Source organism: Streptomyces sp. RG80 (genome assembly GCF_040446465.1).
GTDB lineage: Bacteria > Actinomycetota > Actinomycetes > Streptomycetales > Streptomycetaceae > Streptomyces.
This window is the reverse complement of the sequence record NZ_JBEAAJ010000009.1, coordinates 227,978-284,395: the sequence shown is the minus strand read 5'-3', so window position 1 is coordinate 284,395 and position 56,418 is coordinate 227,978. Positions and strand designations below refer to the sequence as shown.

Annotated in this window: 52 protein-coding genes and 2 pseudogenes (2 of these 54 only partly in view); 39 read left to right on the top strand and 15 right to left on the bottom strand. The window is 71.4% G+C overall.

The annotated features are described in order from the left end of the window. From ABKA17_RS31055 to ABKA17_RS31045, 3 genes are all read left to right on the top strand, one after another. Window positions 1-442 carry the 3' portion of a PadR family transcriptional regulator gene (locus ABKA17_RS31055; RefSeq protein ID WP_353695607.1) on the top strand. The gene continues 149 nt to the left of window position 1, outside the view, so 442 of the gene's 591 nt are visible here — the last part of the coding sequence; its start codon lies beyond the left edge, outside the window; its stop codon occupies window positions 440-442. A gap of 174 nt (window positions 443-616) precedes the next feature. Then, on the top strand, window positions 617-1,651 hold the full coding sequence (locus ABKA17_RS31050; protein WP_353695606.1) for an ATP-binding cassette domain-containing protein: 1,035 nt from the start codon (window positions 617-619) through the stop codon (window positions 1,649-1,651). Further along, window positions 1,648-2,424, top strand: coding sequence for an ABC transporter permease (locus ABKA17_RS31045; RefSeq protein WP_353695605.1), 777 nt, complete (start codon window positions 1,648-1,650; stop codon window positions 2,422-2,424). Before ABKA17_RS31050 ends, ABKA17_RS31045 begins: the two co-directional genes overlap by 4 nt. A 94-nt stretch (window positions 2,425-2,518) precedes the next feature. Here the strand turns inward: ABKA17_RS31045 and ABKA17_RS31040 are convergent, their stop codons facing one another. Together ABKA17_RS31040 and ABKA17_RS31035 are read right to left on the bottom strand one after the other, a co-directional pair. Beyond that, window positions 2,519-3,361: a siderophore-interacting protein gene (locus ABKA17_RS31040; protein ID WP_353695604.1), complete on the bottom strand. Its 843-nt coding sequence runs from the start codon at window positions 3,359-3,361 to the stop codon at window positions 2,519-2,521. A gap of 148 nt (window positions 3,362-3,509) precedes the next feature. Continuing rightward, window positions 3,510-4,439 carry a 5'-3' exonuclease gene (locus ABKA17_RS31035; RefSeq protein WP_353695847.1) on the bottom strand — a complete coding sequence of 310 codons (930 nt, stop codon included), beginning with the start codon at window positions 4,437-4,439 and terminating at the stop codon, window positions 3,510-3,512. Between the two features lie 167 nt (window positions 4,440-4,606). Here ABKA17_RS31035 and ABKA17_RS31030 point away from each other — a divergent pair, with 167 nt between their 5' ends. The 4 genes from ABKA17_RS31030 to ABKA17_RS31015 all read left to right on the top strand — a co-directional run bounded on the left by ABKA17_RS31030 (window position 4,607) and on the right by ABKA17_RS31015 (window position 9,958). Next, window positions 4,607-5,695, top strand: a complete 1,089-nt coding sequence (locus ABKA17_RS31030; RefSeq protein ID WP_353695603.1) for a quaternary amine ABC transporter ATP-binding protein — start codon at window positions 4,607-4,609, stop codon at window positions 5,693-5,695. Beyond that, window positions 5,688-8,294: an ABC transporter permease/substrate binding protein gene (locus tag ABKA17_RS31025; protein WP_353695602.1), complete on the top strand. Its 2,607-nt coding sequence runs from the start codon at window positions 5,688-5,690 to the stop codon at window positions 8,292-8,294. The genes ABKA17_RS31030 and ABKA17_RS31025 overlap by 8 nt, the downstream gene beginning before the upstream one ends. A gap of 378 nt (window positions 8,295-8,672) precedes the next feature. Continuing rightward, window positions 8,673-9,242, top strand: a complete 570-nt coding sequence (locus ABKA17_RS31020; RefSeq protein WP_353695601.1) for a helix-turn-helix domain-containing protein — start codon at window positions 8,673-8,675, stop codon at window positions 9,240-9,242. Further along, a complete protein-coding gene (locus tag ABKA17_RS31015; RefSeq protein ID WP_353695600.1) occupies window positions 9,239-9,958 on the top strand; it encodes a helical backbone metal receptor in 720 nt (239 codons plus the stop codon). Before ABKA17_RS31020 ends, ABKA17_RS31015 begins: the two co-directional genes overlap by 4 nt. 31 nt (window positions 9,959-9,989) lie before the next feature. On the opposite strand, the pseudogene ABKA17_RS31010 reads toward ABKA17_RS31015, so the two are convergent. Beyond that, a pseudogene (locus tag ABKA17_RS31010) lies at window positions 9,990-10,331 on the bottom strand (SLAC1 family transporter); the annotation flags it as partial. 70 nt (window positions 10,332-10,401) lie between these two features. Here ABKA17_RS31010 and ABKA17_RS31005 point away from each other — a divergent pair. Both ABKA17_RS31005 and ABKA17_RS31000 read left to right on the top strand, forming a co-directional pair. Beyond that, entirely contained in the window at window positions 10,402-11,331 is a 930-nt protein-coding gene (locus ABKA17_RS31005; RefSeq protein WP_353695599.1) for a LysR family transcriptional regulator, read from the top strand. A 197-nt stretch (window positions 11,332-11,528) separates the two neighbouring features. Continuing rightward, window positions 11,529-12,491, top strand: a complete 963-nt coding sequence (locus ABKA17_RS31000) for an aminoglycoside phosphotransferase family protein (protein WP_353695598.1) — start codon at window positions 11,529-11,531, stop codon at window positions 12,489-12,491. 15 nt (window positions 12,492-12,506) lie between these two features. Here ABKA17_RS31000 and ABKA17_RS30995 read toward each other — a convergent pair whose 3' ends face one another. Together ABKA17_RS30995 and ABKA17_RS30990 are read right to left on the bottom strand one after the other, a co-directional pair. Beyond that, window positions 12,507-13,193, bottom strand: a complete 687-nt coding sequence (locus ABKA17_RS30995; protein ID WP_353695597.1) for a gamma-glutamyl-gamma-aminobutyrate hydrolase family protein — start codon at window positions 13,191-13,193, stop codon at window positions 12,507-12,509. Window positions 13,194-13,284: 91 nt separating this feature from the next. Further along, window positions 13,285-14,019 (bottom strand): FadR/GntR family transcriptional regulator, encoded by a 735-nt coding sequence (locus ABKA17_RS30990; protein ID WP_353695596.1) that lies wholly within the window; start codon window positions 14,017-14,019, stop codon window positions 13,285-13,287. Between the two features lie 95 nt (window positions 14,020-14,114). Between ABKA17_RS30990 and ABKA17_RS30985 the strand changes: the two genes are divergently transcribed. The 4 genes from ABKA17_RS30985 to ABKA17_RS30970 are packed head-to-tail and all read left to right on the top strand — an operon-like array spanning window position 14,115 to window position 18,600. Then, complete coding sequence (locus ABKA17_RS30985; protein ID WP_353695595.1) at window positions 14,115-15,473, top strand: glutamine synthetase family protein; 1,359 nt, start codon at window positions 14,115-14,117, stop codon at window positions 15,471-15,473. A 17-nt stretch (window positions 15,474-15,490) separates the two neighbouring features. Then, window positions 15,491-16,855 carry an aldehyde dehydrogenase family protein gene (locus ABKA17_RS30980; protein ID WP_502994439.1) on the top strand — a complete coding sequence of 455 codons (1,365 nt, stop codon included), beginning with the start codon at window positions 15,491-15,493 and terminating at the stop codon, window positions 16,853-16,855. Continuing rightward, a complete protein-coding gene (locus tag ABKA17_RS30975; protein WP_353695593.1) occupies window positions 16,852-17,634 on the top strand; it encodes a 3-oxoacyl-ACP reductase in 783 nt (260 codons plus the stop codon). Before ABKA17_RS30980 ends, ABKA17_RS30975 begins: the two co-directional genes overlap by 4 nt. Window positions 17,635-17,676: 42 nt before the next feature. Next, window positions 17,677-18,600, top strand: coding sequence for a DUF2510 domain-containing protein (locus ABKA17_RS30970; protein ID WP_353695846.1), 924 nt, complete (start codon window positions 17,677-17,679; stop codon window positions 18,598-18,600). A 40-nt stretch (window positions 18,601-18,640) separates the two neighbouring features. Here ABKA17_RS30970 and ABKA17_RS30965 read toward each other — a convergent pair whose 3' ends face one another. Further along, on the bottom strand, window positions 18,641-19,843 hold the full coding sequence (locus tag ABKA17_RS30965) for an amino acid deaminase/aldolase (protein WP_353695592.1): 1,203 nt from the start codon (window positions 19,841-19,843) through the stop codon (window positions 18,641-18,643). A gap of 207 nt (window positions 19,844-20,050) precedes the next feature. On the opposite strand from ABKA17_RS30965, the gene ABKA17_RS30960 reads away from it, so the two are divergent. Beyond that, window positions 20,051-21,727: a hypothetical protein gene (locus tag ABKA17_RS30960; RefSeq protein ID WP_353695591.1), complete on the top strand. Its 1,677-nt coding sequence runs from the start codon at window positions 20,051-20,053 to the stop codon at window positions 21,725-21,727. Then, window positions 21,724-22,899, top strand: coding sequence for a type VII secretion-associated serine protease mycosin (mycP, locus tag ABKA17_RS30955; RefSeq protein WP_353695590.1), 1,176 nt, complete (start codon window positions 21,724-21,726; stop codon window positions 22,897-22,899). Before ABKA17_RS30960 ends, mycP begins: the two co-directional genes overlap by 4 nt. A gap of 4 nt (window positions 22,900-22,903) precedes the next feature. On the opposite strand, the gene ABKA17_RS30950 is transcribed toward mycP, so the two are convergent. Continuing rightward, window positions 22,904-23,890, bottom strand: a complete 987-nt coding sequence (locus tag ABKA17_RS30950) for a serine hydrolase (protein ID WP_353695589.1) — start codon at window positions 23,888-23,890, stop codon at window positions 22,904-22,906. 150 nt (window positions 23,891-24,040) lie between these two features. Between ABKA17_RS30950 and ABKA17_RS30945 the strand changes: the two genes are divergently transcribed. Beyond that, window positions 24,041-24,769 (top strand): SseB family protein, encoded by a 729-nt coding sequence (locus ABKA17_RS30945; RefSeq protein ID WP_353695588.1) that lies wholly within the window; start codon window positions 24,041-24,043, stop codon window positions 24,767-24,769. 4 nt (window positions 24,770-24,773) lie between these two features. Here ABKA17_RS30945 and ABKA17_RS30940 read toward each other — a convergent pair whose 3' ends face one another. Further along, window positions 24,774-25,133: a DUF1844 domain-containing protein gene (locus ABKA17_RS30940; protein WP_046261477.1), complete on the bottom strand. Its 360-nt coding sequence runs from the start codon at window positions 25,131-25,133 to the stop codon at window positions 24,774-24,776. Window positions 25,134-25,471: 338 nt separating this feature from the next. On the opposite strand from ABKA17_RS30940, the pseudogene infC reads away from it, so the two are divergent. The 10 genes and pseudogenes from infC to ABKA17_RS30890 all read left to right on the top strand — a co-directional run bounded on the left by infC (window position 25,472) and on the right by ABKA17_RS30890 (window position 36,340). Further along, window positions 25,472-26,171: pseudogene (gene infC, locus ABKA17_RS30935) on the top strand (translation initiation factor IF-3). A 112-nt stretch (window positions 26,172-26,283) separates the two neighbouring features. After that, window positions 26,284-26,478 (top strand): 50S ribosomal protein L35, encoded by a 195-nt coding sequence (rpmI, locus tag ABKA17_RS30930; RefSeq protein WP_003977225.1) that lies wholly within the window; start codon window positions 26,284-26,286, stop codon window positions 26,476-26,478. Window positions 26,479-26,578: 100 nt separating this feature from the next. Further along, the gene (gene rplT / locus ABKA17_RS30925; protein ID WP_353695587.1) at window positions 26,579-26,962 is read left to right on the top strand and encodes a 50S ribosomal protein L20; all 384 of its coding nucleotides are present in this window, start codon (window positions 26,579-26,581) and stop codon (window positions 26,960-26,962) included. A gap of 93 nt (window positions 26,963-27,055) precedes the next feature. After that, window positions 27,056-27,904: a TrmH family RNA methyltransferase gene (locus ABKA17_RS30920; protein ID WP_353695586.1), complete on the top strand. Its 849-nt coding sequence runs from the start codon at window positions 27,056-27,058 to the stop codon at window positions 27,902-27,904. Between the two features lie 53 nt (window positions 27,905-27,957). Next, window positions 27,958-29,094, top strand: coding sequence for a sensor histidine kinase (locus ABKA17_RS30915; RefSeq protein ID WP_353695585.1), 1,137 nt, complete (start codon window positions 27,958-27,960; stop codon window positions 29,092-29,094). A gap of 138 nt (window positions 29,095-29,232) precedes the next feature. Further along, the gene (pheS, locus tag ABKA17_RS30910; protein ID WP_353695584.1) at window positions 29,233-30,354 is read left to right on the top strand and encodes a phenylalanine--tRNA ligase subunit alpha; all 1,122 of its coding nucleotides are present in this window, start codon (window positions 29,233-29,235) and stop codon (window positions 30,352-30,354) included. Next, a complete protein-coding gene (gene pheT, locus ABKA17_RS30905; protein ID WP_353695583.1) occupies window positions 30,354-32,864 on the top strand; it encodes a phenylalanine--tRNA ligase subunit beta in 2,511 nt (836 codons plus the stop codon). Before pheS ends, pheT begins: the two co-directional genes overlap by 1 nt. Before the next feature lie 214 nt (window positions 32,865-33,078). Next, window positions 33,079-34,110, top strand: a complete 1,032-nt coding sequence (locus ABKA17_RS30900; protein WP_353695582.1) for a PP2C family protein-serine/threonine phosphatase — start codon at window positions 33,079-33,081, stop codon at window positions 34,108-34,110. A 267-nt stretch (window positions 34,111-34,377) separates the two neighbouring features. Next, on the top strand, window positions 34,378-35,718 hold the full coding sequence (locus ABKA17_RS30895; protein WP_353695581.1) for an NsdA family TPR-like regulatory protein: 1,341 nt from the start codon (window positions 34,378-34,380) through the stop codon (window positions 35,716-35,718). A 76-nt stretch (window positions 35,719-35,794) separates the two neighbouring features. After that, on the top strand, window positions 35,795-36,340 hold the full coding sequence (locus ABKA17_RS30890; protein ID WP_353695580.1) for an NUDIX hydrolase: 546 nt from the start codon (window positions 35,795-35,797) through the stop codon (window positions 36,338-36,340). 22 nt (window positions 36,341-36,362) lie between these two features. Here the strand turns inward: ABKA17_RS30890 and ABKA17_RS30885 are convergent, their stop codons facing one another. After that, entirely contained in the window at window positions 36,363-36,620 is a 258-nt protein-coding gene (locus ABKA17_RS30885) for a hypothetical protein (RefSeq protein ID WP_353695579.1), read from the bottom strand. Between the two features lie 223 nt (window positions 36,621-36,843). Next, a complete protein-coding gene (locus ABKA17_RS30880) occupies window positions 36,844-37,704 on the bottom strand; it encodes a 3-hydroxybutyryl-CoA dehydrogenase (RefSeq protein WP_353695578.1) in 861 nt (286 codons plus the stop codon). A gap of 286 nt (window positions 37,705-37,990) precedes the next feature. Between ABKA17_RS30880 and ABKA17_RS30875 the strand changes: the two genes are divergently transcribed. Further along, window positions 37,991-39,250 (top strand): glycoside hydrolase family 10-like protein, encoded by a 1,260-nt coding sequence (locus ABKA17_RS30875; RefSeq protein WP_353695844.1) that lies wholly within the window; start codon window positions 37,991-37,993, stop codon window positions 39,248-39,250. 1 nt (window position 39,251) lies between these two features. Here ABKA17_RS30875 and ABKA17_RS30870 read toward each other — a convergent pair whose 3' ends face one another. Then, the gene (locus ABKA17_RS30870; protein WP_353695577.1) at window positions 39,252-39,446 is read right to left on the bottom strand and encodes a DUF1918 domain-containing protein; all 195 of its coding nucleotides are present in this window, start codon (window positions 39,444-39,446) and stop codon (window positions 39,252-39,254) included. A gap of 90 nt (window positions 39,447-39,536) precedes the next feature. Then, complete coding sequence (locus ABKA17_RS30865) at window positions 39,537-40,469, bottom strand: DMT family transporter (RefSeq protein WP_353695576.1); 933 nt, start codon at window positions 40,467-40,469, stop codon at window positions 39,537-39,539. On the opposite strand from ABKA17_RS30865, the gene ABKA17_RS30860 reads away from it, so the two are divergent. From ABKA17_RS30860 to ABKA17_RS30850, 3 genes are all read left to right on the top strand, one after another. Beyond that, complete coding sequence (locus tag ABKA17_RS30860; protein WP_353695575.1) at window positions 40,468-41,901, top strand: aminotransferase-like domain-containing protein; 1,434 nt, start codon at window positions 40,468-40,470, stop codon at window positions 41,899-41,901. The genes ABKA17_RS30865 and ABKA17_RS30860 overlap by 2 nt on opposite strands. A 67-nt stretch (window positions 41,902-41,968) precedes the next feature. Further along, window positions 41,969-42,394, top strand: a complete 426-nt coding sequence (locus tag ABKA17_RS30855; RefSeq protein ID WP_353695574.1) for a GNAT family N-acetyltransferase — start codon at window positions 41,969-41,971, stop codon at window positions 42,392-42,394. Window positions 42,395-42,516: 122 nt separating this feature from the next. After that, window positions 42,517-43,110, top strand: coding sequence for a histidine phosphatase family protein (locus tag ABKA17_RS30850; RefSeq protein ID WP_353695573.1), 594 nt, complete (start codon window positions 42,517-42,519; stop codon window positions 43,108-43,110). 3 nt (window positions 43,111-43,113) lie between these two features. Here ABKA17_RS30850 and ABKA17_RS30845 read toward each other — a convergent pair whose 3' ends face one another. After that, window positions 43,114-43,557: a DUF6314 family protein gene (locus tag ABKA17_RS30845; protein WP_353695572.1), complete on the bottom strand. Its 444-nt coding sequence runs from the start codon at window positions 43,555-43,557 to the stop codon at window positions 43,114-43,116. Between the two features lie 138 nt (window positions 43,558-43,695). On the opposite strand from ABKA17_RS30845, the gene ABKA17_RS30840 reads away from it, so the two are divergent. The 4 genes from ABKA17_RS30840 (at window position 43,696) to ABKA17_RS30825 (ending at window position 50,395) form a co-directional block, all read left to right on the top strand. Beyond that, window positions 43,696-46,170, top strand: a complete 2,475-nt coding sequence (locus ABKA17_RS30840; RefSeq protein WP_353695571.1) for an alpha-L-arabinofuranosidase family protein — start codon at window positions 43,696-43,698, stop codon at window positions 46,168-46,170. A 231-nt stretch (window positions 46,171-46,401) separates the two neighbouring features. Next, window positions 46,402-49,005 (top strand): YfhO family protein, encoded by a 2,604-nt coding sequence (locus ABKA17_RS30835; RefSeq protein WP_502994426.1) that lies wholly within the window; start codon window positions 46,402-46,404, stop codon window positions 49,003-49,005. 20 nt (window positions 49,006-49,025) lie between these two features. Next, entirely contained in the window at window positions 49,026-49,976 is a 951-nt protein-coding gene (locus tag ABKA17_RS30830; RefSeq protein ID WP_353695570.1) for a glycosyltransferase family 2 protein, read from the top strand. Next, window positions 49,973-50,395, top strand: a complete 423-nt coding sequence (locus ABKA17_RS30825; protein ID WP_353695569.1) for a GtrA family protein — start codon at window positions 49,973-49,975, stop codon at window positions 50,393-50,395. The genes ABKA17_RS30830 and ABKA17_RS30825 overlap by 4 nt, the downstream gene beginning before the upstream one ends. Here ABKA17_RS30825 and ABKA17_RS30820 read toward each other — a convergent pair. Next, window positions 50,322-50,717 (bottom strand): hypothetical protein, encoded by a 396-nt coding sequence (locus ABKA17_RS30820; protein WP_353695568.1) that lies wholly within the window; start codon window positions 50,715-50,717, stop codon window positions 50,322-50,324. The genes ABKA17_RS30825 and ABKA17_RS30820 overlap by 74 nt on opposite strands. A gap of 111 nt (window positions 50,718-50,828) precedes the next feature. Between ABKA17_RS30820 and argC the strand changes: the two genes are divergently transcribed. Genes argC through ABKA17_RS30795 form a run of 5 tightly spaced genes read left to right on the top strand, consistent with a single transcriptional unit; the run spans window position 50,829 to window position 55,652 of the window. Further along, the gene (gene argC, locus ABKA17_RS30815) at window positions 50,829-51,857 is read left to right on the top strand and encodes an N-acetyl-gamma-glutamyl-phosphate reductase (protein ID WP_353695567.1); all 1,029 of its coding nucleotides are present in this window, start codon (window positions 50,829-50,831) and stop codon (window positions 51,855-51,857) included. Then, a complete protein-coding gene (gene argJ, locus ABKA17_RS30810; protein ID WP_353695566.1) occupies window positions 51,854-53,005 on the top strand; it encodes a bifunctional glutamate N-acetyltransferase/amino-acid acetyltransferase ArgJ in 1,152 nt (383 codons plus the stop codon). The genes argC and argJ overlap by 4 nt, the downstream gene beginning before the upstream one ends. Continuing rightward, on the top strand, window positions 53,002-53,910 hold the full coding sequence (gene argB, locus ABKA17_RS30805; protein ID WP_353695565.1) for an acetylglutamate kinase: 909 nt from the start codon (window positions 53,002-53,004) through the stop codon (window positions 53,908-53,910). The genes argJ and argB overlap by 4 nt, the downstream gene beginning before the upstream one ends. After that, window positions 53,907-55,094: an acetylornithine transaminase gene (locus ABKA17_RS30800; protein WP_353695564.1), complete on the top strand. Its 1,188-nt coding sequence runs from the start codon at window positions 53,907-53,909 to the stop codon at window positions 55,092-55,094. Before argB ends, ABKA17_RS30800 begins: the two co-directional genes overlap by 4 nt. Window positions 55,095-55,112: 18 nt before the next feature. Further along, on the top strand, window positions 55,113-55,652 hold the full coding sequence (locus ABKA17_RS30795; RefSeq protein ID WP_353695563.1) for an arginine repressor: 540 nt from the start codon (window positions 55,113-55,115) through the stop codon (window positions 55,650-55,652). An 82-nt stretch (window positions 55,653-55,734) separates the two neighbouring features. Here the strand turns inward: ABKA17_RS30795 and ABKA17_RS30790 are convergent, their stop codons facing one another. After that, window positions 55,735-56,418 carry the 3' portion of an FAD:protein FMN transferase gene (locus tag ABKA17_RS30790; RefSeq protein ID WP_353695842.1) on the bottom strand. Its footprint extends 105 nt past the window's final position, so the window shows 684 of its 789 coding nt (coding positions 106-789); its start codon lies off the right edge, out of view — the gene reads right to left on this strand; its stop codon occupies window positions 55,735-55,737.

Below are 56,418 nucleotides of genomic sequence, written 5' to 3'. Positions count from 1 at the left end.
GGTCGTGCAGAACCTGGAGAAACACGGCTTCGTCGAGGTCACCGACGTGGAGCGGCAGGGCAACCGGCCCGAGCGCACGGTCTACGGCATCACCGCGGCCGGCCGGCAGGAGACCACCGAGTGGATGTCGGACCTGGTCGCCACCCCGGCCAAGGAGTACCCGATCTTCGAGACCGCGCTCTCCCTGCTCGGCGCGCTGCACCCGGACGACGTGGTGCGGCTGCTGGAGGAACGGCTCAGTGCCCTGGAGGTCCAGGTGGCGAGCGGCCGAGGCGCCCTGGAGAAGCTGTCCGAGACGCTTCCCCGGCTCTTCCTGGTGGAGATGGAGTACCGGCTCCACATGGTCGAGGCGGAGGCGGACTGGGTCCGCGGCCTGCATGACGACATCAGGGAGGGCGCACTGCCCGGCATGGCCGAGTGGAAGGGGTTCCACGAACCCTGACCGAACGAAGAACAGGCCCCGGCACGGCTGTTGGAGCAGCCCGCCGGGGCCTCGAACCCCGAGCTGAATCCGCCGTGAGGCACATCCAGGCGATCGAGGTGCGGCACACCCAGGATAGCCCGGTGCTCCTCACGCGGATCAGCTGTCATCCGCTCACTCAGGAGAGCAGCTGTCATGAACACCCGTGCGCCCGCGGTCGAGGCGCGTCAACTGACCAAGACCTACCCGGGTGATGTCACCGCCCTCACCGGCATGGACGTCACCGTCGAACCCGGCACCGTCTTCGGGCTCCTCGGGCCCAACGGCGCCGGCAAGTCCACCACCGTCAAGATCCTCACCACCCTGGCCCGCCCCGACTCGGGCACGGCCACCGTCGCCGGCCACGACGTGCTGCGCCACCCGGACCGGGTGCGCCGGGCGATCGGCGTGGTCGCCCAGAACTCCGGCGCCGACCCCGGAGCCACCGGCCGCGAGAACCTCCGCCTCCAGGGCCGCCTCTACGGGGCGAGGGGCGCCGGCCTCGACGCGCGCGTCGCCGAGCTCCTGGACCGCTTCAGCCTCACCGAAGCCGCCGACCGGCCGGTCAAGGGCTACTCCGGCGGTATGCGGCGCCGCCTCGACGTCGCCCTCGGTCTGGTGCACCGCCCCGAGGTGCTCTTCCTCGACGAGCCCACCACCGGTCTGGACCCCCAGGCCCGCGGCGCGATGTGGGACGAGATCGCCCGGCTCGCCGGTGACGAGGGGCTGACCATCCTGCTCACCACGCACTACCTCGAAGAGGCCGACCGGCTCGCCGAACGCGTCGCCATCGTCGACCGCGGCCGGGTCGTCGTCGAGGGCACCCCGGACTCCCTCAAGGGCGAACTCCACGGCGACGCCGTCCACCTGCAGCTCCGCGCCACGGTCGGCGAAGCCGGTCGTACGCTGCTCAGGGGCGCCCTGGACGGTCTGCCGGGGGTGCACGAGGTGCTGGTCGACGGGCACCGCGTCAGCGTCCGAGCCGACGACGGAGCGGCCGCCGTCCCCGCCCTGCTCGGGGCCTTGGAGCGGGCCGGAGTAGGCGTCGCCGCCGCCACGGTCGCCCGCCCCTCGCTCGACGACGTGTATCTGCGCTACACCGGCCGCCGTTACTCGGAGGCGGAGTCGGCCGAGGCGACCGGGGGAGCCGGCCGGGCCACCGACCTCGCCGTCGCGGGAGGTGCGCGATGAGCACCGCCGTCACCCAGACCTGGTACATGACGCAGCGTCAACTCATGGTGTTCGTACGGCAGCCCGCGTACGCGATCATCACCCTGATCCAGCCGGTGATCTGGCTGTTCCTGTTCGGCAGCCTGTTCCGCGAGGTCGTCGAACTGGGCGGCTTCGGCACCACCTCGTACCTCGACTACCTGGTGCCCGGCGTGGTCGTGATGAGCGCGCTGAGCTCCAACATGTGGGCCGGGATGACCACGCTCGACGAGATCCAGCGCGGCACCCTGGACCGCTTCCTGACCACCCCGGTCAGCAGGGCCGCGCTGATGAACGGCAACGTCGTCAACAACGGCCTGGTCACCGCGGCCCAGTCGGTGATCATCGTGCTGCTCGGGCTGCTGGGCGGGGCGGACTACCCGGGCGGGATCGGCGGAATCGCCGTCCTGGTGCTCGCCTCGGTGCTGCTCGGCACGGTCTTCGGGGCGCTGTCCAACGCGCTGGGCATGCTGGTGCGGGAGCGGGAGTCGATCATCGGGATCAACACCTTCCTGCTGCTGCCACTGACGTTCCTGTCCTCCGCCTTCATGGCGCCCTCGCAGATGCCCGGGTGGATACGGCACGTCGCCGACTTCAACCCGCTCGACTGGGCGATGGTCGCGGGGCGTTCGGCGATGTCGGAGAACCCCGACTGGGACGCCGTGCTCGTCCGGGGCGGCGCGCTGCTGGCGCTGGCGGTCGGGGCGGTGTGGCTGTCGATCCGCACCTTCCGCTCGTATCAGCGATCGGTGTAGACGGCGGAGTCGGTACGGACAGGGGAGTCGGTACAGACAGCGAAGGAGGGCGGCGCGGTGCCGGCGCCCTCCTTGGCTGTACCCCTGGTCCGCGCTACACCGCGGGGGTGTTCTCCTGCTCGGCCTCGATACGGGCGTTCCACTCCCGCTTCGACTCCTGCCAGCCGTCCTCGTTGTGGCCCAGCCGCCAGTACCCGGAGATCGACAGGTCCTCGCGCGGGATCCCGCGCTCGACGCGCAGCAGATGCCGCAGCTGCTTCACGAAGTGCGCCTCGCCATGGACGAAGGCGTGCACCCGGCCCTCGGGGAACTCAAGTGCCCGCACGGCCTCGGTCAGCGCCGCGCCGAACGGCCGGTCCCCGCGGTGCAGCCAGACGACCTCCACATCGGAGTCGATCTTCTGCTCCTCCTCGGGCCCGGAGACCTCGATGAACGCGTACGCCCTGGCGCCGTCGGGCAGCACCTCCAGGGAGCGGGCGATCGCGGGCAGCGCGCTCTCGTCGCCGACCAGCAGATGCCAGTCGGCGGCCGGGTCGGGGGTGTAGGCGCCGCCCGGACCCATGAACCGGACGGTCTCGCCCGGCTGCACGCGCATCGCCCATGGGCCGGCGAGGCCCTCGTCGCCGTGGATCACGAAGTCCAGGGTCAGCTCGCGGTGTGCGGCGTCCCAGTGGCGGACCGTGTAGGTCCGGGTCACCGGCCACTGCTCCCGTGGGAACTCCTCGCGGATGCGCTCCATGTCGAAGGGTTCCGGGTAGGTCGCGCCCCCGGCCGGGAACAGCAGCTTCACATAGTGGTCTGAGCAGGTGTCCGCCGCGAAGTCGGCGAGCCCCTCTCCTCCGAGCACCACGCGCTGCATGTGCGGGGTCAGCCGCTCGGTGCGGACGACCTGAGCGGAATGCGGCTTCCGCGGCTTGCGTCCCGGTCGTTCTGCCATGGCGGCCTCCCTGCGTCTTCGCTTAGGCTTACCTAAGTTAGCATCTCCCCCCTGCTCAACACCCCTTGCCCCAGGTCAAGTTTAGGCCATTCTGAAGAACGGGACATTCCTCTGAAGAGAGTCTCGTTTTCTCACCCGAGAACCTGATTTACGCACCCAGGGTGGTCAGTAGCCGCTGGAGCGAGCCGCCCAGCCCCCAGCGCGCCGCCAGCTTCTCCACCGCCGCCGGATCGCGCGGCCCGCGCGGCAGCACCGTGTCGACCTCCGGCAGCGGCACGTCGTCCGCGACCTTCACGACCTTGGGCGCCACCGCGACATAGGGCCGGGACTCGTCCAGACGCTTGCGCTGCGAGGGCGTGAGCTTGGCCTTCGGGTCGTCGACCGCCGCCATGATCCCGGCCAGGTCGCCGAACTCGGCCAGCAGCTTGGCCGCCGTCTTCTCCCCGATGCCGGGCACCCCCGGCAGACCGTCGCTCGGGTCCCCGCGCAGCAGCGCCAGATCCGCGTACCCCGGCCCGTCGACCCCATACTTCTCGCGCAGCCACGCCTCGTCGGTGAGCTGGAGCGTGCCGACGCCCTTGAGGGGGTACAGCACCCGCACCCCGCGCCCGTCGTCCACCAGCTGGTACAGGTCGCGGTCGCCGGTGACGATGTCGACCGGCCCCTTCGCCCGCGCGGTGAACGTGCCGATCACGTCGTCCGCCTCGTACCCCGCGACTCCCACGCGCGCGATGCCCAGCGCGTCGAGGACCTCCTCGATGACCGGGACCTGCGGCGACAGGGTGTCCGGCACCTCCTCCTCGTCCGGCCCGGTCTCGCGCTCCTCGGCGACCCGGTGCGCCTTGTAGGAGGGGATGAGGTCGACCCGCCACTGGGGGCGCCAGTCGGCGTCCATGCAGGCCACCAGCTCGTCGGGGCGGTGGTCCTTCACCAGGCGGTCGATGAATTCCAGCAGCCCGCGCACGGCGTTCACCGGTGTGCCGTCCGGGGCCTTCACGGACTCCGGGACGCCGAAGTAGGCGCGGAAGTAGAGGGAGGCGGTGTCGAGGAGCATCAGTCGTCCGGTCACGCCTCGCATCATGCCGTACGGCGCCGACAGCCACCCGTCCTCACGGATGTGAAGCCTCCACGGCGATTCCACGGCGATCCCGCGGACTGGTTGTGAACTGAACCACTTCGGCGTTTGCCCTGGTCGGTCGAGGGCAGGCGCCGCCACTGACCCCGCCCCCGAGCCAAGAGGTACGCGTGTCAGCCAGCCTGGAAGCCGAACATCTCTACAAGGTGTTCGGCAGACGACCGAGAGAGGCAGTCGAGAGACTGCGCGATGGAGCCGACCGGGAGGAGCTGCGCGCCGACGGCACCACAGCCGCGGTCGTCGACGCATCCTTCACCGTGGAGGCGGGCCAGATCTTCGTCGTCATGGGCCTGTCCGGATCCGGCAAGTCCACCTTGCTGCGCATGCTCAACGGCCTTCTGGAGCCCACGGCCGGACACGTCCGCTTCGACGGCCAGGACCTGACCGCCCTCGGCGACCGCGCCCTGCGCGAGGTCCGGGCGAAGAAGATCAGCATGGTCTTCCAGCACTTCGCGCTCTTCCCGCACCGCAGCGTCCTGGAGAACGCCGCCTACGGCCTCGCCGTGCAGGGCGTCCCCAAGGCCGAGCGCCTCGCACGCGCCACCGAGGCCCTGGAGCTGTGCGGCCTCAAGGGCTGGGAGAAGTCCTGGCCCGACGAGCTGTCCGGCGGCATGCAGCAGCGTGTGGGCCTGGCCCGCGCCCTCGCCACCGACGCCGACCTGCTCCTGATGGACGAGTCCTTCAGCGCCCTGGACCCGCTGATCCGCCGCGACATGCAGGATCAGCTCCTGGAGCTCCAGAAGACCCTGAAGAAGACCATCGTCTTCATCACCCACGACCTCAACGAGGCCATGCGCCTGGGCGACCGCATCGCCGTCATGCGGGACGGCCGTATCGTCCAGATCGGCACCGCGGAGGACATCCTCGTCCGGCCCGCCGACGACTACGTGGCCTCCTTCACCCAGGACGTCGACCGCTCCCGTGTCCTGACCGCGGGCGCCGTCATGGACACCGACGTCCTCGGCGACGAGATCTCCTGCCGCTGCGAGACCGCGACACCGGACACCCCGTTCACCGAGCTGTGCGCGATCAGTGCCCGGCTGAGCCACCCCGTGGCCGTCGTCGACGGCGCGGGCGAGCTCGTCGGCCGCGTGCCCAGGCAGCGCCTGGTCGGCTTCCTCGGCGACGAACAGGGCGATCCGGAGCCCTGCGACTCCCCGCGGGACAAGGGCGGCGACAAGGTGGTGGCCCGTGCCTAGGATCCCGCTCGGCGACTGGGTCAACGACGCGGTCGATTGGCTGCTCGGCCACATGTCCTGGCTCTTCGACTTCCTGAAGACCGTCTTCACCGGCGCCTACGACGGCATCGACGCCGTCCTCCAGGCGCCCGAACCCCTGCTCCTCGCCGGCATCTTCGCCGTCGTCGCCTTCTGGCTGCGCGGCACCACCGCCGGACTCCTCACCTTCGTGGGCTTCGCCTTCATCGACTCCCTCGAACTGTGGGACGACGCGATGGTGACCCTCTCGCTGGTCCTCGTCGCCACGATCATCGCGCTGGTGATCGCCGTGCCCGTGGGCATCTGGGCGGCCCGCTCCGACCGGGTCAGCGGCCTGGTCCGGCCGGTCCTGGACTTCATGCAGACGCTGCCCGCGATGATCTACCTCATCCCGGCGATCCTCTTCTTCGGCACCGGCGCCTCCGCGGGCATGGTCGCCACCCTGATCTTCGCGCTCGCCCCCGGCGTACGCATGACCGAGCTCGGCATCCGCCAGGTCGACAAGGAACTGGTCGAGGCGGCCGAGGCGTTCGGCACGACTCCCAGGGACACCCTCCTGCGGGTCCAGCTGCCGCTCGCCCTGCCCACCGTGATGGCCGGCGTCAACCAGGTCATCATGCTCGGCCTGTCCATGGCCGCGATCGCCGGCATGGTCGGCACCGGTGGCCTCGGCGGCCGGGTCAACGAGGCCATCGGCCAGCTCGACGTCGGTCTCGGCTCCGAGGCGGGCGTCGCCATCGTGATCCTCGCGATCTACCTCGACCGGATGACGAGCGCCCTCGGCGCCCACGTCTCCCCGCTGGGCCGCCGCGCCGCCGCCAAGGCCCGTGCCGCGCAGGGCCTGAAGATCTGGTCCTACCGCCCCCGTCCCCAGGTCGCCGTCATCGGCGTGGTGATCCTCGCGCTCGTCGCGGGCGGCATGGGGATGTTCGGCGGCAAGGACGAGAGCGCCCCCGCGGCCGGCAAGGACGTCGGCCAGGGCAAGAAGGTCAGCATCGGCTACATCCCCTGGGACGAGGGCGTCGCCTCCACCTTCCTCTGGAAGGAGATCCTGGAGGAGCGCGGTTACGAGGTCGAGGCCAAGCAGCTCGACGCCGGCCCCCTCTACACCTCCCTCGCCTCCGGCAACGTCGACTTCCAGACCGACGCCTGGCTGCCGACCACGCACGCCGAGTACTGGAAGAAGTACGGCGACCAGCTGGACGACCTGGGCTCCTGGTACGGCCCGACCTCCCTGGAGCTGAGCGTCCCGTCGTACATGAAGGACGTCGACTCGCTGGCGGACCTCAAGGGCAGGGCGGCCGAGTTCGGCGGGAAGATCACCGGCATCGAGTCCAGCGCCGGAATGATGGGCCTGCTGAAGAGCAAGGTCCTCAAGGAGTACGGCCTGGACAAGGAGTACAAGGTCGTCGACAGCTCCACGCCGGCGATGCTCGCCGAGCTCAAGCGGGCGTACAGCAAGAAGGAGCCGATCGCCGTCACGCTCTGGTCGCCGCACTGGGCGTACAGCGACTACGACCTGAAGAAGCTCAAGGACCCCAAGGGTGCCTGGGGCAAGGGCGACGGTGTGCACACGGTGGCCCGCAAGGGCTTCGCCGAGGACAACCCGGTCGTGGCGAAGTGGCTCAAGGACTTCCGGATGAGCGAGAAGCAGCTCACCGGTCTGGAAGCCGAGATCAACAAGGCGGGCAAGGGCAAGCAGCAGGACGCCGTCCGCGCCTGGCTGAAGGCCAACCCGGGCGTCGCCGACAAGATGGCCCCCGTCCAGGACACCTCGGCCCCCGCCGAGGCCAAGAACCCGGTCGACGTGGCCTGGTTCCCCTGGGACGAGGACATCGCCGTCACCTACCTCTGGAAGAACGTCCTGGAGCGGCGCGGTTACCGGCTGAACCTCAAGCAGATGGACGTCGGCCCGGTCTACACGGGCCTCGCCTCCGGGGACCTCGACCTCAACTTCGACGCCTGGCTGCCGTACGCGCAGGCGAACTACTGGGACAAGAACAAGGACAGACTCGCCGACCTCGGCACCTGGTACGAACCGACCTCCCTGGAGATCGCCGTCCCGTCCTACGTCAAGGGCGTGAAGTCCTACGAGGACCTCAAGGGCAAGGCCGACCTCTTCGACGGGCGGATCATCGGCATCGAACCGGGCACCGGCGAGATGAACCTCCTCAAGAAGAAGGTCCTGCCCGGCTACGGCCTGGACAAGGAGTACGAGGTCGTCGACGGCTCCACGCCCGCGATGCTCGCCGAGCTCAAGCGGGCGTACGCCAAGAAGGAGCCCGTCGCCGTCGTGCTCTGGTCGCCGCACTGGGCGTACAGCCAGTACGACCTCACCAAGCTGAAGGACGACAAGAAGCTCTTCGGCGAGGGCAACACGATCCGGACCATCGCCAACGAGAAGTTCCCCGAGCAGTATCCGCAGCTCACCAAGTGGATCAAGAACTTCCGGATGAGCGAGGACGAGCTCGGCACCCTGGAGGCCGAGATCAACGAGCGGGGTCAGGGGCACGAGGAAGAGGCCGTCGCCGCCTGGCTGAAGGAGCACCCGGACATGGTGGAGCGGATGACTCCGCAGTAGCCGTCGTCCACCGAAGCCGCCCGAGGGGCGGGCCCGCCACGCGACCTGACGGCGTGTGCTGCGGCCCGCCCCTCGGGTCGTGTCCGGGGCCCGCGCATCCGTACGCGGTCCATGAAAAGGATCCGGACAACCACATAGAGCTATGCCGCCCCCTGAGCCTCGTCCGACGGTCGTGGTCAGCTGGTTCGTCCTGACGGCGCAAACCCCGCACGGAGGGCGCGGAGAGCTGATCTACTGGCCGGAGTTGGCGAGATGGACCTCGCGGGGTTTACGGCAATGTGACGGGCGCATGAAACGGTTTGCCGAACATGCGTAGGGTGCAGACAACTCATCAGAGAGTGCGCACGCGACCGACGAGCGAAGGAGGGAGCCGGAGCCATGGGCGACCACAAAGAACAGCCCCTGCGGGTGGGCGCGGCCGTCAGGCGGCGACGCCGCGCGCTGGACCTCACCCTCGCCGTCGTGGCCGAACGCAGCGGCCTGTCGGTGCCCTTCCTGAGCCAGATCGAGAACGAACGGGCGCGGCCCAGCCAGAGCTCCCTGGAGAAGGTCGCCGACGCCCTGCGCACCACCGCCGTGGAACTCCTCGCCGCCGCCGACCCGGCGTGCAGCGTCGACGTCGTCCGCGCCGACGACTCCGATCCGGAATGCCGGCCCCGGGTGCGTTCCCTGGTGCGCGGTCACCATCAGATGCACGCCCAGGAGTTCACCGGCGACCATGACGCCGGCCGCGAATTCCAGTTCCGCAACGACCAGTTGATGTACGTCGCCGACGGCGCGGTGGAGATCGAGGCGGAGGGCCGGGCGTACCGGCTCGGCCGTGGCGACACGCTCTACCTCACCGGCGGGGTACGGCACCGGTGGCGGGCGACCGTGCCCGAGACCCGGGTCGTGGTGGTGGCGGTGGCCGAGCACATCGAGGCGGTCCGGGACCGACCGCGCGCGTGAGGGTCGTCTCCCTGGTCCCGTCCCTCACGGAGGCGGTGGCCGTTTCGGTTCCCGGCGTCCTGGTGGGCGCCACCGACTGGTGCACGCACCCGGCGGACCTCGACGCCGCGCGCGTCGGCGGCACCAAGAACCCCGGGATCGACCGTGTCCTCGCCCTCGCGCCCGACCTGGTGATCGCCAACGAGGAGGAGAACCGGGAGCCCGACCTCGCCGCTCTGCGTGAGGCGGGCGTCGAGGTCCTGGTGACCGAGGTGCGGGACGTGCCGCAGGCCTTCCGGGAACTGGCGCGGGTGCTGGCGGCCTGCGGTGCGCGGGGCCGGCCGCGCTGGCTGGACGAGGCGGAGTCGGCGTGGCAGGCGGTGCCGGAACCGTCGTACCGGACGACGGCCGTGGCGCCGATCTGGCGCCGGCCCTGGATGGTCCTGGGCCGGGACACCTTCGCCGGAGACGTGCTGGCCCGCCTGGGCGTCGACCACGTGTACGCGAAGCACACCGAGCGCTACCCGCGGATCCCGATCGACGAACTCAACGCCGCCGCGCCAGATGTCGTCGTCCTCCCGGACGAGCCCTACCGCTTCACGGTGGACGACGGCCCGGAGGCCTTCCCCGGCCTGCCCTGCGCCCTGGTGAGCGGCAGACACCTCACCTGGTACGGCCCGTCCCTCACCGAGGCGCCCCGGCTGCTGACCGAGGCCCTGCGAGCAGCTCACCGCTGAGCAGCCCGCGCGCGGTGTTCAGCGCGGCGGTGACGGCGCCGCCGCCGACGGCCAGGAGGGCCATGGCGAGGCAGCCGTAGAAGGGGGCCATGGCCGGGTCGAGGAGATGGGCGCGGGCCTGGTCCCGGTGGTGGCTCCAGTGCAGGGCGCGGGCGCAGAGCAGGGCGAGGAGAAGGACGGCGGAGAGCGCCCAGACGCCGGTGAGGACGGTGCGCAGACCCGGGACGGACAGGGGCAGTCCGGCTCCGGCGGTGGCGACGATGGCGGTGCCCATGACGGTGGCGTACCAGTTGGGCCCGAGGTGACGGACCCGGCCGGCGCGCGGGGTTCGTGCGGTGGCACGGGTGGGAAGGGGCTGGACTGCGGTGACCATGCTTCGACGATCTCGCGGCGGCCTGGCCGCCACCAGGGACGATGCCTCTATGAGGGCATAAACTGAGCTTATGAGCAGTGCGCGGGACGACTCACTTCCGACCTTCGGCGGCACGCTGGCACACCGGGTGCCGGACCTCGGGGCGCTGGAACTGCTGCTGGCGGTGGCCCGGCTCGGCAGTCTCGGCGCGGCGGCCCGGGAGACCGGCATCACCCAGCCGGCGGCCAGCAGCCGTATCCGCTCCATGGAACGCCAGTTGGGCGTCGCCCTGGTGGACCGCTCACCACGGGGCTCCCGGCTCACGGACGCGGGCGCGCTGGTGACGGACTGGGCGCGGCGGATCGTGGAGGCGGCGGAGGCCTTCGACGCGGGGGCGCAGGCGCTGCGGGACCGTCGCGACTCCCGGCTGCGGGTGGCGGCGAGCATGACCATCGCGGAGTACCTGCTGCCGGGCTGGCTGCTGGCCCTGCGCGCCCAGCGCCCCGACACGGCGGTGTCCCTGCTCGCCGGCAACTCGGCGGCGGTGGCCGCGCGTCTGCTGTCGGGCGAGGCGGACCTGGGCTTCGTGGAGGGGCTGACGGTTCCGACGGGCCTCGACTCCGTGGTGATCGCCCACGACCATCTGATCGTCGTCGCGGCCCCCGCCCACCCCTGGGCCCGCCGCCGACGCCCCCTGGCGGCCGACGAGTTGGCCGCGACACCCCTGATCCTGCGCGAGAAGGGCTCGGGAACCCGCCAGGTCCTGGACGCGGCCCTCGGCGGCCTGGCCCGCCCCCTGATCGAGCTCTCCTCGACGACAGCGGTCAAGGCGGCGGCGGTGAGCGCCGCGGGCCCGGCGGTCCTGAGCGAACTGGCCGTCGGGGAGGAGTTGGCGATGCGCCGGCTGGTACGGGTACCGGTGGACGGGGTGTCCCTGGCCCGGGACCTGCGGGCGGTGTGGCCCACGGGGCATCGGCCAGTGGGGCCGGCGCGGGAACTGCTGTCGCTGACCCGGGGTTAGGACTTGTCGCGGGGTCGCGGGGTCGCGGGGTCGCGGGGTCGCGGGGTCGCGGGGTCGCGGGGTCGCGGGGTCGCGGGGTCGCGGGGTCGCGGGGTCGCGGGGTCGCGGGGTCGCGGGGTCGCGGGACGGCGAGGTGCGAGGCGGCGAGGCGGAAAATCCCTGGCCTGCCGCCGCGGAGAGCCCGCACCATGCCGTACATGCCACCCACCGCCCCGTCCGCCACCGGCCGCCGCACCCCCTGGCAGGCCCTCCCACCGCACGTCCACGCCGCCGTGGCCGACATCCTCGGCGCCCCCGTCACCCACGCCACCACCCAACCGGGCGGCTTCTCCCCGGGCACCGCCGCCCGCGTCCGCACCGCGACAGGCGACCGCGCCTTCGTGAAGGCGGTCAGCGCGCTCACCAACGCCAAGAGCCCGGAGTTCCACCGCCGCGAGGCCCGCCACGCCGCCGCGCTTCCGTCCACCGTCCCCGCCCCCCGTCTCCTCGGCACCTACGACGACGGCACCTGGGTGGCCCTGGTCTTCGAGGACGTGCCGGGCCGCCAGCCCCACATCCCGTGGCGGCGACCGGAGTTGAGACGCGTCCTCGACGCGGTGACCGACCTCGCCCGCGCCCTCACGCCGTCCCCGCTCCCCGACGCCCCACTCGCCGAAGACCTCCTCGCCCCCGAGTTCAGCGGCTGGCAGCGGCTCCTGGAGCAGCAGGACCCGGACGGCCTCGACCCCTGGATCGCCGGCCGCCTCCCGCACCTCGCCGAACTCGCCGCCCCCTGGCCGGACGCCGTTCGCGGCGACACCCTCGCGCACGGCGACCTCCGTGCCGACAACATGTTGCTCACCGACGACGACCGCGTCGTGTTCGTCGACTGGCCGCACGTCCTGCGCGGCGCGCACTGGCTCGACCTGCTGATCATGCTGCCCTGCGTCAGGGCCCAGAGCGGTCCCGACCCGGAGGAGCTCTTCACCACGCACCCGCTGGGCCGGGAGGCGGACCCGGCCGCCGTGACCGCGGCTCTGGCGGGCCTGGCCGGCTACTTCGTGCACGCCTCGCTCCAGCCCCCGCCCCCGGGCATCCCCACCGTCCGGGCCTTCCAACGTGCCCAGGGGGAGGCGGCACTGGAGTGGCTGCGAGCCCGGACCCCGGCCCTGAACGGGTGAGCCCCACCCCGGAGCTCAGGCGCTCGCCGCCTCCACCAACGCCCTGATGACCCGGAGATCCTCGCCCATCTCCGGATGCCACTGCACCCCCAACACCCAGTCGGCGCCGGATAGTTCGATCGCCTCGACGGTGCCGTCCGCCGCGTGGGCCGTCGCGGTGAGGCCGGTGCCGAGACGGTCGACGGACTGGTGGTGGTAGGTGGGGACCGAGGTCTCCTCGGGGACGACACCGGCGTACAACGACCCCGGCACCGGCTTCACGGTGTGCCATCCGAAGACGCCGACCACCTCCGCGTGCCCGTCGATGTGCTGGACGAGGGTGCCGCCGACGGCGACGTTCAGGAGCTGCATGCCCCGGCAGATGCCGAGGAGGGGGATGCCGGCGGCGAGGGCGGCGTCGATGAGGGCGAGCTCCCAGGCGTCCCGCGCCGGTGCGGGCGGGCCGGTGCGGGGGGAGCGCTCGGCGCCGTAGTGGACGGGGTCGACGTCCGGGCCGCCGGCGATCACCAGACCGTCGAGATGTGCCACCGCTTCGGCGGCGTGCTCGGGCCCGTCCGGCGGCAGCATCGCGGCCAGCCCGCCCGCCCGCTGCACGAGCCGCGGATACCCGGCGGGCAGCAGGGCCGCCTCCAGCTCCCACACGCCCCAGCGCGCCCCGGCCTCCAGATACGTGCTGATGCCGATCAGCGGCCTGCCCGCCATGCGCCCTCCCGGTCCCGCAAAGGATTGTTCCCATACCTTTGCCGAGAGGTGCCCGCGATGGCAAGGCCCGACCGCCCCACGGAAGGCGCCCTCACGCCAGGAACCCCCTGAGCAGCGCCGCCGTACCCCCGCAGTGCTCCCGCATCATCTCCCGGGCCCCGTCCGCGTCCCCGTCGAGGACCGACTCCACCAGCGCGGTGTGCTGCCGCTGGGAGTGCTCGAGGTTGCGGACCAGGAGCGGGATGCAGTCCAGCAGGTCGTTCACCGTGGCCCGTACCGCCGCGTACTGCGCCGTCAGCGTCGGTGAGCCGCACAGCTCGGCCAGTGTCAGGTGCAGCATCGTGTCCAGGCGCCGATAGTCCGTCAGCGGAGCGTCCTGGGTGTGGGCCAGCGCCTCGCGCAGCCGCTGTGCCTGCTCGTCCGCCAGTCCGTGCGCCGCGCACAGCCCCGCCGCCCCCACCTCCAGCACCTCGCGGAACCGCAGCACGTCCTCGATGTCGACCTCGGTGCTCCGCCGCCGCAGCTCGTCCTCGCCCCCCGCGTCCGGCTTCCGCAGCACGAACGTGCCGCCGTACCGCCCGCGCCGCGACTCGACCAGGCCCTGGTCCTGGAGCACCTTCAGCACCTCGCGCAGCGTCACCCGGCTGATCCCGAGCCGCTCCGAGAGCTCCCGCTCGGCCGGCAGCCGCTCGCCCCCCGGCACCAGGCCCAGCCGTACTACCTGGAGGATCTGTTCCAGCGCCTCCTCGAAGCCGTTGCCCGCCCGCACCGGTCGCAGCACCGGCGTCAACCGGTCCTCCGGTCCGCCGTCCGGATCCAGCGACATCCCGCCGTACCCCCTTCCCAAGCAATGGTTCTCCGCAATACCTTATGGCTTCCGGCCCGGCCGAAAAAAGCGCAGAAGCCCGAAGGAGCCCTCCCGTGGCAGACCGCACACCCCCGCTGAGCGTCGAGGAGCTGCACGCCCTCGTCGCGAGCGGCGAGATCGACACTGTCGTCCTGGCCTTCCCCGACATGCAAGGGCGGCTCCAGGGCAAGCGGTTCGCCGCCCGCTTCTTCCTCGACGAGGTCCTCCACCACGGCACCGAGGGCTGCAACTACCTCCTCGCCGTCGACACCGAGATGAACACCGTCGACGGGTACGCCATGTCGTCCTGGGACCGGGGCTACGGCGACTTCGCCATGCATCCCGACCTGAGCACCCTGCGCCGCGTCCCCTGGAACGCCGGTACCGCCATGCTCATCGCCGACCTCGCCTGGGACGACGGGTCCCCGGTCGTCGCCGCGCCCCGCCAGATCCTGCGCCGCCAGCTGGAGCGCCTGGCCGAGCACGGCTACACCGCCCAGGTCGGCACCGAGCTGGAGTTCATCGTCTTCAAGGACACCTACGAGCAGGCCTGGGACGCGGGCTACCGGGGGCTGACACCGGCCAACCAGTACAACATCGACTACTCGGTGCTGGGCACCGGGCGCATCGAGCCCCTGCTGCGCCGGATCCGCAACGAGATGGCGGCCGCCGGGCTCACCGTGGAGTCCGCCAAGGGCGAGTGCAACCCCGGCCAGCACGAGATCGCCTTCAAGTACGACCACGCCCTGGTCACCTGCGACCAGCACGCCATCTACAAGACCGGCACCAAGGAGATCGCCGCCCAGGAGGGCGTCTCGATCACCTTCATGGCCAAGTACAACGAGCGCGAGGGCAACTCCTGCCACATCCACCTCTCCCTCGCGGACGCGGCCGGCAACAACGCCATGGCCGCGAGCGACGGCATGTCCGAGGTCATGCGGCACTTCCTCGCCGGACAGCTGGCGGCCCTCAGGGACTTCTCGCTGCTCTACGCCCCCAACATCAACTCGTACAAGCGGTTCCAGCCCGGCTCCTTCGCCCCGACCGCCGTCGCCTGGGGCCACGACAACCGCACCTGTGCGCTCCGCGTCGTCGGCCACGGCCGCTCGATGCGCTTCGAGAACCGCCTCCCCGGCGGCGACGTCAACCCGCACCTCGCGGTGGCCGGACTGGTGGCGGCCGGTCTGTACGGCATCGAGAACAAGCTGGAGCTGCCCGAGGCCTGCGTCGGCAACGCCTACACCGCCGAGTACGAGCACGTCCCCACCACGCTGCGCGAGGCCGCCGAGCTCTGGGAGAACAGCCCCATCGCCAAGGCCGCCTTCGGCGACGAGGTCGTCGCGCACTACCGCAACATGGCGCGTGTCGAACTGGACGCCTTCGACGCCGCGGTGACCGACTGGGAGCTGCGCCGCTCCTTCGAACGCATGTGAGGCATCTCTTGTCGCAACTGTACGAACTGGACATCCTCAACCCCGCGACGGAAGAGGTGATCGCCACCGTCCCGGGCGCCGTCGAGCAGGACGTGAACGCCGCCGTCCACCGGGCCGGCCTGGCACAGCGCGCCTGGGCGGCCGTCGCACCCGCCGACCGGGCCCGGCTGCTGCGCCGCTTCGCGGTCGTCGTCGACGAACACCTCGAGGAACTGGCCCGGTTGGAGGTCCGGGAAGCCGGCCACACCATCGGCAACGCCCGCTGGGAAGCGGGCAACGTGCGGGACCTGCTCGACTACGCCGCCGGGGGAGTGGAGCGGCTCACGGGCCGGCAGATCCCCGTACCCGGCGGCCTCGACGTCACCCTCCTCGAACCCCTCGGCGTCATCGGGGTCATCGCGCCCTGGAACTTCCCCATGCCGATCGCGGCCTGGGCGACGGCACCGGCGCTCGCGGCGGGCAACGCCGTGGTCCTCAAGCCCGCCGAGACGACCCCGCTCACCGCGCTCCGGCTCGCCGAACTCGCCCTGGAGGCCGGGCTCCCGGAGAACCTCTTCCAGGTGGTACCGGGCCTCGGTCACATCGCGGGGGAGTCCCTCGTACAGCAGCCCGGCATCGCCAAGATCGTCTTCACCGGCTCCACCCGGACCGGCAAGCGCGTCATGGCCCTGTGCGCCGACCAGGTCAAGCCGGTCACCCTCGAACTCGGCGGCAAGAGCCCGAACATCGTCTTCGCGGACGCCGACCTCAAGACCGCCGTCGACCCCTTCTCCTTCCTCGACAACGCCGGCCAGGACTGCTGCGCCCGCACCCGGATCCTGGTCCAGGAGTCCGTCTACGACGAGGTCCGCGAGCTGCTCGCCGACGCGCTGGCCGCCGTCGTCGTGGGCGACCCGGCCGACGAGAAGACCCAGATGGGCCCGCTGATCTCCCGCCGGCAACTGGACCGCGTACGGTCGTTCGTGCCGGACGGCGCCCCCGCCCTGCGCGGCAGCGCCCCCGACGGGCCCGGCTTCTGGTTCCCGCCGACCGTCCTCACCGGGGAGGGGCCCGACTCCGAGGCGGCCCGGGAGGAGATCTTCGGCCCGGTCGCGGTGCTCCTGCCCTTCACCGACGAGGCCGACGCGATCCGCCTCGCCAACGACACCCCGTACGGCCTCTCCGGCTCCATCTGGACCCGGGACGTCGGCCGCGCGCTGCGGGTCTCGCAGGGGGTCCGGGCCGGGAACCTGTCCGTCAACTCCCACTCCAGCGTCCGCTACTGGACCCCCTTCGGCGGCTACAAGCAGTCCGGCGTCGGCCGCGAGCTCGGCCCGGACGCGCTGGCCGCCTTCACCGAAACCAAGAACGTCTTCATCAGCACGGAAGGCCCCGCACAGTGACCGAAGAGATTGTGTGCCGTCGGCTCGTCGGCCGTACCGCCGTCATCACCGGAGCCGGCAGCGGCATCGGCCTCGCCACCGCCCGCCGGCTCGCCTCCGAGGGCGCGCACGTGGTCTGCGGCGACGTCGACGAGGCCCGCGGCAAGGCGGCCGCCGAGGAGGTCGGCGGGATCTTCGTGAAGGTCGACGTCACCGACCCCGAGCAGGTCGACGCGCTGTTCAAGACGGCGTACGACACCTACGGCAGGGTCGACATCGCCTTCAACAACGCGGGCATCTCGCCGCCCGACGACGACTCCATCCTGGAGACCGGCCTGGAGGCCTGGAAGCGCGTCCAGGAGGTCAACCTGACCTCCGTGTACCTGTGTTGCAAGGCCGCCATCCCCTATATGCAGCGCCAGGGCAAGGGCTCGATCATCAACACCGCGTCCTTCGTGGCGAGGATGGGCGCGGCCACCTCCCAGATCTCCTACACGGCGTCCAAGGGCGGCGTCCTCGCCATGTCCCGTGAACTGGGCGTGCAGTTCGCCCGCGAGGGCATCCGCGTGAACGCGCTGTGCCCCGGCCCGGTCAACACCCCTCTGCTCCAGGAGCTGTTCGCCAAGGACCCCGAGCGCGCCGCCCGCCGCCTCGTCCACATCCCGCTCGGCCGCTTCGCCGAGGCCGAGGAGATCGCCGCCGCCGTCGCCTTCCTGGCCAGCGACGACTCCTCGTTCGTGAACGCCAGCGACTTCCTGGTCGACGGCGGCATCTCCGGGGCCTACGTCACACCGCTCTAGGCCTCCGCCCCCGGCACGGTCGCCTACAGTGCCGGGATGAGCATGACGCCGCCGCCCGGCTGGTACCGCGACCCCAGGCATCCGCATCTGGAGCGCTGGTGGGACGGCACGGCCTGGACCGAACACCGGCGCGAGCCCGCCCCCGTGGGCCCGCCGCCGGTGCCTCCGGCGCCGGGCCGGCCGCCGGGCGGCGAGGCCTCGGGGCGTGCGAAGGTCATCGCCCTCACCACGGCCGGGGTGGTGCTGGTCGCGGCGATCGTGACGGGAGCGCTCGTCCTGCGCGAGGACGACGGTGCCGAGGACAGCACCACCGTGACCGAGTCGATCACCCCGACCTTCGCGCCGACGAGCGAGACGCCGTCACCCGTGGAGTCCACCAGCGAACCGTCCGCCGACGACCCGGCCGTCGTGGAGGACCAGCTCAACGGCATCACCGTGCCCCTGCTCGACGGCTGGGTCCGACCGGAGTTCATCGTCGACGACGACGTCCTCATGGCCACCGACGGCACCTACGACTGCCCCGGCGACCCGGGCGTGTGCCGGCACGGCCTCGTCATCTCGCGCACGGTGACCGACAACGCCGAGACCTCCCCCGAGGCCCTCGCCAAGGCGGACATCACCGACGCGGCCGACGCCGCCTACGACCGCGACCTCGTCGGCAAACGGCCCTTCGGCGGCATCGAGTCCCACGAGCTGGTGAAGGCGGGGCCGGTCGCGGTGGCGGGCCGCGCGGGCTATTTCGTCCGCTGGCGCGTCAAGACGGCCAAGGGGCCCGGCGGTTACGTCCAGTCCCTCGCCTTCCAGTCCAGCGTCGGCACCGAGACCCCGGTCGTCGTGCGCTATGTCTTCGACGCCGGCGAGGACGGGCCGCCGCTCGCCGACATGGACCGGATCACCAAGGGCATCCGGTCCACGGGCGACACGAACGGCGGCGGGGTGGGCAGCAGCATCGGCCCGACGGACTGACGTCCAGGCCCACTGCCCTCAGGCCTGCTGGCCTGCTGGCCTACAGGAAGGTCTGCCCTTCGCCGCGATAGGTCGGGACGGTCGCCGTCACCGCGTCCCCCTCGACGAGTCGCAGCACGTCGAACCGCTCGCACAGCTCACCGGCCTTGGCGTGCCGGAACCACACCTTGTCGCCGATGAGGAGGTCGTCGGCGGGGGAGCCCAGCAGAGGGGTCTGCACCTCGCCGGGCCCCTCCTGGGGGTCGTACTTCAGGCCCTCCGGCAGGTACGGCACGGGCAGCCGGTCCCGGCCGGGAGCACCCGAGGCCGGATAGCCGCCCCCGAGCACGGTGACGACACCGACCCCCGGCCGCCGAACGACGGGCTGCGCGAAGAGCGCGGCCGGACGCCCGCTGAAGGACGTGTAGTTGTCGAACAGCCGCGGCACGTACAGCCCCGACCCGGCCCCGATCTCGGTGACCGCGTCCTCCGCCGCGGTGGTCTGCACACTGCCCGTGCCGCCGCCGTTGACGAACTCCAGGTCCGGCACCACGGCCCGCACCGCGCGCACCACCGCGGCGCGCCGCTCGGCGAGCTCCTTACGGGCGGTGGCCTGCATCAGCCGCACGGCGCGAGACCGCAGCGGATGCCCGGCGACGGAGTCGCCCACACCGGCGATATGACCCTCGTACGCCATGATCCCGACGACCTTGAACCCGGGGCGCCGGGCCACCGCGCGGGCGAGGTCGGCGACCTGGGCGGGGGAGTGCAGCGGGGAGCGCCGGGCACCGACCCGGACCCGGCCGCCGAGCAGCTTGAGCGAGGTGTCCAACTCCAGGCAGACCCGCACGACTTCACGTCCGCCGTCGCGGGAGCGGTCGATGAGATCGAGCTGCGCGACATCGTCGACCATGACGGCGACGGCGGCGGCAAGCTTGGGATCGGAGGTCAGCTCCGCGTACCCGGCGCTGTCCGCGGAGGGGTAGGCGAGCAGGATGTCGTCGAAGCCGGAGCGGGCCAGCCATAGCGACTCGGCGAGCGTGAAGGACATCAGGCCCGCGAAGCCGTCCCTGGCCAGGACGCGTTCGAGCAGCGCCCGGCACCGGACGGACTTGCTGGCCACGCGGATCGGCTTGCCGCCGGCCCGGCGGACGAGATCGTCCGCGTTGGCGTCGAAGGCGTCCAGATCCACGATCGCCACAGGGGCGGCGAGGTGGGCGGTGGCCCGGTCGTAACGGGCCCGGTCGGCGGCGCGCGCAGTCATGAACGAAGCCTGCCAGACAGGATTACCGCAGGGTAGGGGGACGTTCCGGGCTAAAGCCCCGGGCTCGTGGACTGGTTCCCGTCCGGCCGGGGACAACCCGTAGAGTGACGCGCACGCACGTGAGGACGGCAGGGGCCCTGTCAGGGGATGCCGGTCCGTCCGTGCGGGTAGGACGAAGGACCCGGGCACAAGGGAAACGGGGGGCGCATGAGCACCGAAGCGCGGCACGCCTCCATCCCTCCGCGCCCCACGACACCCCCGCGCCCCGCGGAGCCGCCGAGGACGGGCGCCGAGACGACACATCGCGAGGAACCCGACCGGACCCCGGCCGCCACGGACGACCGGACCCGGCCCGAGGCCCGCGTACCGGCGATGCCTACGGAGCGACCGACGAGCGGGCCCGCCGCACCGACGACCGCCGCGCCCCCGATGCCGACCGCACGCCCGACGACCGCCGTGCCCCCCAAGCCGACCGCGCGGCCGGCGACCGGGTCCGCCCGGACCGCCGGGGACGACGGTGGCGAGCGCCAGGGCTCACGGGTGCCGCCCACGCGGGAGACCACGGACGCACCCCGCCGCGGCGGCCCGGCCGAACCGGCGCGTGCCACATCCTCGGCCGCCCCTCCCCGCTTCCCCCGCCTGCGCGTCCCACCGCCCGGCGACCCCGCCCCCCTGACCCCGCCCCCGCCAAGGGCCTCGGCACGCTTCCCGGACGCACCCCCGGCCGCCGCCACCCCGCCCCGCCGCGAAGGCGCGCCCCCGGAGACGACCTCGGAGACCACTTTCCGCCTGCGCCCGTACGCACCCGAGGCGACCCCGGCCCGCGACCCCGACCGTTCCTCCGCCGCTCTCGGCCGCCCCATGCCCTCCGGTCGTCCGCCCCGGCCCACCGCCGCCTCCACCGACACCCACACGACCCGCGCGGGCGACCCCGCCTCGCCGCTCAGCCGCCCGCCCGCCACCCCGCCCGCGTCCCCCGAACCCTTCGGCCGTACCGCGGAGCCCGACCCCTCCCTCTCCTGGAACGCCCCCCTGGCACCCGGTGAACCGTCCGGATCCGGGCGGCCGGTCGTGTCGTTCGGGCAGCCCGAGGGGTACGACGAGCAGGCGCGGCCGCGGTTGATCGGCGGGCGGAATCGGTTGCGGGCGGCCGGTGTGGCCGTCTGTCTCGTGCTCGGACTCGGGCTCATCGGTGGTGCGGTGACCGGGAGTTGGCTCGTCGGGGACTCCGCTGCGGCCGGCACGCGGGACACCTTCGCCGCGGCCGCCGGGATGTGGCACAGCGTTCCCGTGGACCAGCTCTTCCCGCCCACCCTCCAGGGCCAGGGCGCCGGGCCCGGCGGCGCCGACCGCACCTGGACGCGGATCGCCGTCGCCCCGGACAGCGGCTGCGCCGACGCCTTCGACCCGCTGCTGCGCAAGGCCCTCGCCCCCGTGGGCTGCCAGCGGCTGCTCCGCGCCACCTACACCGACGCCACCCAGAGCTACGTCACCACCGTCGGGCTTCTCTTCACCAAGGCCGACGCCGACGGCATGACCGCCCTCGACACCCGGTTCGACAAGGAAGGCCTCGGCCGCCGCGCCGACCTCATGCCCCGGCCGTACGCCGCCAAGGACACCGCCGCCGCGGGCTTCGGCGCGAAACAGCGCGCCTCCTGGACGATCTCCGTCCTCACGGACGCCCCCGTCGTCGTCTACGCCGTCTCCGGCTGGGCCGACGGCCGTACCGTCGACGAGCCGCAGCCCGCCGAGGCGGCCATGGAGTCCGGCGCCACCACCGCCGTCGCCCAGGCCGGTCTCGGCCAGGAGTCCCAGGGCCTCGCCGACCGCGTCGAACGAGGCCTGCGCAAGACCGTCAGCTCCGCCACGGAACAGCCCTCGTGACCGCCCTGACCCGCCGGGCGGGCCTGCTGAGCGTCCTCCTCGCCGCCTCCCTCGCCCTGGTACCGCCCACCGCCGCGCACGCCGACGGCATCCGCGCCCAGCAGTGGGCCCTCGACGCCATGCACACCCAGGAGGCCTGGCAGACCACCAAGGGCAAGGGCATCACCGTCGCCGTCCTGGACACGGGCGTCGAGGACGACCACCCCGACCTCGTCGGCAACGTCCTCGAGGGCAAGGACATGGTCGGCTTCGGAGCCGGCCGCGGCGACCGCGCCTGGGCCCGGCACGGCACCGCGATGGCCGGCATCATCGCCGGGCACGGACACGGCTATGCCAACGGCGACGGCGTCATGGGGATCGCCCCCGAGGCCAAGATCCTCCCCGTCCGCGTGATCCTGGAGGACGGCGACTCCGCCCGCGGCAAGGCCCGCAACACCCGCGGCAACGCCCTCGCCGAGGGCATCCGTTGGGCCGCCGACCACGGCGCCGACGTCATCAACCTCTCCCTGGGCGACGACTCCAAGTCCGCCCACCCCGAACCCGCCGAGGACGAGGCCGTCCAGTACGCCCTGAAGAAGGGCTCCGTCGTCGTCGCCTCGGCCGGCAACGGCGGCGAGAAGGGCGACCACATCTCCTACCCGGCCGCCTACCCCGGTGTCATCGCCGCGACCGCCGTCGACAAGTACGGCACCCGTGCCTCCTTCTCCACCCGCCGCTGGTACGCCACGGTCAGCGCGCCCGGCGACAAGATCGTCATCGCCGACCCCGACCACAAGTACTACGAGGGCTGGGGCACCAGCGCCGCCGCCGCCTTCGTCTCCGGAGCCGTCGCCCTGGTGAAGGCCGCCCACCCGGGCCTGACCCCGGCCCAGATCAAGCAGCTCCTGGAGGACACGGCCCGCAACGCCCCCGTCGGCGGCCGCGACGACTCCCGCGGCTACGGCTTCATCGACCCGGCCGCCGCGATCAAGGCGGCCGCCAAGCTGAAGCCGGAGGGCCTGCGGTCGGCGGCCTACGGCGAGAAGTACTTCGGCCCCGGCCCGGACGCCGCCGAGGCGACCGACGACTCGGCCGGCTGGGCGGCCCCGGTGGCCGGCGGCGTCGGCGGCGTCCTGCTGATCGCGGCGGTACTGCTGTGGCGCGGCCGCCGGGAACGGTACGAGGAGCTCTAGGAGGTCACCGGGAGACGGTCGCGGAGGCCGAGGACGACGTGCTGTCGCCCGTGAACACCGACACCGCCACCCGCGCCGCCGACTCCACGAGTGAAATCCCCTTCTCCTTCGTCGCGTTGCCGTTCGACAGCGCCACCACGAGATAGTCGTCGCCGTCCGACGCTGTCACCCGACCGATGCTGTTGATGTCCCACAGCCCGGTCGTGGAACGCGGTAGCCAGCCGTTCTTCAGCGCCCACGCCGAGCCGTCCGCGGCGGCCGAGACCCCCCAGTGCTGATCGGCGGCTATCCGCCCCATCAGCTCCTGGAGATACGTCCGCGACGCCTCGCTCAGCTCCGAGTCGTCCCCGAACACCTGCCGCAGCAGCGTGAGCTGGTCCGCGGCCGTGGTCTGGGTCAGCCCCCACAGCATCCCGTCGCCGCCCTCGGTGCCCGTGAGCCCGAACCGCTCGTTCGCGGCGTCGAGACCGGCCGCCTCGCCGATGATCCGCCACAGCGCGGACGCGGAGTCGTTGTCGCTGTTCTCGATCATCGCGGTGGCGTACGCCTTCTCGCTCGCCGTGAGCCGGCGGTCCTCGTCCTGCGCCTGGAGCAGCAGGGCCGCGAGGATGTCGACCTTGACGATGCTCGCCGTGTCGAAGGCGCCCGTTCCGTACGTGGCGCTCTCCCCGGAGTCCAGGTCGAGCACGGCCACCGACACGTCCGCCGCGTCCGGCACGGTCACCGACTCCATGGCGTCGGCCAGCAGTCGCTCGTGGTCCACGGTCGGCTCCGTCACGGGTTCCACCGATGCCTCCTCGCCCGCCGTCCCCACGGTCGGCGACGCGGCCGAGGATACGGAGGCGGTACCGGAGTGCGCCTGCGCCTTCACGTACACGGTCCCCCCGGCCGTGGCGCCGACGACCGCGACGCAGGCGAGTGCGGTGTACATCAGCGTGCGACGCCGGCGGGGGCGGGCACGGCGGCTGCGACGGGCTCTGGAGGACTCCATGTCCGTGATGCTCGGGGTGCCGACTGTGTGCGCCGTTAGACGAAAGTTAGATGTGTGTCAGGGAAATCTGAGATTCCGGTGAGCGGCGTCACGGACAGGTTTCCGGGGCCGCACAAGCCCAGCAGCAACGCCCCTATAGGGTCGGTGACCGTGGCGAACAAGAACATTCCCGACCCCGGCTTCTCCGACGACGACGGCTCCGCCGACCCCCGGCTGAGCGCTGCGCTCGCCGCCTGGGCCGAGGACCGCACCGCCGTGGGCCCCGTTCTGGAGGCCCTGGAGGGCGCCCGGCTGCTCGTCCCCGTCGTGGCGGTGCTCGGCGAGGTCGAGGAGGACGAGAACGGACTGCGCCGCGAGAAGACCAGTGACATGGCCGTCCCCACCCTGAAGGCCGGCGGCCGTATCGCCCTGCCCGCCTTCACGTCCACGGACTCGCTGGCCCTGTGGGACCCGGAGGCCCGCCCCGTCGCCGTACCCCTGCACCAGGCGCTCCAGGCCGCCGCACACGAGAAGGCGGACACGGTCGTGCTGGACCTGGCCGGACCGGTGCCGTTCGAGCTCACCGGCCCCGCGCTGCGCGCCCTCGCCGAGGGGCGTACGACGGCGGACCCGCTGGCCGACCCGGCGGTGGTGGAGTCGGTACGCGCCGCGGTGGCCGCCGTGGGCGCGGTGGAGCGGGCCTATCTCGGCCCCGGTCGGGGTGACGGCACCCTCGCCCTGGTCCTCTACCCCGGCATGCCGAACGACGCGAGCGTCCACGCGGTGGCGCGGCGCCTGGCCGCCGAGGAGACACTGAGGGCCCGCCTGGTGCGCGGCCTCGACCTGGCGCTGCTGCCGGCCGGGGCGACGCCTCCGGGCGAGCCCTTGTACGTGCGGTGAGCGACTAGCCGTAGACCGGGCCCGTGTACTTCTCGCCCGGGCCCTGACCCGGCTCGTCCGGGACGATCGAGGCTTCGCGGAAGGCGAGCTGGAGGGACTTCAGGCCGTCGCGGAGCGGGGCGGCGTGGAAGGAGCTGATCTCGGTGGCGCTGCCGTCCAGCAGACCGGCCAGGGCGTGGATCAGCTTGCGGGCCTCGTCCAGGTCCTTGTACTTGTCGCCCTCCTCGGTCAGACCGAGCTTCACCGCGGCGGCGCTCATCAGGTTCACGGCGACCGTCACGATCACCTCGACGGCGGGGACCTCGGCGATGTCGCGGGTCATCTCGTCGAAGTCGGCGGGGGACTCAGGAGGGGTGTCACTCATGCCCCCAGCCTAGGACCCCGTGCACGCCGGTTCGCACCACCCCCGGGCAGCTGCTAACCTTGTGTGACGACCGGCCGCACGCTTATGTGTACGGCCCACAAGTGGAGGCTCCGATCTCCCACCTGACCGTCCTCCGGGGCGGCGGGTCACCCCGGTCAGGCGGCCACCATCGTTCCGTACGGACGATGGAGTCGCCCGAATGTGCGCCCCGCGATCATCGCGGCGGTGCTCCGGCAGTGCTTTGGAGCCCCGTCTTGTGATCGTCCGGGGCATTTTTTGTGCTTCGGCGCGGTTAGGTCTGTCGAACAGAGACAAACGCGGCCGTCCGCCAGACGGCTGTGTGGTGCTAACCGAGGAGGATCCATCAGCGCCGAGCCCCGCATCAACGACCGGATTCGCGTTCCCGAGGTGCGACTTGTCGGTCCCAGTGGCGAGCAGGTGGGCATTGTCCCGCTGGCCAAGGCACTGGAGCTTGCGCAGGAGTACGACCTGGACCTGGTCGAGGTCGCGGCGAACGCCCGTCCGCCCGTGTGCAAGCTCATGGACTACGGGAAGTTCAAGTACGAGTCGGCCATGAAGGCCCGTGAGGCGCGCAAGAACCAGGCGCACACGGTCATCAAGGAGATGAAGCTCCGGCCGAAGATCGACCCGCACGACTATGACACCAAGAAGGGTCACGTCGTCCGGTTCCTCAAGCAGGGCGACAAGGTCAAGATCACGATCATGTTCCGTGGTCGCGAGCAGTCCCGGCCGGAGCTCGGCTACCGACTGCTGCAGCGGCTCGCGACGGACGTCGAGGACCTCGGGTTCGTGGAGTCGAACCCGAAGCAGGACGGCCGAAACATGATCATGGTTCTCGGTCCGCACAAGAAGAAGACCGAGGCGATGGCCGAGGCCCGCCAGGCGCAGGAAGCCCGCAAGGCTGACGCGAAGGCCAACCCCGGCAAGTCGCAGAACGCCGCGGAGACCGAGGAAGCCACGGGCTCCGAGGACGTCGTGGAGACCGAGGCTCCGGCCGAGGCTTCCGCTGAGGCGTGATCCCGGGGGACGCGAGTCCCCAAGGACGTAACCGATACAAGAGCGACGCTCCACCGTGTGCCCGGTTTCACGACCGGGCACCGGAGCGCCACCCAGAGGAGAGAACGGCGCTATGCCGAAGAACAAGTCGCACAGCGGTGCCAGCAAGCGCTTCAAGATCACCGGCTCCGGCAAGGTGCTCCGCGAGCGCGCCGGCAAGCGCCACCTGCTCGAGCACAAGTCGTCCCGCGTGACGCGTCGCCTCACCGGCAACGCCGAGATGGCCCCGGGCGACGCCGCGAAGATCAAGAAGCTTCTCGGCAAGTGACGTACGCGGCGCCCTGACTGAGCGCCGTACGTCTGGACCGGGACCCAATCGATTCCGGGCCGTGTGAGTCCAACCACGGCCCCGCTACAAGGAGTAAAAAGTGGCACGCGTCAAGCGGGCAGTCAACGCCCACAAGAAGCGCCGGGCGATCCTCGAGGCGGCCTCCGGCTACCGCGGTCAGCGTTCGCGCCTGTACCGCAAGGCCAAGGAGCAGGTCACCCACTCGCTGGTCTACAACTACAACGACCGCAAGAAGCGCAAGGGCGACTTCCGTCAGCTGTGGATCCAGCGCATCAACGCTGCGGCCCGCCAGAACGGCATGACGTACAACCGCCTCATCCAGGGTCTGAAGGCCGCGAACATCGAGGTCGACCGCAAGATCCTCGCCGAGCTGGCCGTCAACGACGCCCCGGCGTTCGCCGCGCTGGTCGAGGTCGCGCAGAAGGCCCTGCCGGCCGACGTCAACGCCCCCAAGGCGGCCTGACGTTGCCGTAGGCCTCGCGCCGACGTGACATGAGGGACCCGCAGGCTTTCGGGCTTGCGGGTCCTGTTGTGTAGTTCTTCGAAAGTGAGCCGCATGTCCTCCGCCAGCCCCGAGTTGATCTCCCCCCGTTCCGCCCGAGTCTCGGCCGCCCGGCGGCTCGCCAAGCGGAACTTCCGGGGCAAGGAGCGGCTGTTTCTGGCCGAGGGGCCGCAGGCCGTGCGCGAGGCGGCCGGGCACAAGGACACACTCGTCGAGCTGTTCGCCACGGTCGAGGCCGCGGAGCGCTACGCCGACATCGTCGGTGAGGCCCGCACCGCCGGAGCGCGTGTCCATCTCGCCTCCGAGGACGTCATCGCCGACATCTCCACCACCGTCACCCCGCAGGGGCTCGTCGGTGTGTGCCGCTTCCTCGACACTCCCTTCGAGGAGATCCTCGCCGCCCGTCCCAAGCTCGTCGCCGTGCTCGCCAACGTCCGTGACCCCGGGAACGCAGGGACCGTCCTGCGGTGCGCCGACGCCGCCGGCGCCGAGGCCGTCGTGCTGACCGACGCGTCCGTGGACCTCTACAACCCCAAGGCCGTACGGGCCTCCGTGGGCTCCCTGTTCCATCTGCCGGTCGCCGTCGGAGTCCCCGTCGAGCAGGCCGTGGCCGGACTCAAGGACATCGGCGTGCGGATCCTCGCCGCCGACGGGGCCGGGACCGACGACCTCGACGACGAGCTCGACCAGGGGACCATGGGCGGGCCGACCGCCTGGGTGTTCGGGAACGAGGCCTGGGGGCTCCCGGAGGAGACCCGCGCGCTCGCGGACGCCGTCGTGCGCGTCCCGATCCACGGGAAGGCCGAGAGCCTGAACCTCGCGACCGCCGCCGCCGTATGTCTCTACGCGTCGGCCCGTGCACAGCGCGCCTCCGGAGGGTGCCGCTCCGTCACCCACAGCTAGTAGGGTGACCAGCTCGGGGGCCCCATAGCCGTCGTGAGAGGTGGGGTACGGGGATGAGTGTCGGCACGAGCAGCGGACCGGGAGCAGGGGACTTGCGGCAGGGGTCCGCGTCCGGCCCCGGTGAGCTCGCCGGGCTCGGTATCGACCCCGATCTCCTGCCCGACGGACTGGTCGTCGCCGACGAGCACGGCCGGGTCGTCTGCTTCAACGCCGCCGCCGAACGGATCACCGCCGTCCCCGCCGCCGAGGCCCTCGGACAGCGCCTCGACAAGGCGCTGCCGTTAGAGGACCTGGAAGGGCGGCGCTGGTGGCAGGTGACGGACCCGTACGGCGGACTGGCCATCCGGCGCAGGCAACCGGAGCGCAACCTGCTGCTGCCCGGCGGACGCGAGGTCCTCGTCTCCGCGCAGTACGTGCGCACCGAGCCCACCGGACCCGTCCACCGCGTCGTCGTCTCCCTGCGGGACACCGAGGCCAGGCGCCGCACCGAGCGCAGTCACGCCGAGCTGATCGCCACCGTCGCCCACGAGCTGCGCTCTCCGCTCACCTCCGTCAAGGGCTTCACCGCGACCCTGCTCGCCAAGTGGGAACGGTTCACCGACGATCAGAAGCGACTGATGCTGGAGACCGTCGACGCCGACGCCGACCGGGTCACCCGGCTCATCGCCGAGCTGCTCGACATCTCGCGCATCGACTCCGGACGCCTCGAGGTGCGGCGCCAGCCCGTCGACATCGGGGCGGCCGTGGGGCGGCACATCCAGGCGTACGTCGCCGCCGGGCAGACCGCCGACCGGTTCCTGCTCCGCATCGAACAACCGCTGCCCATGCTCTGGGCCGACCCCGACAAGATCGACCAGGTGCTCAGCAACCTGCTCGAAAATGCCGTGCGCCACGGCGAGGGAACGGTCACGATTGACGTCACGCCCTCGGCGTCCCCCCGCGAAGGGGAGGACATCGGCACGTCGGTCACGGTGAGCGACGAGGGGTCCGGCATCCCGGAGGAGTCCATGAACCGCGTCTTCACCCGCTTCTGGCGGGGCAGCAAGCGCGGCGGCACCGGCCTCGGGCTGTACATCGTCAAGGGCATCGTCGAAGCCCACGGCGGCACCATCACCGTCGGCCGCGCCCCCGAGGGCGGCGCGGAGTTCCGATTTACGTTGCCCGTGGCGGCGCCGGCGTATCTCGCCTAGCGGCCCACGGGCGCATTCGTACACCCCCACCCCGTTAGACTCGGCCTTTGGCACCTTTGTGTCCCGGAGACGGCCCGCAGCGAGTCGCAGAGTCGGTGACGGGGACCTTCAGCCAGCCAATCGGAAGCACGGGAAGAGATGTCGGCACCGAACAAGTCGTACGACCCTGTAGAGGTCGAGGCCCTGAAACCGGAAGAGATCGAGCGCATGCGGGACGAGGCGCTCGCCGCCTTCGCCGCCGCGAGCTCCCTCGACGCGCTTCAGGAGGCCAAGGTCGCCCACACCGGCGGCACCTCACCGCTCGCCCTCGCCAACCGCGAGATCGGCGCCCTGCCCCCGCAGGCCAAGGCCGCCGCCGGAAAGCTCGTCGGACAGGCCCGCGGCGCCGTGAACAAGGCGCTCGCCGCTCGTCAGACCGAGCTCGAGGCCGAGCGCGACGCGCGTGTCCTGGTCGAGGAGTCGGTGGACGTCACGCTGCCGTACGACCGTGTACCGGCCGGCGCCCGCCACCCGCTCACCACCCTGTCGGAGCGGATCGAGGACGTCTTCGTGGCCATGGGCTACGAGGTCGCCGAGGGCCCGCAGGTCGAGGCCGAGTGGTTCAACTTCGACGCCCTCAACATCGGCCCGGACCACCCGGCCCGCGGCGAGGCCGACACCTTCTTCGTGCAGGGCCCCGAGGGCGGCACCGAGTCCGGCGTCGTGCTGCGCACCCACACCTCGCCCGTGCAGATCCGCTCGCTGCTCGACCGTGAGCTGCCGGTGTACGTGATCTGCCCCGGTGTCGTGTACCGCACCGACGAGCTGGACGCCACGCACACCCCGGTGTTCCGCCAGGTCGAGCTGCTGGCCGTCGACGAGGGCCTCACCATGGCCGACCTCAAGGGCACCATGGACCACATGGTCCAGGCCCTGTTCGGCGAGGGCATGAAGACCCGGCTGCGGCCGAACTTCTTCCCGTTCACCGAGCCGTCCGCCGAGATGGACATGGTCTGCTACGTGTGCCGCGGCGAGTCCGTCGGCAACCCCGACCGCCCCTGCCGCACCTGCTCCAGCGAGGGCTGGATCGAGCTGGGCGGCTGCGGCATGGTCAACCCGAAGGTCCTGACGGCCTGCGGAGTGGACCCCGAGAAGTACAGCGGGTTCGCCTTCGGGTTCGGCATCGAGCGGATGCTGATGTTCCGCCACAACGTCGAAGACATGCGAGACATGGTCGAGGGTGACGTCCGGTTCACCCGGCCGTTCGGGATGGAGATCTGATGCGGGTCCCGCTTTCTTGGCTGCGGGAGTACGTCGACCTGCCGGCCACCGAGACCGGCCGTGACGTCCAGGCCAAGCTCATTTCGGCCGGCCTCGAGGTCGAGACGGTCGAGCACCTCGGCGCCGACCTCAAGGGCCCGCTGGTCGTCGGCCAGGTGCTGACCATCGAGGAGCTGACCGAGTTCAAGAAGCCGATCCGCTTCTGCACGGTCGACGTCGGCCAGGCCAACGGCACCGGCGAGCCCCAGGAGATCGTCTGCGGCGCCCGCAACTTCGCCGTCGGCGACAAGGTCGTCGTGGTCCTGCCCGGCGCCACCCTGCCGGGCGGCTTCTCGATCTCCGCGCGCAAGACCTACGGCAAGACGTCCCACGGCATGATCTGCTCCGGCGACGAGCTGGGCATGGGCGACGACGGCAGCCACGGCATCATCGTGCTGCCGCCGGAGACCGAGGTCGGCAAGGACGCCATCGAGCTCCTGGAACTGGTCGACGAGGTCCTGGACATCGCCGTCACCGCCAACCGCGGCGACTGCCTCTCCATCCGCGGCGTCGCCCGCGAGACCGCCATCGCCTACGGCCTGCCGCTGCGCGACCCGGCGCTCCTTGACGTCCCGGGTCCGAACGCGTACGGCTACCCGGTCCAGGTCTCCGAGCCGCTCGGCTGCGACCGCTTCACGGCCCGCACGGTGAGCGGCCTCAGCCCCGAGGCCCGCTCCCCGCTCTGGCTCCAGCGCCGGCTCCAGAAGGTCGGCATGCGCCCGATCTCGCTCGCCGTCGACGTCACCAACTACGTGATGATGGAGCTCGGCCAGCCGCTGCACGCCTACGACCGCAAGCTGGTCCAGGGCACCATCGGAGTCCGCCGGGCCGGCGAGGGCGAGGAGATCGTCACCCTCGACGGCGCCAAGCGGAAGCTGCACGCCGAGGACCTCGTCATCACCGACGACCGCGGCCCGATCGGCCTCGCCGGTGTCATGGGCGGCGCCAACACGGAGATCGCCGACCACGAGGAGGGCGAGGGCACGACCGACGTGGTCATCGAGGCCGCCCACTTCGACGCGGTCTCCATCGCCCGTACGGCCCGCCGTCACAAGCTGTCCTCCGAGGCGTCCCGGCGCTTCGAGCGCGGAGTCGACCCGGCGGCCGCCGCCGCGGCCGCCCAGCGCACCGTCGACCTGCTCGTACTGCTCGCGGGCGGCACCGCCGACGCCGGTGTCACCGAGGTCGCCACGCCGTCCGCGCCGCACACCATCGCCGTCCCGGCCGACCACCCGGACAAGGTCGCGGGCGTGGACTACGGCCGCGAGACGGTCGTACGCCGTCTCCAGCAGGTCGGCTGCGACGTGTACGGGCAGGACGAGCTGATCGTCACCGTGCCGTCCTGGCGTCCCGACCTCACCGAGGTCAACGACCTGGCCGAAGAGGTCATCCGGCTCGAGGGCTACGAGAACCTGCCCTCCACGCTGCCCAAGCCCCCGTCGGGCCGCGGTCTGACCCACCGGCAGCGGCTGCACCGCCGTGTCGGCCGGGCGCTGGCCGGTGCCGGGTACGTCGAGGCGCCGAACTACCCCTTCCTCGGCGAGCAGGTCTTCGACCAGCTCCTGCTGGAGGCCGACGACCCGGCCCGCCGTGTCGTCAAGCTGACCAACCCGCTCAACGACGAGGAGCCCGCGCTCCGTACGTCGCTGCTGCCCGGCCTCCTCGGTGCGCTGCGGCGCAACGACGGCCGCGGCTCGCACGACCTCGCCCTCTTCGAGACCGGCCTGGTCTTCAACCCGCGCGAGGAGCAGCGTGTCGCCGTCTCGCTGCCCGTCGACCGGCGTCCCACGGACGAGGAGCTCGCCTCGCTGAACGCCGCGCTGCCGGAGCAGCCGCGGCATGCGGCCGTCGTCCTCGCCGGTGCGCGGGAGCAGGCCGGCTGGTGGGGCAAGGGCCGTCCGGCGGACTGGGCCGACGCGATCGAGGCGGCACGGGTCGTCGCCCGTGAGGCCGGGGCCGAACTGGTCGTCCGCGGTGGGCAGTACGGGCCGTGGCACCCGGGCCGGTGCGCCGAGCTCGTGGTCGTCGCCGAGGGTGTGGAGAAGGTCGTCGGCCACGCCGGTGAGCTGCACCCGCGGGTGCTGAAGGCGTTCGGGCTGCCCGCGCGTACCTCCGCGATGGAGCTGGACCTGGACGCGCTGGAGGCCGTCGGCGACGACACGCCTCAGGCGCCGAGCATCTCGACGTTCCCGGTCGCCACGCAGGATGTCGCGCTGGTCGTGGACCGGTTCGTGCCGCACGCCGATGTCGAGGCCGCGCTGCGTGAGGGTGCGGGTTCGCTTCTCGAGGCGATTCGGCTGTTCGACGTGTACGAGAACGCGGAGCAGTTGGGTGATGGTAAGAAGTCGCTGGCGTACGCGTTGCGCTTCCGCGCGGGTGACCGGACGCTGACGGTGGATGAGGCTTCGGCTGCGCGGGATGCGGCGGTTGCGCTGGCGGGGGAGCGGACGGGAGCGGTGCTGCGCGGCTGAGGTCGTGTGCCGGGTGCGGGTGAGCTGTGGCTGGTCGCGCAGTTCCCCGCGCCCCTTGTGGGGGCGAGCCCCCACACCCCCATCCGTTACCTCACTCGTTTGAGTGAGAACTCCCAGTGATCTGGTCCTTCCGGGTCATGCTGTCGACAGAATCGGACCGGCCTTTCGGGGCCGGTCCGTCTGTGCTGTCTGGGCCTATTGGGGGGCCATCGGCATGATCCGTATCAGGGGTCGGGTTCCCCGCAGGGTGCTCGCGTTGGGGTTACCGACCGTGTGGGGTGCCGTGGCGGTCACGTACAAGCTGACCTGCCCGCTCGCCCAGCAGAACGGCTTCGAGGCACGGCTCGCGACCAGTGCCGTCTTCTTCGCGGTCGGCACCGGGCTGATACTCCACGTCCGGCAGGCGCTGCTGCGTGAGCTGCGGCAGATCCGGCAGGTCGCCGGTGCCGCGCAGAGCGCCCTGCTCAGGCCGCTTCCGCCGCGCGTCGACGGGCTGAACATCGCCGCCGCCCAGCTCTCCGCGGACCGGGGTGCCTCGGTCGGCGGCGACCTGTACGAGGTCATCGCCACCGAGCACGGGGTGCGGGTCGTGATGGGCGACGTCCGGGGACACGGGCTGTCCGCCCTGGGTACCGTCGCCGCCGTCCTCGGCAGCTTCCGGGAAGCCGTGCACGACGAGCCCGAACTGGGGTGTGTGCTGCGGCGACTGGAGCGTGCACTGAGCCGGCATCTACGGCAGCGGGACCGTGAGGAGGATCCGGTCGCCGAGGACTTCGTCACCGTACTGCTGCTGGAGATCCGGCACGACGGAGCCCTGTACGCGCTGAACTGCGGCCACCCCTGGCCGTACCTCCTGAGCGGTACTCGGGTGGACCCCCTCACCCGAGCGGACCCCCTCCCTCCGCTCGGGCCGTTCCCGCTGCCCCCCGAACTCCCGCCCATGCACTGCGGATCCCTGCTCCCCGATGAGACCCTGGTCCTCCACACGGACGGGGCCGAGGACGCGAGAGACGCTCATGGCCGGTTCTTCTCCCTGTCGGGGGCTTTGGCAAAGGCCGTGGGCGAGACTCCCCAGGCTGTACTCGGTTCGGTCTTCGCGGGTCTGCTGCGCCACGCGGCGGGAGCCCCGGCGGATGACATTGCGCTGCTCGTACTGCGCAACGACCGGCAACTCCAACGGACTTCAGGGGCGCGGGGAACTGCGCGACCAGCCACGTCACAGCCGCAGCCGACAACGCACCTGTAGGACACCGGCGTTCCGACGCCGTCCACCGCAACCACGGAGTGTCGGGCAGGCAGCCGCGGCGGACGGCGCGGAATCGGGCCGCCGCACTGTACGAGGGGGAGCCGGCGGCCCGGCCGGCCTCTTGCGAGGCATTTCAGTCAACCGGCTCGAAACTCTCCGCGACAGTGCGCGCACGCTACGGATTCGAGCACTCCGTTCACACCCCGTGTGAAGACACACCCATTACTCTGACGGCACGGTCGGCACCGAGCCACCCGGGGGGCATATATGCAGCCCAACACTCTGCTCGACGCGATCCTGGACGAGGCGGGGATCTCGCACGCGGGGTTGGCCGCACACGTGAACCAGGCAGGCCGGGCGCGCGGGCTCGCGCTCCGGTACGAACACACCGCCGTGGCACGGTGGTTGAAGGGCCAGCGGCCGCGCGGCCAGGTGCCCGACCTGATCTGCGAGGTGCTCGCCGCCCGGCTGCACCGCACGGTCAACCTCGACGACATCGGCCTCGGCGTCCCCGGTGAGCCCGCCGCCCCGCACGGCACCTCGCTGTCCGGCTTCGTGGAGCGGGCCACCGCCCTGTGGCGCTCCGACGAGCAGCAGCGGCCGCACATCCTGGGCGCCCCCGCGGTCACCGGTACGCCGGCCGTGATGCCGGTGTGGGAGTGGGAGAACCCGCCCGAGGACGTGGACGTCTCGCGCGGCGGGCGGCATCGGGTCACCGCCGGGGACCTGGAGATGCTGCGCGCCGCCCGTACCCACTACGAGCAGATGTACCGCAAGGCCGGCGGCATCGCGACCCGCACCCGGATCGTCGGCTTCCTCAACGCCGAGGCGGCGCCACTGCTGCGCGGCAGCTACACCGACGAGATCGGGCGCCAACTGCACCGGGCCACCGGCGGGTTGGTGGCGGTCGCCGGGATCTGTGCCTACGACTCCGACGCGCACGGCCTCGCCCAGCGCTACTTCCACCAGGCGCTGCGGCTGGCGAAGGCCAGTGGGGACCGGGGACTTGGCGCGTATGTGATAGCGCTCCTGGTCAACCAGTCGCTGTTCATGCGCGAGCACCGGCAGGCCGTCGCCTTCGCGGAGGCCGCGCTGCGGGCCGCCGGCAAGCACATCACGCCGGCCCTCGCCTCCGACCTGTACGCCATGCAGGCGAAGGCGTACGCGCACCTCGGCGACGGCACGAGCGCGCTGTCCTGCATCCGGCGTGCCGAGCAGGCCGCAGAACGCATCCGGCGCGGATACGAACCCGACGAAACGGGCTATGTCCAGCCGGGACTTGTCAACGTCCAGGTGGCGGAGGCGCTGCTCAGCCTCGGTGAGCTGGTGGCCGCGAGAGAGCATGCCGCGCAGGCCGTCGACAACCCCGCCCACGACCGGGGCCGGGTGCACCGGCTCGCGATGCTCAGCACGATCGAGCTGCGCCAGGGCAACGCCGACAAGGCGGTGGCCACGGCGGTGCAGATGGCGGAACAGGCCCGCGGAATGGAGTCCCAGCGCCTGCGCGACAGACTCCGCGCGGTACGCGAACACCTGGTCCGCAACGGCTGCGCGGGCACGGCCGAGGCAGCCGAACTGATCGACGGGGCGCTGCGCGTACCGCTGTAGACCACGCGCCCGAACTCAAGCACCGCATAGTCCCTGCTGCGATATTGCCACTTACTCGATGGAAGGTGGCAGAACCGTGCAGTGGACGAAACAGAACGAACAAACTGTGTATGAAAACCGCTGGTTCACCGTCAACCTCGCGGATGTCGAGCTGCCGGACGGTCGGCACCTCGATCACTTTTTGATACGGCTGCGGCCCGTCGCCGTGGCCACGGTGGTGAACGAGGCCAACGAGGTCCTCCTCCTGTGGCGCCACCGCTTCATCACCGACAGCTGGGGGTGGGAACTGGCCGCGGGTGTCGTCGAGGACGGCGAGGACATCGCGTACGCGGCCGCCAGGGAACTCGAGGAAGAGACCGGCTGGCGGCCGGGACCGCTGCGCCACCTGATGAGCGTGGAACCGTCCAACGGGCTCACCGACGCCCGGCACCACATCTACTGGGCCGACGAGGGCGAGTACATCGGGCACCCCGTGGACGACTTCGAGTCGGACCGTCGGGAATGGGTTCCCCTCAAACTCGTCCCCGACATGGTCGCCCGTGGGGAGGTCCCGGCCGCCAACATGGCGGCCGCGCTACTCCTGCTGCACCATCTCAGGCTCGGGCAGGACGCCATGCCCTGAATCCCCCACCGCGTCCCGCGCCCTAGTGCCCGACGGCCTGCCAGACCGTTGCGATCAGCGCGCCCACGGCCGTGACGGCCGCGACGGCGGGCAGGGGCCAACGGGCGTGCTCCAGTACGACGATGCGGGCGCTGAGGTCGTCCAGTTCCTTGTCCGTCTCCTCCGTGCGATGGCTGAGCAGAGCGAGCCCTCCCTCGACGCGTGCGTACGCGACATCGAGTCGGCGGCGTAACTCTGCGAGTTCTCCATGGACCACGGGATGCTCCGGGTCGGCGGTCACGAGTCCGCTCCTTTCCGTAGTCGTCACATCCCTTGCATGCGCATGAGGAGTCAACTCCCCTGGTGGACGCGTGGGGAGAGTGTGCGACGGGCATATGCGTGCCCGACGCGCACACGGTGTGTGAATACGGCGGGCCCGGCGCTCCGAAGAGTGCCGGGCCCGTGTTCGTCGCACTGTGTGACGGTCACCCTGAAACGGGCACTGTGCACAGAGCCGAGGAGTGTCAGCTGTAGGTGTAGAAGCCGGAACCGCTCTTGCGGCCGAGGCGACCGGCGTCCACCATGCGCTGGAGCAGCGGGGGAGCGGCGTACAGCGGTTCCTTGTACTCCTCGTACATCGAGTTGGCGATGGAGACGATCGTGTCCAGGCCGATCAGGTCCGACAGCTTCAGCGGGCCCATCGGGTGGGCGCAGCCCATCTCCATGCCGTTGTCGATGTCCTCGCGGCCGGCGATGCCCGACTCGAACATGCGGATCGCGGAGAGCAGATACGGCACGAGGAGGGCGTTCACCACGAACCCGGAGCGGTCCTGGGCGCGGATCGCGTGCTTGCCCAGGAGCTTCTCGGCGAAGGCCTGGGCGCGGCTGATCGTGCCCTCGGAGGTGGTGAGCGCCGGGATCAGCTCGACGAGCTTCTGCACCGGGGCGGGGTTGAAGAAGTGGATGCCGATGACGTGGTCGGGCCGCGAGGTGGCGACCGCCAGCTTCACCAGGGGGATGGAGGAGGTGTTGGACGCGAGGATCGCGTCCGGCCGGGTCATGACCTGGTCGAGCACCTGGAAGATCTCGGTCTTGACCTGTTCGTTCTCCACGACGGCCTCGATCACCAGATCACGGTCGGCGAACTCGCCGAGGTCGGTGGTGAAGGACAGCCGCGCCAGGGTCGCGTCCCGCTCCTCCTCGGTGATCTTGCCGCGCTCGGCGGCCTTGGTCAGGGAGTTCAACAGCCGGGTCCGGCCGATCTCCAGGGCCTCGCCGGTGGTCTCGGCGACCTTCACGTCCAGTCCGGAGCGGGCGCACACCTCGGCGATGCCCGCTCCCATCTGGCCGCAGCCCACCACTCCGATGCGCTCGATGTCGGTCACATCGTCCCTTTCGCTGGTCTACGGACATCGCAGGGTTCCGTTGTCACGGCGCCTGCTCCGTTCGTGCACGTTACTGGAAAGTATCGATGATCGATCGGCGGGGTCGGGCATGCTCGGCGGCGGCAGCGTCGGAGGGTGGGGGAATCCGTGGTTCGCGCGGATGTGCGAGGCGGCTCCGCGCCTGCCGGAAACCTGCACGTTCCCTTCGGCGATCGTTGATCGAATGTCCGGGTGCCGCATGGCAGGCTGACCCGCGGACAGACGGCGCACGGAGGTACGAGTGAGGATGCATCGGAAGTCACCGTTGTCGAGGCGGGCGTTCGCGGTGACCGCCCTGTCGGCGATCGTGGCAGGCGGGGGAGCGGTGGCGGCGGGTGCCGCGCTGGCGGACGGAACGGACCCCGGCCGCCGCCGGGCCGCCCGTGAGATGCGGGGAGTGTGGATCGCCAGTGTGGCCAACCGCGACTGGCCCTCCAGAACGGGGCTGACCGCCGCCCAGCAGCGCGCCGAGCTGATCGCACACCTCGACAAGGCGGTGGCGGACCGCCTCAACACGGTGATCCTCCAGGTGCGGCCCACCGCGGACGCGCTGTGGCCCTCGCCGTACGAGCCCTGGTCGCAGTACCTCACCGGCACCCAGGGCAAGGCCCCCGGCTGGGACCCGCTCGGCACGGCCGTGCGGGAGGCGCACAAGCGGGGCCTGGAGCTTCACGCCTGGTTCAACCCGTACCGCATCTCCAACCAGGCGGACCCGGCCAGGCTGGTCGCCTCGCACCCGGCCCGGCGGCACCCGGAGTGGGTCGTGCCGTACGGCGGGAAGCTCTACTACAACCCCGGGCTGCCCGAGGTCCGCGCCTTCGTTCAGGACGCGATCCTGGACGCGGTGGAGAAGTACCCGGTGGACGCGGTCCACTTCGACGACTACTTCTATCCGTACCCGGTGGCCGGCCAGACCTTCGACGACGACGCGGCCTACGACGAGTACGGCGGCGACTTCGACACCCGGGCCGACTGGCGGCGGGACAACATCGACCAGCTGGTGCTGGAGACCGCGGCCCGCATCAGGGAGGTCCGGCCGGGCACCCGGTTCGGCATCAGCCCCTTCGGGGTGTGGCGCAACGTGGCCACGGATCCGCTCGGCTCCGGCACGCGGGCGGGCGTGCAGTCGTACGACGACAACTTCGCCGACACCCGCAAGTGGGTGCGGGAGGGCTGGATCGACTACCTCGTGCCGCAGCTCTACTGGAACATCGGCTTCTCGGCCGCCGACTACGCGAAACTGGTGCCCTGGTGGGCCGAGGTGGCGCGCGGGAGCAGGACGAAGCTGTACGTGGGCGAGGCGCTGTACAAGGCCGGGGACCCGGCGCAGCCCGCCGCCTGGCAGGACCCCGCTGAACTGTCCCGGCACCTCACCCTGGCCAAGGAGCATCCGGAGGTGGCCGGACATGTGTACTTCGCCGCCAAGGAAGTGACCGCGGACCCCATCGGTGCCATGGCGCGGGTGGTCGCCGACCACTACCAGCAGCCGGCGAGGCCCGCGCGCTGACCTAGGTCGCGGTGTCCCGGTGACGGATCTCGGTGTCGGGGCCGGGGGAGCAGACACCCACGTGCCCGTCCTCGAAGCGGACGCGGTACGGGGGGTTGCCCTCCTGCCCCATCACTTCGACGATCTCGCCGATCTTGTCGTGCTGTCCGACCACCCTGCCGTGCTGCACAAGCTGGTCGCCCACGGTTGCGCGCATCTGTCGGTCCTCCTCACGAGGTGCGGGAGCGGTCCGTGGCCCTGAGTTTACGGCGCGGGGGCCCGGTTGGGACCGGCGCGTGCGCGGCGGTCAGCCGCGCGCCCGCTGGGTGACGGCGATGCAGACCAGCACCGCCGCGGCCGTCAGCGGGGCGGCCACTGTCAGGTGCTCGCTCAGCAGCAGCACCGACCACACCAGTGTGAGCAGGGGTTGGGCCAACTGCAACTGGCTGGCCTTGGGGATGCCGATCATCGCCATGCCCCGGTACCAGACGACCAGGCCGAGGAACTGCGAGCCCGCCGCGACCCAGAGCAGCCCGAGCATGCTGTGCGCGCTGAGCTGGACGGGCTCGTACGACAGCGCCACCGCGGCGGCGGGCACGGAGAAGGGCAGGCACAGTACAAGGGCCCAGCCGATGACCTGCCAGCCGGGCATGGCCCTGGCCAGCCGGCCGCCCTCGGTGTAGCCGGCCGCGCACACCAGCAGCGCGCCGAACAGATACAGGTCGGCCGAGGTCAGGGCGCCGCCGCTCTGCTGCACGGTGAACGCGAGGACCGCGGCCGCGCCCACGAGGGCGGCCGTCCAGAAGGTGCGGGACGGGCGGGTGCCCATGCGCAGGGCGGAGCACAGCGCGGTGGTGAGCGGGAGCAGCCCGACCACGACGGCGGCGTGCGAGGTGGTCGACGTCCGCAGCGCGAGGGTGGTGAGCAGCGGGAAGCCGACGACGACACCGGCGGCGACGACCGCGAGCCCGGCCCAGTGCCGCCGGGCGGGCACGGGGACGCGCAGCGCCAGCAGACAGGCCCCGGCGATCAGCGCGGCCAGTGCGCTCCGCACGGCGACCAGCGACCAGGGCCCGAAGCCCTCCAGGCCCCAGGCCGTCGCGGGGAAGGTGAGGGAGAAGGCGACCACGCCCAGTGCGGCCAGCAGGGTCCCGGACGCGGTCGCGCTCGCGGACGCCGTGCCGGGCTGGGTGTCGACCGCTATCGTCACCGGGGTAGTAGCGCTACTCTGTGCTCTCATGCAAGAGCGTAGCAGCGTCGATGAACTGGCGGAACGTCTGAGAAGCGAACTGGACCGCTACTCTCCTGGTGGAAAGCTGCCGTCCAGCCGGGCTCTTGTCGAGCAGTACCGGGTGAGCCCGGTGACCGTCTCGCGGGCGCTGGCGCAACTGGCCGCCGAGGGGCTCGTCGTCACCCGGCCCGGCGCCGGGGTGTTCCGCGCCCGGCCGCGCACGACGGTCACCCCGGCCGGGGACACCTCCTGGCAGGAGGTGGCGCTCAGCGCGGACGGCGCCGCCGACGTCGTACCGCGCTCGGTGGACGCGAGCGGTGTCCTGGTCTCGCTCGCCGAGCCGCCGCCCGGGGTGATCGAGTTCACCGGCGGCTATCTGCACCCCTCGCTCCAGCCCGAGCAGGCGCTGGCCGCCGCGCTCTCCCGCGCCGCCCGCCGTCCGGGCGCCTGGGGCCGGCCGCCCATGGAAGGGCTGACGGAACTGCGCTCGTGGTTCGCGCGGAGCATCGGCGGAACCGTCACGGCGGCCGAGGTGCTGATCGCCGCGGGCGGGCAGTCGGCGCTGACCATCGCGCTGCGGGCGCTGGCCTCCCCCGGGGCACCGGTGCTCGTGGAGTCGCCCACCTACCCCGGCATGCTGGCGATCGCCCGGGCGGCGGGGCTGCGGCCGGTGCCGGTCCCGGTCGACGCGGACGGGGTCCGGCCTGAACTGCTCGCCGACGCCTTCCGGGCCACCGGCGCCCGGGTGTTCGTGTGCCAGCCGCTGTTCCAGAACCCGACCGGCGCGGTGCTCGCCCCCGGACGCCGGGGCGAGGTGCTGCGCATCGCCCGCGAGGCCGGCGCGTTCGTGGTCGAGGACGACTTCGTACGACGGCTCGTGCACGCGGACGCGGGCGAGCTGCCGCGTCCGCTGGCGGCGGAGGACCCCGACGGCGTCGTCGTGCACGTCTGCTCGCTGACCAAGGCGACCTCGCCCAGCTTCCGGGTGTGCGCGCTCGCGGCGCGGGGGCCGGTGCTGGAGCGGCTCCGGGCCATCCAGGTCGTCGACACCTTCTTCGTGCCCCGCCCGCTCCAGGAGGCGGCGCTCGAACTCGTGGGTTCGGCGGCCTGGCCGCGCCATCTGCGCGCGATCTCCGCGGACTTGAAGACCCGCCGGGACACCATGACGACGGCACTGCGACTGGACCTCCCCGAACTCGCCCTTCCGCACGTCCCGTCGGGCGGCTACCACCTGTGGCTGCGGCTGCCGGACGGCGCCGACGAGTCCGCGCTCACCGCCGCCGCCCTCCGCGCGGGCGTGGCGATCACCCCGGGCCGCCCGTACTTCAGCGCGGAGCCGCCCGCTGGGCACGTCCGGTTGAGCTTCGCCGCCGTGGCGGGCGTGGGGGAGATCGCGGAGGGGGTACGACGGCTGCGGGCCGCGTGTGACGAGGCGCTCTGACCGCACGGCACCCGGGCGCCGAGGAAACCCCTCGCTCACACCTGCCCCACCCTGCGAGGATCCGGTCATGACCGACCTCGCCGACGGCTACGAGTTCTCCAGCGACCCCGACCGTATCGACGCCGCCCGCGTCCACCACTGGCTCTCCACCGACGCGTACTGGGCGCTCGGCCGAACCCGGGAGAAGCAGGACCGGGCGATCGCGGGGTCGCTCAACTTCGGGGTGTACGACACGGTTTCGGGGGAGCAGGTGGCGTATGCCCGGATCATCACCGACCTGGCCACCTTCGCCTGGCTGTGCGATGTCTACGTCGATCCGTCCGTACGGGGCAAGGGGATCGGGACGGCGCTGGTCGAGGCCGTGCGCGAGCACCTGCGGCCGTACGGGCTGCGGCGCGTCCTGCTCGCCACGCACGACGCGCACGGGGTCTACGAGAAGGCGGGCTTCGAGCCGCTGGCCAACCCCGACCAGTGGATGGCGCACCTCTACTAGACCCCCTCGTATGAGCCGACTTGTCCGCCACGTCCTGACCTCGGGGTAAGGTTCCGCCAACCCTGCGTAACTCCCGGGTAACGCCCCTTGACCTGCGCACTTTCTCCACTCACCATCGCCGCATGGCACTCCGGGTCACATTCGTCGCCGCCGCGCGCAGCTCCCCCCTCCTCGCGGAACGCTTCGAGGACGACCGGCCGCTGGACCAGGCCGGCTGGGACGAGGTGCAGCGCGCCGCGGGGGAGTTGCTGCCGCTGGCCGCGGCGGAACTGCGCTACTGCTCGCCGACCCCGCGCAGCCGCGCGACCGGGGATGCCCTCGGCTATGCCCCGCTGGTGCAACTCGCGCTGCGGGACTGCGACATGGGCCGCTGGCGGGGGCTGACGCTCGGCGAGGCGATGGCGCGCGAGCCGGAGGCGGTGGACGCCTGGCTCGCCGACCCGCGCGGCACCCCGCACGGCGGTGAGTCGCTGCTGGCCTTCATCGGCCGTGTCGGGAGCTGGCTCGACACCCGGCCGGTGGGTGACGGCGGCCGGATCGTCGCCGTCGCCGAACCCTCGGTGGTGCGCGCCGCGCTGGTGTACGCCCTGAAGGCGCCGCCGTCGACGTACTGGAACATCGATGTCCGCCCCCTGTCGACGACCACCGTCACCGGCCGCGCGGGGCGCTGGAACCTGCGCTTCGACGGGGTGCCGGCGCAGACCTCGCGGGCGTAGGGGTCAGTTCGCGCGCGCGTAGTCCGTGGTGAGCACCAGGTCCTTGGCGGGGCCGCCCACCCGCCACACCGTCCGCCAGTGGTCCGCGTCCAGGACGGTGAACTCGCCGCGGTAGAGGTCCGCCGCGCAGGGGTGGTCGGCGATGTGGTGGCCGGAGGTCAGGTCGAGGGCGTGGAAGAAGCGGCCGTCGGCGAACCGCACGTCGGCCTCGGCCGGCGAACTCCCGGGCAGGAAGCGCAGGGTGCGCTCGGCGGGGCGGGGTACGCCCTGCCAGACGAAGGTGCCGGATTCGTGATGAAGGAGCCCGCCGCCGTCCAGTGGGCTGAAAAGTGTCCTGCCGGAGAACTCCCCGACGTCCCCGCTCGCCAGATCCCGCACGGAACGCTCGACCCGCCAGGTCCCGGCCAGATACGTCAGTACGTCCGGTACCGGCCGGAACTCGCCCATGCGTGCCTCCCTTCCGACACTTTCGATGACGCACGCCCCGTTGACGCTCGTGAATTCCCCTCCCTATCTTGCCGTTCGAAGTGCTGATCAGCGTCTGATATATCGAACAGCTCCTCCCGATCGAGCCGCGGAGTATCCATGTCACGCACCCGCTGGAGATTCGGCCTGGCCGCCACCGCCTTCCTGGTGGCGGCCGGTGTCGTGCCGGCCCCCGCACATGCCGAGGACGCCACCGACTACGCCATCACCGTCGACCCCACCGCCAAGGGCGCGAAGATCGACGACACGATGTACGGCGTTTTCTTCGAGGACATCAACCGGGCCGCCGACGGAGGCCTGTACGCCGAGCTCGTGCAGAACCGGTCCTTCGAGTACTCCACCGACGACAACCGCTCGTACACCCCCCTCACCTCATGGGCGGTCGACGGCACCGGACAGGTCGTGAACGACGACGGCCGGCTCAACGCGCGCAACCGCAACTACCTCTCCCTGGGCGCCGGTTCGGCCGTGACGAACGCCGGATACAACACCGGCGTCCCGGTCGAGGAGGGCAAGAAGTACGACTTCTCCGTGTGGGTCCGCGCCGAGAGCGGCACCACCCTCACCGTCTCGCTCCAGGACGCCGACGGCTCCCTCGCCACGGCCCGCCGGGTCGCCGCGAAGGGCGGCTGGGCCAAGTACAAGGCGACCTTCACCGCCACCCGCACCAGCAGCAACGGCCGCCTCACCGTGGCCTCCTCGGCCGCGGCAGCCCTCGACATGGTGTCCCTCTTCCCGCGCGACACCTACAAGCACCAGGCGAACGGCCTGCGCAAGGACCTCGCCGAGAAGGTCGCCGCCCTGCACCCGGGTTTCGTGCGCTTTCCCGGCGGCTGCCTGGTCAACACCGGCTCGATGGAGGACTACAGCGAGGCCTCCGACTGGCAGCGCAAGCGCTCCTACCAGTGGAAGGACACCATCGGCCCGGTCGAGGAGCGCGCCACCAACTCCAACTTCTGGGGCTACAACCAGAGCTACGGCCTCGGCTACTACGAGTACTTCCGGCTCTCCGAGGACATCGGCGCCATGCCGCTGCCCGTCGTCCCCGCCCTGGTGACCGGCTGCGGCCAGAACCAGGCCGTCGACGACGAGGCGCTGCTCGAGCGGCACATCCAGGACACCCTGGACCTCATCGAGTTCGCCAACGGCCCGGCCACCTCGACCTGGGGCAAGAAGCGCGCCCGGATGGGCCACCCCAAGCCCTTCCACCTCACCCACATCGAGGTCGGCAACGAGGAGAACCTCCCGGTCGAGTTCTTCGCCCGGTTCAAGGAGTTCCGCGCCGCCATCGAGGCCGAGTACCCGGACATCACCGTGATCTCCAACTCCGGTCCGGACGACTCCGGTTCGACCTTCGACACGGCCTGGCAGCTCAACAAGGACGCCAAGGTCGACATGGTCGACGAGCACTACTACAACAGTCCACAGTGGTTCCTCCAGAACAACGACCGCTACGACTCCTACGACCGCGGCGGCCCGAAGGTCTTCCTCGGCGAGTACGCCTCCCAGGGCAACGCCTTCAAGAACGGCCTCGCCGAGGCGGCCTTCATGACCGGCCTGGAGCGCAACGCGGACGTCGTCAAACTCGCCTCGTACGCACCGCTGTTCGCCAACGAGGACTATGTGCAGTGGCGGCCGGACCTGGTCTGGTTCAACAACCACGCCTCCTGGAACTCCGCCAACTACGAGGTCCAGAAGCTGTTCATGACCAACGTCGGCGACCGCGTGGTGCCCTCCACGGCCACCGGGACGCCCTCGCTGACCGGTCCCATCACGGGCGCCGTCGGCCTGTCGACCTGGGCGACCACGGCGGCCTACGACGACGTCCAGGTCACCGACGCCGACGGCGACTCCCTGCTGAGCGACGACTTCTCCGGCGACGCCTCGAAGTGGACGCACACCGGTGGCGGCAGCTGGAGCGTCCAGGACGGACAGTACGTGCAGACGGACGTGGCCGCCGAGAACACCATGGTCTCCGCGGGCGACCCGAACTGGCACGACTACGACCTGAAGGTGAAGGCCACCAAGAAGTCCGGCAAGGAGGGCTTCCTCGTCGCGTTCGGCGTCAAGGACACCGGCAACTACTACTGGTGGAACCTCGGCGGCTGGAACAACACCCAGTCCGCCGTCGAGCAGGCGGTGGACGGCGGCAAGTCCACGCTGATCTCCAAGGCCGGTTCGATCGAGACGGGCCGCACCTACGACATCGACGTGAAGGTCCGGGGCCGCCAGGTCACCCTGTACCTCGACGGCCAGGAGTGGGGCAGCTTCACCGACGACAAGCCGGCCGAGCCGTTCCGCCAGGTGGTCACCAAGGACAGGAAGACCGGCGACCTGATCGTCAAGGTCGTCAACGCCCAGCCCACCGCGGCCCGTACCGCGATCGACCTCGGCGGCGCCAAGGTCGCCTCCAAGGCCCGGGTGACCACGCTGACGGCCGACCCGAACGCGGTGAACTCGGAGACCGAGACACCGGTCGCCCCGGTCAGCTCCACGTTCCAGGGGGTCGCCGACGAGTTCTCGTACACCTTCCCGGCGAACTCGGTCACGTTCCTGAGAATCAAGCAGAAGTAGTCGTAGAAGTAGTCGCAGAAGTGGTTTCCCGCTGCGCGCCGGTGAATCGAGTTCACCGGCGCGCAGTACGTCGTAAACAATTCGTTTCCCCGGCGTTCATCATTTCTTTCGGAAAGCCCCGCCGATATTCGGAACGCGCTTTCTCGTTTTCCTGGACGGCACAACCAACCGGAAACTCCGACCGTCTAAGTCGGCGAATCCAGGATGGTCGGGTCCGAACAGGAACGGGATGTGAAACGGATAACCTCTCCGGCACGGCCGAGGCGGGCTGCGGCCCTGCTCGCGGCCGCCGTCACGGTCGCCGTGTTCTGCGCCGCCGACGCCGTCGCCCGTAGCTTCCCGTTCGGCCCCCGCACCCGCAGCGTCAACGACCTCGGCAACCAGTACGTGCCGTTCCACGCACACCTGTGGGACCTGCTGCACGGACGGGCCGACAGCGGTCTCCTCGTCAACTGGCACTCCGGGTACGGGTCGAGCTTCCTGCCCGACCTCGGCACCTACGTCAGCAGCCCCTTCGCGCTGCTCGTCGCGGTGTTCCCGAGGGACGAGATCGACCTCGCGGTCTACGCGGTCACCGTCCTGAAGACAGCGTGCGCCGGCGCCGCCATGGCCGGGCTGCTGCTCACCCTGCGCCGCGGCCCCTGGTGGGCGGCGGGACTGCTGGGCGCCTCCTACGCCCTGTGCGGCTGGAGCGTGGCGGTCGCCTCGTACAACCCGATGTGGCTCGACGGGCTGATCGCCCTGCCGCTGCTGTGCCTGGTCGGGGAGTGGACCCTGCGCGGACGGCGGCCCCTGCTCGGCGTCCTCGTCGTGGCCCTCGCCTGGATCGCCAACTTCTACACCGCCTACATGGCCACCCTCGGCGCCGGACTGGTGCTGCTGCTCCGCCTGTGGCTGTCCGGCCTCCCGCCCCGGCGGCGGCTCGCGGCGGCGGGCCGGGCCGTCCTCACCGTCGCCCTCGGCATCGGGCTGGCGGCACCCCTGGTGGCCGTCGTGTTCTTCGGCACCCGGCACGCCTACCCCGGCCGAGTCGTCGACTTCTCTCCGGTGCCCGCCCAGGACATGCTCGCCCGTCTGCTGCCGACGACGTACACCTTCGGCACCCCCGCCCTGTACGTGGGGATCGCGGCGCTGCTGCTCGCCCTCGCACTGCCCTTCCACCGGGCGGTGCCCCGGCGGGAGCGCGCCGGGTGGACGCTGCTGGTCGTCGCCGTGGCGCTGTCGTTGCAGTGGGGCCCAACCCATCTGCTCTGGCACGCCTTCGCCACCCCGCAGGGCAGCCCGTACCGGCAGGCCTTCGTCCTGTGCGCCCTGCTGGTGATCGCCGCCTGGCACGCGCTCTCGTACGGCCTGCCCGACCTGCGCGCGCTCGGCGCGGCGGGCGCGCTGCTCGTCCTGGTCACGGCCGTCGCGAGCCGGAGTGCCGTGGCGCAGCACACCGTGGTCTGGATCGTCCTGCCCCTCGCCGTCGTCGGTGCGCTCGGCGGGCTCGTCCTGCTGGGCCGCTCCCCTGGCGGGCGGCGCACGGTGTGGGCCGGGCTGGGCGTGGCGCTGCTGTTCGGCGGGCAGTTCGGGGAGGCCCTGGCCACCTCCGCCGAGGCGACCCGGCTGCGGTACGGACACCTCGACGATTACGCGCCCTGGGGAGCGAGGCAGGAGCAACAGGCGGAGGCCATCGCGCGGGTCGACGACTGGCCCCGGTACCGCACCGACCCCGGCCGCGAGCAGACCGTCTCCAACGACCCGCTCCTGGTGGGCGGCGAGGGCGCCCAGTACTACAGCAGCCTCACCTCGGACGTCCTCAGCCGCACCCTCACCGCCCTCGGCGGCGGCTGGACCTCCCGGGGCCGCAGCCTCCAGAGCCTCGACAACGACGTCACGGACGCGGTCTTCTCGGTCGGCGCCCGGGTGCACTCCCCGCCGGACCCGCACCAGAACTGGTTCCCGGCCGACGGCGAGCGTCTCACCGTCACCCGGCAGGACGTGCCGCCGCTGGTGACCGTACGCCCGTCCGACGCACCCCGTGCCGCCTTCGGCCCCTCGCCCTACCGCAACCAGGAACTCCTCCTGGGCGCCCTCGTCTACACCGTGCCCCGCCTCACCGTGCGCACGAGCACCGGCAAGTCCCCGCGCGCCGGCGAGGCCGGGCTCCTGGTGGGCGTCCCCGCCCCTGGAACCGCGCGGAAACCGACGATCACGACCCGCTGTCCGGCCGGCAGCGAGGTCCATCTGTGGGCACCGCGCTTCTCCGGCACCGCACGGCTCGCCGACGGATCCACCGGCCGGTTCAGGTCGGACGCCGTCGGCGCCAAGATCGCCGCCATGCAGCGCCTGGGCACGGCCCCGGCCTCCGGACGCCTCACGATCGAGCTGGCCCCCGACCGGGCCGGCCGCGTCCCGGAGCGCGCGGTCGGCTGTCTGGACACCGGGCGGCTGCACACCGCCGTCGAGCGGCTCAGGGCCACCGGCGCCACCCGGGTGAGCGTCTCGGGCGCGACCCTCCGGGCCCAGCTGCCGGCGGGCAGCAGGGGAATCGCGGTCGTGGCGGCTCCCCGTATCGCGGGCTGGCGGTGCGCCACCGGCGACGCGGCCACCGCACCGGCGGGGGAGTACCACGGTCTGATCGCCGTCCCGCTCGACGGCTCCTCGACCAGCCTGACCTGCACGTTCCACCCGCCCGGGCTGCGCCTCGGCACGACGGTAGGGGCGGCCTCGCTGCTGACCCTGATCCTGCTCGGCGCCGTCACCGCACTCCGCCGCCGACGTGCCGACCGACCACCGGCACCTCGACCGACCACCGCACGACCGCGCGAGCGCGTGACCGGCGCTCGCTGACCGCGTCCCAGGGGGAAACCATGCTCATCTCGATCGTCGCACCCTGCTACAACGAGGAAGACGTCCTCGAACGCTTCCACGAGGAGATGTCCAAGGTCGCGGAGGAGCTGCTGCCGCTCGGCCACGACCTGGAGTTCGTCTACGTCGACGACGGCAGCCGCGACCGTACGCTCACCGTGCTGGAGGGGCTCGCCGAGTTCGACGCGCGCGTCCGGTATCTCTCCTTCAGCCGCAACTTCGGCAAGGAGGCGGCGCTGCTGGCCGGTCTGCGGTACGCCTCGGGGGACAACGTGGTCGTCATGGACGCGGACCTCCAGCACCCGCCGGAACTGATCAGACGGATGGTGGAGCTGCGTGCCCAGGGCTACGACCAGGTCATCGCCCGGCGCACCAGGACCGGCGACCGGATGACCCGCGCGCTCACCGCACGCCTCTACTACCGGCTGGTCAACCGCCTCGTCGACGTGGAGCTGGTGGACGGTGTCGGCGACTTCCGGCTGCTGTCCCGGCGGGTGGTGGACGCGGTCCTCGGCCTCACCGAGTACAACCGCTTCTCCAAGGGCCTGTTCGCCTGGGTCGGCTTCCCCGGTACGACCTTCGAGTACGCCAACGCCGTACGCACCCACGGGCGCAGCTCCTGGAGCCTGCGCAGCCTGCTCAACTACGGGCTCGACGGGCTGCTCTCCTTCAACAACCGGCCGCTGCGCGCGGCCCTCCACCTCGGCATGGGCCTGCTGCTGTGCGCCGGGCTCTACACGGCGTGGATCGTGGGCGCGGCGCTCGTCAACGGCGTGGAGACGCCCGGCTACGTCACGATCATCACGGTCGTCACGGCTCTCGCGGGTGTGCAGATGGTCATGCTCGGGGTGATCGGGGAGTACACCGGCCGGATCTACTACGAGGTAAAGGGCCGTCCGCATTTCCTGGTGAAGGCGACCAATATGGAGCGGGCGAAGGACCTCGTCCCATGATGTCGAGGCAGCTCTTCACATTCGCCGTCATCGGGGTCGTGAACACCGGCACCTACTACGGCCCGTATCTGCTGTTCCTCACCCGATTCCCCTATCTCGTCGCCCATCTTCTCGCGACCGCCCTCAGTCTGACCGGTTCCTTTTTCCTCAACGCGCGGTTCACTTATCGCACCCGCCCGACCTGGCGCAAATTCCTGCTGTTCCCCCTGACCAATGCGGCCAACTTCCTCGTCACCACGGCCGGCGTCTACGTCCTCGTCGACCTGCTGCACCTCGACAGCCGGTACGCCCCGCTGCTCGCCTCCCTGGCCGCGATCCCGGTGACCTTCCTGGTCTCCCGCCGGATCATGCTGCCGAAGGCGGGGAAGCCGCGCGGAAGAGCGCGAGGAGGGTCTGAGCCGGCGGAGTCTCCGCATTGAAGAACTGCGTGGCCAGCGAGGGCGGGACGGCTGTTCCGTGCATCCGGATCTCGTGGCAGCTAAAGCAGAACGCCGCCTCGAAGAGAGCCAGATCGAGGGAGTCCTCATAGGCGCGAATGCTCCAGCCCGGCGAGAAGCCGCAGCGGTGCTGTTCGCCCCTGGGCAGTGTCCCGATCAGGGCCAGGGCGTCGGCCGCCTCCTTCCCAGCCCAATGGGCGACCGCCTCGCCGGGGTAGGGGGCGCCCCGTTTGCTCGGTAGGGCGGAGATCCGTACGACCTCGATCAGCACGGTGGCGGCCACGGCTTCGACAGGGATCTCCATGCGGACAGTCTTCCTGAGAGCACGGTCGCCGAGACGGAGCGGACTGAGAAGGCTGGGATTGCATAAACGTGCAGCGAAACGTATAGTCATGCCATCCAAGAGGAGGATTCCATGGCGGTACGTGCGGCAGTGGCAGGAGCGAGCGGATACGCGGGCGGCGAAGTCCTGCGGCTGCTCCTGGCGCACCCCGAGGTCGAGATCGGCGCCCTGACCGGCAACTCCAACGCCGGCCAGAAGCTCGGCGCGCTCCAGCCGCACTTGCTGCCGCTGGCCGACCGGGTCCTCCAGGAGACCACGGCCGACGTCCTCGCCGGGCACGACGTCGTCTTCCTCGCCCTGCCGCACGGTCAGTCCGCCGCCGTCGCCGAGCAGCTCGGCCCGGACGTCCTCGTCGTCGACATGGGCGCCGACTTCCGGCTGAAGGACGCCGGCGACTGGGAGAAGTTCTACGGCTCCCCGCACGCCGGGACCTGGCCGTACGGCCTCCCCGAACTTCCGGGTGCCCGCGCCGCGCTGGAGGGGTCCAAGCGCATCGCGGTGCCCGGTTGCTACCCCACGGCCGTGTCGCTGGCGCTCTTCCCGGCGTACGCCGCCGGACTCGCCGAGACCGAGGCCGTGATCGTCGCCGCCTCCGGGACCTCCGGGGCCGGCAAGGCGCCCAAGCCCAACCTGCTGGGCAGCGAGGTCATGGGCTCCATGTCGCCGTACGGCGTCGGCGGTGTCCACCGGCACACGCCCGAGATGATCCAGAACCTCAGCGCGGCCGCCGGCGAGACGGTCTCCGTCTCCTTCACGCCCACCCTCGCCCCGATGCCCCGCGGCATCCTCGCCACCTGCTCCGCCAAGGCCAGGCCCGGCGTCACCGGCGAGGCCGTCCGCGCCGCTTATGAGAAGGCCCTCGCCGACGAGCCCTTCGTGCACCTGCTCCCCGAGGGCCAGTGGCCCGCCACGGCGTCCGTCTACGGTTCCAACGCCGTTCAGATCCAGGTCGCGTACGACGAGGCCGCGGGCCGCATCATCGCGATCAGCGCCATCGACAACCTGACCAAGGGCACCGCGGGCGGTGCCGTACAGAGCATGAACATCGCCCTCGGGCTCGACGAGTCCACCGGGCTTTCCACGATCGGAGTCGCACCGTGAGCGTCACGGCAGCCAAGGGATTCCAGGCGGCGGGCATCGCCGCCGGGATCAAGGAGAACGGCAACCCGGACCTGGCCCTCGTGGTCAACACCGGGCCGCGCCGCGCCGCCGCGGGCGTCTTCACCTCCAACCGTGTGAAGGCCGCGCCGGTCCTGTGGTCCGAGCAGGTCCTCAAGACCGGCCGGCTGATCGCCGTCGTCCTCAACTCCGGTGGCGCCAACGCCTGTACGGGACCCAAGGGCTTCCAGGACACCCACGCCACCGCCGAGAAGGTCGCCGAGGTGCTGGAGATCGGCGCCGGCGAGGTGGCCGTCGCCTCCACCGGTCTGATCGGCCTCCTGCTTCCGATGGACAAGCTGCTGCCGGGGGTCGAGACGGCCGCCGCCCAGCTCTCCGAGCACGGCGGTGAGAAGGCCGCCATCGCCATCAAGACGACCGACACGGTCCACAAGACGTCCGTCGTCACCAAGGACGGCTGGACCGTCGGCGGCATGGCCAAGGGCGCGGGCATGCTCGCCCCCGGCCTCGCCACCATGCTGGTCGTCCTCACCACCGACGCGGACCTGGAGAGCGCCGTCCTGGACAAGGCCCTGCGGGCCGCCACCCGGACCACCTTCGACCGTGTCGACTCCGACGGCTGCATGTCCACCAACGACACCGTGCTGCTGCTCGCCTCCGGCGCCGCCGAAGTCACCCCGGACCACGCGGAGTTCGCCGAGGCCGTACGGGCCGTCTGCGACGACCTCGGCCAGCAGCTCATCCGGGACGCCGAGGGCGCCAGCAAGGACATCAAGGTCGAGGTGATCAACGCCGCGACCGAGGACGACGCCGTCGAGGTGGGCCGCTCCATCGCCCGCAACAACCTCCTCAAGTGCGCCATCCACGGCGAGGACCCCAACTGGGGCCGGGTGCTCTCCGCGATCGGCACCACGCGGGCGGCCTTCGAGCCGGACCAGCTGAACGTCGCCATCAACGGCGTCTGGGTCTGCAAGAACGGCGGCGTCGGCGAGGACCGCGACAAGGTCGACATGCGCTACCGCGAGGTGCACATCGTCGCCGACCTCGCGGCCGGTGCCGAGACCGCCACCATCTGGACCAACGACCTGACCGCCGACTACGTCCACGAGAACAGCGCGTACTCGTCATGAGCACTACTCGCAAGCACACCGCCCTGCCGAAGGCCCAGATCCTCATCGAAGCGCTGCCCTGGCTGGTCCGGCACAACGGCAAGACCGTCGTCATCAAGTTCGGCGGCAACGCCATGATCGACGAGGACCTGAAGGCCGCGTTCGCCCAGGACGTCGTGTTCCTGCACCACGCAGGGCTCAAGCCCGTCGTCGTGCACGGCGGCGGCCCGCAGATCAGCGCCGCCCTCGACCAGGCCGGCATCGTCAGCGAGTTCAAGGCCGGCCTGAGGGTCACCACCGAGGACGCCATGGACGTCGTACGGATGGTGCTCGCCGGACAGGTCCAGCGCGAACTCGTCGGGCTCCTCAACCAACACGGGCCGCTGGCCGTCGGGTTGACCGGCGAGGACGCGCACACCATCACCGCCACCAAGCACCAGCCCGAGATCGACGGTGAGTTGGTCGACATCGGGCGGGTGGGCGAGATCACCGCGATCGACACGGGCGCGATCGAGGCACTCCTCGCCGACGGCCGGATCCCGGTCGTCTCGTCGATCGCCCGTAGCCAGGACGACGGACATGTCTACAACGTCAATGCTGATACGGCGGCTGCGGCACTCGCTGCTGCTCTGGGCGCCGAAACCCTCATGGTCCTCACGGACGTCGAGGGTCTCTACGAGGACTGGCCGAACAGCGACGAGGTGATCAGCCGCCTCACGGCTTCCCAACTGGAGAAGCTGCTGCCGGAGTTGAGCTCCGGCATGGTCCCGAAGATGGAGGGCTGCCTGCACGCCGTGCGCAACGGCGTCACCACGGCCCGGGTCATCGACGGGCGGGTCCAGCACTCGATCCTGCTGGAGATCTTCACCGACGAAGGCATCGGCACGATGGTCGTGCCGGACGCGCAAGAGGGGGATGGGGAATGACCGACAATCAGGAGCTCACCCAGCGGTGGCAGGGCTCGCTCATGAACAACTACGGCACCCCGCGCCTCCCCCTCGTCCGCGGTGAGGGCCTCAAGGTCTGGGACTCCGAGGGCAGGCAGTACCACGACTGGGTCGGCGGCATCGCCACCAACGCGCTCGGCCACGCCCACCCGGCGATCGTCGACGCCGTGAGCCGGCAGATCGCGTCCCTCGGCCACATCTCCAACTTCTTCATGGCGGAGCCCACCGTCGCCCTCGCCGAACGGCTCCTGGAGCTCTTCGGCCGGGACGGCAAGGTCTTCTTCTGCAACTCCGGTGCCGAGGCCAACGAGGCCGCGTTCAAGATCGGCCGGCTGACCGGGCGCGGCCACATGGTCGCCACCTCGGGCGGCTTCCACGGCCGGACCATGGGCGCCCTCGCCCTCACCGGCCAGCCCGGCAAGCGGGACCCGTTCCTGCCGCTGCCCGGCGACGTCACGCACGTGCCGTACGGCGACGCGCAGGCCCTGGCCGCCGCGGTCACCGAGGAGACCGCGCTCGTCGTCATCGAGCCCATCCAGGGCGAGAACGGCGTGATCGTGCCGCCCGCCGGCTATCTCAAGGCGGCCCGGGCGATCACGGCCGCCACCGGGACGCTGCTCGTCCTCGACGAGGTGCAGACCGGCATCGGCCGGACCGGACACTGGTTCGAGTACCAGGCCCACGAGGGCGTCCTGCCGGACGTCGTCACCCTCGCCAAGCAGCTCGGCGGCGGGCTGCCGCTCGGCGCGACCGTGGCCTTCGGCCGGGCCGCGGAGCTGCTCCAGCCCGGCCACCACGGCACGACCTTCGGCGGCAACCCCGTCGCGTGCGCCGCCGGACTCGCCGTACTCGACACCATCCAGAGCGAGGGACTGCTCGAGAACGTCAAGCGGCAGAGCGCCGCGCTGAGGGACGGAATCGAGTCCCTGGGCCACCCGCTGATCGCCCATGTCCGGGGCTCCGGCCACCTCCTGGGTATCGTGCTCACCGAGCCGCTCGCGCCCCAGGCGCAGCAGGCGGCTCAGGACGCCGGTTTCCTGGTGAACGCGCCCGCCCCCGATGTCGTACGGCTGATGCCGCCGCTGAACCTCGGCGACGACGAGGTGGCCGCGCTGCTCCAGGCGCTGCCCGGCATCCTCGACGTGGCCAACGGGGACGGATGATCCGGGAATGAGACGACGATGAGCCAGGCGCAGGAGCACGATCACAACGCGGGACCTGCCGTACCGCAGACCCGTACCGCACGGCACCGCCGGATCGTGGACATCCTCAACCGGCAACCGGTGCGCTCACAGAGCCAGTTGGCGAAGTTGCTGTCCGACGACGGGCTGAGCGTCACCCAGGCGACGCTCTCCCGGGACCTCGACGAGCTCAACGCGGTGAAGATCCGCAACACCGACGGCGACCTGATCTACGCGGTGCCCAGCGAGGGGGGTTTCCGGACCCCCCGGGCGCCGCTGGGGGAGTCGGCGAAGGAAGAGCGGATGCGGCGGCTGTCGCAGGAGCTGCTGATCTCCGCGGAGGCGTCCGCGAACCTGGTCGTGCTGCGGACGCCGCCCGGCGCCGCCCAGTTCCTCGCCTCGGCCATCGACCAGGCCGAACTGCACGACATCCTCGGGACGATCGCGGGCGACGACACGCTGATGCTGATCAGCAGGGACCCGGTGGGGGGACAGGCGCTCGCCGAGCATCTGTTGAGACTGGCTCAGAACGGCCACTGAATGGGGTGGTGATCGAGGTGTGCCGGGTGCGGGTGCGTTGTGGCTTGTCGCGCAGTTCCCCGCGCCCCTGAGGTCGGGACCCTCACCCGAGTCGCGATGCCAGGCCCCCCGTGCATCTGACCTCGTCGCCCGCCGTGATCAGCAGCGCCTCCACCTCCGGCAGCGACTCCAGCCAGCGCAGGCCCTCCCGTGAGCCCATCGCGAAGGCCGCCGTAGCCCAGCAGTCGGCCCACATGACGCTCGGGGCCACCACCGTCACGGCGACCAGGTCCGTCACCGCGGACCGGCCCGTGCGGGGGTCGACGATATGGGCGCCGCGTTCCGCCGTACCGGAGGTCGCGATGGCCAGCTCGGTCGTACCCGCCGCCGAGACGACCGCGGCCAGGCCCCCCGGACGCAGCGGGTCGGCGACCCCCACCCGCCACGGCCGCTGCGGTCCCGGCGCCCCCAGCAGCTGCACGTCCCCGCCGCCGTTGAGGCTGACCCCCGTCGCGCCGGCCGCCGACAGGGAGCGCGCCGCCCGTTCCACGGCCCAGCCCTTGACGATGCCCGTCGGGTCGAGTTGGCCCTCGTAGCGCAGGCTGAACCAGCCGTCGCTCAGGTCCTCCGCCTCGGCGCCCAGCTCCAGGACCTCGGCGACCTCCGGGGCGCAGTCGGCGACGGTCAGCTCGCCGCGGACCAGCCGGGAGATCTGGCTGTCCTCGCGATACGTGCTGAAGGCGGCGTCGACGCGGTGCAGGCCGGCCACCGCTTCCTCCAGGGCCGC

Coding starts and splice junctions, on each gene's coding strand:
- ABKA17_RS31050 (WP_353695606.1), top strand. CDS start 617: ATGAACACCCGTGCGCCCGCGGTCGAGGCGCGTCAACTGACCAAGACC.
- ABKA17_RS31045 (WP_353695605.1), top strand. CDS start 1,648: ATGAGCACCGCCGTCACCCAGACCTGGTACATGACGCAGCGTCAACTC.
- ABKA17_RS31040 (WP_353695604.1), bottom strand. CDS start 3,361: ATGGCAGAACGACCGGGACGCAAGCCGCGGAAGCCGCATTCCGCTCAG.
- ABKA17_RS31035 (WP_353695847.1), bottom strand. CDS start 4,439: ATGCGAGGCGTGACCGGACGACTGATGCTCCTCGACACCGCCTCCCTC.
- ABKA17_RS31020 (WP_353695601.1), top strand. CDS start 8,673: ATGGGCGACCACAAAGAACAGCCCCTGCGGGTGGGCGCGGCCGTCAGG.
- ABKA17_RS31005 (WP_353695599.1), top strand. CDS start 10,402: ATGAGCAGTGCGCGGGACGACTCACTTCCGACCTTCGGCGGCACGCTG.
- ABKA17_RS31000 (WP_353695598.1), top strand. CDS start 11,529: ATGCCACCCACCGCCCCGTCCGCCACCGGCCGCCGCACCCCCTGGCAG.
- ABKA17_RS30995 (WP_353695597.1), bottom strand. CDS start 13,193: ATGGCGGGCAGGCCGCTGATCGGCATCAGCACGTATCTGGAGGCCGGG.
- ABKA17_RS30990 (WP_353695596.1), bottom strand. CDS start 14,019: ATGTCGCTGGATCCGGACGGCGGACCGGAGGACCGGTTGACGCCGGTG.
- ABKA17_RS30970 (WP_353695846.1), top strand. CDS start 17,677: ATGACGCCGCCGCCCGGCTGGTACCGCGACCCCAGGCATCCGCATCTG.
- ABKA17_RS30965 (WP_353695592.1), bottom strand. CDS start 19,843: ATGACTGCGCGCGCCGCCGACCGGGCCCGTTACGACCGGGCCACCGCC.
- ABKA17_RS30960 (WP_353695591.1), top strand. CDS start 20,051: ATGAGCACCGAAGCGCGGCACGCCTCCATCCCTCCGCGCCCCACGACA.
- ABKA17_RS30950 (WP_353695589.1), bottom strand. CDS start 23,890: ATGGAGTCCTCCAGAGCCCGTCGCAGCCGCCGTGCCCGCCCCCGCCGG.
- ABKA17_RS30940 (WP_046261477.1), bottom strand. CDS start 25,133: ATGAGTGACACCCCTCCTGAGTCCCCCGCCGACTTCGACGAGATGACC.
- rpmI (WP_003977225.1), top strand. CDS start 26,284: ATGCCGAAGAACAAGTCGCACAGCGGTGCCAGCAAGCGCTTCAAGATC.
- ABKA17_RS30920 (WP_353695586.1), top strand. CDS start 27,056: ATGTCCTCCGCCAGCCCCGAGTTGATCTCCCCCCGTTCCGCCCGAGTC.
- ABKA17_RS30915 (WP_353695585.1), top strand. CDS start 27,958: ATGAGTGTCGGCACGAGCAGCGGACCGGGAGCAGGGGACTTGCGGCAG.
- pheS (WP_353695584.1), top strand. CDS start 29,233: ATGTCGGCACCGAACAAGTCGTACGACCCTGTAGAGGTCGAGGCCCTG.
- pheT (WP_353695583.1), top strand. CDS start 30,354: ATGCGGGTCCCGCTTTCTTGGCTGCGGGAGTACGTCGACCTGCCGGCC.
- ABKA17_RS30900 (WP_353695582.1), top strand. CDS start 33,079: ATGATCCGTATCAGGGGTCGGGTTCCCCGCAGGGTGCTCGCGTTGGGG.
- ABKA17_RS30895 (WP_353695581.1), top strand. CDS start 34,378: ATGCAGCCCAACACTCTGCTCGACGCGATCCTGGACGAGGCGGGGATC.
- ABKA17_RS30875 (WP_353695844.1), top strand. CDS start 37,991: ATGCATCGGAAGTCACCGTTGTCGAGGCGGGCGTTCGCGGTGACCGCC.
- ABKA17_RS30870 (WP_353695577.1), bottom strand. CDS start 39,446: ATGCGCGCAACCGTGGGCGACCAGCTTGTGCAGCACGGCAGGGTGGTC.
- ABKA17_RS30860 (WP_353695575.1), top strand. CDS start 40,468: ATGCAAGAGCGTAGCAGCGTCGATGAACTGGCGGAACGTCTGAGAAGC.
- ABKA17_RS30865 (WP_353695576.1), bottom strand. CDS start 40,469: ATGAGAGCACAGAGTAGCGCTACTACCCCGGTGACGATAGCGGTCGAC.
- ABKA17_RS30855 (WP_353695574.1), top strand. CDS start 41,969: ATGACCGACCTCGCCGACGGCTACGAGTTCTCCAGCGACCCCGACCGT.
- ABKA17_RS30850 (WP_353695573.1), top strand. CDS start 42,517: ATGGCACTCCGGGTCACATTCGTCGCCGCCGCGCGCAGCTCCCCCCTC.
- ABKA17_RS30845 (WP_353695572.1), bottom strand. CDS start 43,557: ATGGGCGAGTTCCGGCCGGTACCGGACGTACTGACGTATCTGGCCGGG.
- ABKA17_RS30840 (WP_353695571.1), top strand. CDS start 43,696: ATGTCACGCACCCGCTGGAGATTCGGCCTGGCCGCCACCGCCTTCCTG.
- ABKA17_RS30830 (WP_353695570.1), top strand. CDS start 49,026: ATGCTCATCTCGATCGTCGCACCCTGCTACAACGAGGAAGACGTCCTC.
- ABKA17_RS30825 (WP_353695569.1), top strand. CDS start 49,973: ATGATGTCGAGGCAGCTCTTCACATTCGCCGTCATCGGGGTCGTGAAC.
- ABKA17_RS30820 (WP_353695568.1), bottom strand. CDS start 50,717: ATGGAGATCCCTGTCGAAGCCGTGGCCGCCACCGTGCTGATCGAGGTC.
- argC (WP_353695567.1), top strand. CDS start 50,829: ATGGCGGTACGTGCGGCAGTGGCAGGAGCGAGCGGATACGCGGGCGGC.
- argB (WP_353695565.1), top strand. CDS start 53,002: ATGAGCACTACTCGCAAGCACACCGCCCTGCCGAAGGCCCAGATCCTC.
- ABKA17_RS30800 (WP_353695564.1), top strand. CDS start 53,907: ATGACCGACAATCAGGAGCTCACCCAGCGGTGGCAGGGCTCGCTCATG.
- ABKA17_RS30795 (WP_353695563.1), top strand. CDS start 55,113: ATGAGCCAGGCGCAGGAGCACGATCACAACGCGGGACCTGCCGTACCG.